The sequence below is a fragment of the Asticcacaulis biprosthecium C19 genome (assembly GCF_000204015.1).
Lineage (GTDB): Bacteria > Pseudomonadota > Alphaproteobacteria > Caulobacterales > Caulobacteraceae > Asticcacaulis > Asticcacaulis biprosthecius.
On sequence record NZ_GL883077.1, the window covers coordinates 2,067,954 to 2,124,311 of the forward strand.

Annotated in this window: 42 protein-coding genes; 15 read left to right on the forward strand and 27 right to left on the reverse strand. The window is 61.2% G+C overall.

What is annotated here, in order from left to right; genetic code table 11:
• Window positions 1-138: 138 nt before the first annotated feature.
• From ABI_RS09610 to ABI_RS09635, 6 genes are all read right to left on the reverse strand, one after another.
• Complete coding sequence (locus tag ABI_RS09610; RefSeq protein WP_006272738.1) at window positions 139-1,383, reverse strand: glycoside hydrolase family 18 protein; 1,245 nt, start codon at window positions 1,381-1,383, stop codon at window positions 139-141.
• Window positions 1,384-1,518: 135 nt separating this feature from the next.
• A complete protein-coding gene (locus tag ABI_RS09615; RefSeq protein ID WP_006272739.1) occupies window positions 1,519-2,997 on the reverse strand; it encodes a tryptophan halogenase family protein in 1,479 nt (492 codons plus the stop codon).
• 22 nt (window positions 2,998-3,019) lie between these two features.
• On the reverse strand, window positions 3,020-4,048 hold the full coding sequence (locus ABI_RS09620; protein ID WP_006272740.1) for a cupin-like domain-containing protein: 1,029 nt from the start codon (window positions 4,046-4,048) through the stop codon (window positions 3,020-3,022).
• 12 nt (window positions 4,049-4,060) lie between these two features.
• Window positions 4,061-4,792, reverse strand: coding sequence for a SapC family protein (locus ABI_RS09625; RefSeq protein WP_006272741.1), 732 nt, complete (start codon window positions 4,790-4,792; stop codon window positions 4,061-4,063).
• 124 nt (window positions 4,793-4,916) lie between these two features.
• Complete coding sequence (locus tag ABI_RS09630) at window positions 4,917-8,186, reverse strand: TonB-dependent receptor (protein WP_006272742.1); 3,270 nt, start codon at window positions 8,184-8,186, stop codon at window positions 4,917-4,919.
• A gap of 377 nt (window positions 8,187-8,563) precedes the next feature.
• Entirely contained in the window at window positions 8,564-10,009 is a 1,446-nt protein-coding gene (locus tag ABI_RS09635; protein WP_006272743.1) for a Gfo/Idh/MocA family protein, read from the reverse strand.
• A gap of 187 nt (window positions 10,010-10,196) precedes the next feature.
• Here ABI_RS09635 and ABI_RS09640 point away from each other — a divergent pair, with 187 nt between their 5' ends.
• From ABI_RS09640 to ABI_RS09665, 6 genes are read left to right on the forward strand one after another with little or no spacing between them, the layout of a single operon-like run.
• Window positions 10,197-10,949 (forward strand): hypothetical protein, encoded by a 753-nt coding sequence (locus ABI_RS09640; protein WP_006272744.1) that lies wholly within the window; start codon window positions 10,197-10,199, stop codon window positions 10,947-10,949.
• A complete protein-coding gene (locus tag ABI_RS09645) occupies window positions 10,949-12,595 on the forward strand; it encodes a hypothetical protein (protein WP_006272745.1) in 1,647 nt (548 codons plus the stop codon). The genes ABI_RS09640 and ABI_RS09645 overlap by 1 nt, the downstream gene beginning before the upstream one ends.
• Complete coding sequence (locus ABI_RS09650) at window positions 12,582-13,535, forward strand: AAA family ATPase (RefSeq protein ID WP_006272746.1); 954 nt, start codon at window positions 12,582-12,584, stop codon at window positions 13,533-13,535. The genes ABI_RS09645 and ABI_RS09650 overlap by 14 nt, the downstream gene beginning before the upstream one ends.
• Window positions 13,536-13,540: 5 nt before the next feature.
• Window positions 13,541-14,860, forward strand: a complete 1,320-nt coding sequence (locus ABI_RS09655; RefSeq protein WP_040308767.1) for a DUF58 domain-containing protein — start codon at window positions 13,541-13,543, stop codon at window positions 14,858-14,860.
• Between the two features lie 16 nt (window positions 14,861-14,876).
• Window positions 14,877-15,899, forward strand: a complete 1,023-nt coding sequence (locus ABI_RS09660) for a stage II sporulation protein M (protein WP_006272748.1) — start codon at window positions 14,877-14,879, stop codon at window positions 15,897-15,899.
• The gene (locus tag ABI_RS09665; RefSeq protein WP_006272749.1) at window positions 15,892-16,818 is read left to right on the forward strand and encodes an RDD family protein; all 927 of its coding nucleotides are present in this window, start codon (window positions 15,892-15,894) and stop codon (window positions 16,816-16,818) included. Before ABI_RS09660 ends, ABI_RS09665 begins: the two co-directional genes overlap by 8 nt.
• A gap of 9 nt (window positions 16,819-16,827) precedes the next feature.
• On the opposite strand, the gene ABI_RS09670 is transcribed toward ABI_RS09665, so the two are convergent.
• Window positions 16,828-17,625, reverse strand: a complete 798-nt coding sequence (locus ABI_RS09670; RefSeq protein ID WP_006272750.1) for a hypothetical protein — start codon at window positions 17,623-17,625, stop codon at window positions 16,828-16,830.
• Between the two features lie 187 nt (window positions 17,626-17,812).
• Between ABI_RS09670 and ABI_RS09675 the strand changes: the two genes are divergently transcribed.
• The 3 genes from ABI_RS09675 (at window position 17,813) to ABI_RS09685 (ending at window position 22,743) form a co-directional block, all read left to right on the forward strand.
• On the forward strand, window positions 17,813-19,135 hold the full coding sequence (locus ABI_RS09675; RefSeq protein WP_040308768.1) for a UDP-glucose dehydrogenase family protein: 1,323 nt from the start codon (window positions 17,813-17,815) through the stop codon (window positions 19,133-19,135).
• A gap of 173 nt (window positions 19,136-19,308) precedes the next feature.
• Entirely contained in the window at window positions 19,309-21,228 is a 1,920-nt protein-coding gene (locus ABI_RS09680; RefSeq protein WP_006272752.1) for a PAS domain S-box protein, read from the forward strand.
• 69 nt (window positions 21,229-21,297) lie between these two features.
• Window positions 21,298-22,743, forward strand: coding sequence for a methyl-accepting chemotaxis protein (locus ABI_RS09685; protein WP_006272753.1), 1,446 nt, complete (start codon window positions 21,298-21,300; stop codon window positions 22,741-22,743).
• 4 nt (window positions 22,744-22,747) lie between these two features.
• On the opposite strand, the gene ABI_RS09690 is transcribed toward ABI_RS09685, so the two are convergent.
• The 4 genes from ABI_RS09690 to ABI_RS09705 form a co-directional block, all read right to left on the reverse strand.
• Window positions 22,748-23,815: a LacI family DNA-binding transcriptional regulator gene (locus ABI_RS09690; RefSeq protein WP_006272754.1), complete on the reverse strand. Its 1,068-nt coding sequence runs from the start codon at window positions 23,813-23,815 to the stop codon at window positions 22,748-22,750.
• A gap of 10 nt (window positions 23,816-23,825) precedes the next feature.
• Window positions 23,826-25,388 (reverse strand): tryptophan halogenase family protein, encoded by a 1,563-nt coding sequence (locus ABI_RS09695; RefSeq protein WP_006272755.1) that lies wholly within the window; start codon window positions 25,386-25,388, stop codon window positions 23,826-23,828.
• A 175-nt stretch (window positions 25,389-25,563) separates the two neighbouring features.
• Window positions 25,564-26,502 carry a glycoside hydrolase family 16 protein gene (locus tag ABI_RS09700; protein WP_006272756.1) on the reverse strand — a complete coding sequence of 313 codons (939 nt, stop codon included), beginning with the start codon at window positions 26,500-26,502 and terminating at the stop codon, window positions 25,564-25,566.
• A 120-nt stretch (window positions 26,503-26,622) separates the two neighbouring features.
• Complete coding sequence (locus tag ABI_RS09705) at window positions 26,623-28,224, reverse strand: sodium:solute symporter family transporter (RefSeq protein WP_006272757.1); 1,602 nt, start codon at window positions 28,222-28,224, stop codon at window positions 26,623-26,625.
• Window positions 28,225-28,477: 253 nt separating this feature from the next.
• On the opposite strand from ABI_RS09705, the gene ABI_RS09710 reads away from it, so the two are divergent.
• Complete coding sequence (locus tag ABI_RS09710; protein WP_006272758.1) at window positions 28,478-30,220, forward strand: DUF885 domain-containing protein; 1,743 nt, start codon at window positions 28,478-28,480, stop codon at window positions 30,218-30,220.
• Window positions 30,221-30,405: 185 nt separating this feature from the next.
• Here the strand turns inward: ABI_RS09710 and ABI_RS09715 are convergent, their stop codons facing one another.
• From ABI_RS09715 to ABI_RS09740, 6 genes are all read right to left on the reverse strand, one after another.
• On the reverse strand, window positions 30,406-31,140 hold the full coding sequence (locus ABI_RS09715) for an MBL fold metallo-hydrolase (protein ID WP_006272759.1): 735 nt from the start codon (window positions 31,138-31,140) through the stop codon (window positions 30,406-30,408).
• On the reverse strand, window positions 31,137-32,081 hold the full coding sequence (locus ABI_RS09720; protein ID WP_006272760.1) for an NAD-dependent epimerase/dehydratase family protein: 945 nt from the start codon (window positions 32,079-32,081) through the stop codon (window positions 31,137-31,139). Before ABI_RS09720 ends, ABI_RS09715 begins: the two co-directional genes overlap by 4 nt.
• A 192-nt stretch (window positions 32,082-32,273) precedes the next feature.
• Window positions 32,274-33,635: an efflux transporter outer membrane subunit gene (locus tag ABI_RS09725; RefSeq protein WP_040308769.1), complete on the reverse strand. Its 1,362-nt coding sequence runs from the start codon at window positions 33,633-33,635 to the stop codon at window positions 32,274-32,276.
• A 122-nt stretch (window positions 33,636-33,757) separates the two neighbouring features.
• Window positions 33,758-36,898, reverse strand: a complete 3,141-nt coding sequence (locus tag ABI_RS09730; RefSeq protein WP_006272762.1) for an efflux RND transporter permease subunit — start codon at window positions 36,896-36,898, stop codon at window positions 33,758-33,760.
• Window positions 36,899-38,050 carry an efflux RND transporter periplasmic adaptor subunit gene (locus tag ABI_RS09735; protein ID WP_006272763.1) on the reverse strand — a complete coding sequence of 384 codons (1,152 nt, stop codon included), beginning with the start codon at window positions 38,048-38,050 and terminating at the stop codon, window positions 36,899-36,901.
• A gap of 319 nt (window positions 38,051-38,369) precedes the next feature.
• Window positions 38,370-39,509: a glycosyltransferase gene (locus ABI_RS09740; RefSeq protein ID WP_006272764.1), complete on the reverse strand. Its 1,140-nt coding sequence runs from the start codon at window positions 39,507-39,509 to the stop codon at window positions 38,370-38,372.
• A gap of 44 nt (window positions 39,510-39,553) precedes the next feature.
• Here ABI_RS09740 and ABI_RS23570 point away from each other — a divergent pair, with 44 nt between their 5' ends.
• Both ABI_RS23570 and galE read left to right on the forward strand, forming a co-directional pair.
• Window positions 39,554-40,813 (forward strand): glycosyltransferase family 2 protein, encoded by a 1,260-nt coding sequence (locus tag ABI_RS23570; protein WP_006272765.1) that lies wholly within the window; start codon window positions 39,554-39,556, stop codon window positions 40,811-40,813.
• A gap of 104 nt (window positions 40,814-40,917) precedes the next feature.
• On the forward strand, window positions 40,918-41,898 hold the full coding sequence (gene galE, locus ABI_RS09750) for a UDP-glucose 4-epimerase GalE (protein ID WP_040308770.1): 981 nt from the start codon (window positions 40,918-40,920) through the stop codon (window positions 41,896-41,898).
• Window positions 41,899-42,030: 132 nt separating this feature from the next.
• Here the strand turns inward: galE and ABI_RS09755 are convergent, their stop codons facing one another.
• The 6 genes from ABI_RS09755 to ABI_RS09780 all read right to left on the reverse strand — a co-directional run bounded on the left by ABI_RS09755 (window position 42,031) and on the right by ABI_RS09780 (window position 48,414).
• Window positions 42,031-43,209 (reverse strand): glycosyltransferase family 61 protein, encoded by a 1,179-nt coding sequence (locus tag ABI_RS09755; protein WP_006272767.1) that lies wholly within the window; start codon window positions 43,207-43,209, stop codon window positions 42,031-42,033.
• 18 nt (window positions 43,210-43,227) lie between these two features.
• On the reverse strand, window positions 43,228-43,974 hold the full coding sequence (locus tag ABI_RS09760) for an ABC transporter ATP-binding protein (protein WP_006272768.1): 747 nt from the start codon (window positions 43,972-43,974) through the stop codon (window positions 43,228-43,230).
• Between the two features lie 20 nt (window positions 43,975-43,994).
• Window positions 43,995-44,771, reverse strand: coding sequence for an ABC transporter permease (locus tag ABI_RS09765; protein ID WP_006272769.1), 777 nt, complete (start codon window positions 44,769-44,771; stop codon window positions 43,995-43,997).
• A 195-nt stretch (window positions 44,772-44,966) separates the two neighbouring features.
• Entirely contained in the window at window positions 44,967-46,319 is a 1,353-nt protein-coding gene (locus tag ABI_RS09770) for a glycosyltransferase family 4 protein (RefSeq protein ID WP_006272770.1), read from the reverse strand.
• 3 nt (window positions 46,320-46,322) lie between these two features.
• A complete protein-coding gene (locus ABI_RS09775) occupies window positions 46,323-47,282 on the reverse strand; it encodes a hypothetical protein (RefSeq protein ID WP_157138758.1) in 960 nt (319 codons plus the stop codon).
• Window positions 47,167-48,414, reverse strand: coding sequence for a hypothetical protein (locus ABI_RS09780; protein ID WP_006272772.1), 1,248 nt, complete (start codon window positions 48,412-48,414; stop codon window positions 47,167-47,169). Before ABI_RS09780 ends, ABI_RS09775 begins: the two co-directional genes overlap by 116 nt.
• A gap of 304 nt (window positions 48,415-48,718) precedes the next feature.
• Between ABI_RS09780 and ABI_RS09785 the strand changes: the two genes are divergently transcribed.
• Complete coding sequence (locus tag ABI_RS09785) at window positions 48,719-49,417, forward strand: hypothetical protein (protein WP_040308771.1); 699 nt, start codon at window positions 48,719-48,721, stop codon at window positions 49,415-49,417.
• A 46-nt stretch (window positions 49,418-49,463) separates the two neighbouring features.
• On the opposite strand, the gene ABI_RS09790 is transcribed toward ABI_RS09785, so the two are convergent.
• The 4 genes from ABI_RS09790 to ABI_RS09805 form a co-directional block, all read right to left on the reverse strand.
• On the reverse strand, window positions 49,464-50,273 hold the full coding sequence (locus ABI_RS09790; protein WP_006272774.1) for a hypothetical protein: 810 nt from the start codon (window positions 50,271-50,273) through the stop codon (window positions 49,464-49,466).
• A gap of 200 nt (window positions 50,274-50,473) precedes the next feature.
• On the reverse strand, window positions 50,474-50,827 hold the full coding sequence (locus ABI_RS09795; protein ID WP_006272775.1) for a hypothetical protein: 354 nt from the start codon (window positions 50,825-50,827) through the stop codon (window positions 50,474-50,476).
• A gap of 225 nt (window positions 50,828-51,052) precedes the next feature.
• Window positions 51,053-52,207, reverse strand: a complete 1,155-nt coding sequence (locus ABI_RS09800) for a polysaccharide pyruvyl transferase family protein (protein WP_006272776.1) — start codon at window positions 52,205-52,207, stop codon at window positions 51,053-51,055.
• A gap of 83 nt (window positions 52,208-52,290) precedes the next feature.
• Window positions 52,291-53,727, reverse strand: coding sequence for a polysaccharide pyruvyl transferase family protein (locus tag ABI_RS09805; protein ID WP_157138759.1), 1,437 nt, complete (start codon window positions 53,725-53,727; stop codon window positions 52,291-52,293).
• A gap of 179 nt (window positions 53,728-53,906) precedes the next feature.
• Here ABI_RS09805 and ABI_RS09810 point away from each other — a divergent pair, with 179 nt between their 5' ends.
• Window positions 53,907-55,061, forward strand: coding sequence for a polysaccharide pyruvyl transferase family protein (locus ABI_RS09810; protein WP_040308772.1), 1,155 nt, complete (start codon window positions 53,907-53,909; stop codon window positions 55,059-55,061).
• Window positions 55,062-55,145: 84 nt separating this feature from the next.
• Window positions 55,146-56,358 (forward strand): hypothetical protein (locus ABI_RS25625; protein WP_040308773.1); only part of this gene is annotated, 1,213 nt, incomplete at its 3' end.

Sequence of the window (56,358 nt, forward strand, 5' to 3'; positions counted from 1 at the left end):
CCTTCGGCCTGGCTCATTTGCGCGCCACCTCCCCATCGAAGAAATGGGGAGGAGTAGGAAGCAATTGTCACACGACATTTGAGTCAAGTCCAAACGCCGTTGGTATTACCCTCGGCTCGCGCCGCGTCAGGTTACAATTCAGTCTGCGTCTTTCGCCACAGCCGTGGCCATAGCCTCGACCAGGGTACCGTCGTCCTGGCTCAACTCCCAGGCAAACAAACCCGCCAGCCCCTCCTGCTGCACATAGCGCCCCTTCGCTGCCAATGTCCGTGGCGTGTCCAGCGACAGGAAGCCGCCCGTCTTCGGGTCATGGAAATAGGCGGCCTCAGCCGTCTCGTCATAACCCGCGGTCCAGCCCTTGGCCTCGAGCTCGCGCGCCTGAACTTCCGTCCACGAGGCCATGCCCGCCAACTCGCCACTCGACCCACTGGCCGGGAAGCGACCTTCTTCGAAGTGGGCATTCTTCCACTCACGGGCATAGAAGCCCGCGCCCAGCACCATCTTTGCCTTGGGCACCCCCGCCGCCGCCAGGTTGCGAATCATGGCGTCCGACCCGTAACCCTCGGTCGACGGACCGGCGACCAGATTGGTATGGTGGCCGGGCCAGCCGCCACCGCCGGAATAGTCGCCGATCCGCTCGAAAGACTTCTCCGGCGTAAAATCGTAGGTCATGACGAAGACCAGGTCGAAGTCGTCCTCGACGCCCTTCCAGTCGATACCGGCCACGGATCGTGGATAACCGGCGACGGCCGTGGTCAGCAGGCGCTCGCGGCCATCCTGGATCTCCAGGCCGTCGAAGGCACCGCGCAGAGTCTCGACCAAGGCGCGGTGGTCCGCTGCCTCCTGCATGCGGCCTGCGTCGGACAGTGGCGCGCGCGCCTCGTCGCCGCCGCCGGGATATTCCCAGTCGATGTCCAGCCCGTCAAATACCGGATACTTTGTCAGCAGGGCGACCGCCGAATCCGTAAAGGCCTTTCGCCTTTCCGGCGCCACGACCACTTCCGGGTACATCGGCATGCCCCAGCCGCCGACCGAGGCGATGATCTTAAGACCGGGATTGCGCTGCTTCAACTCGGCAATGGCCGTGAGTTCCGCGCGGATCTGCGGCGTGTCGGGCAAGGTGATGGCATAGTCGGCGACACCTGCACAGATCGGGTCGCGCACCTTCTTCTCCTCTGCGTCGAAGGCCGGGCTGTCGCCGCAGACCGGAACGAACGAATAGATAAGGTGCGTCAGCTTCTGCACCGAGGGACGTTGCAACGCCGCTTGCGTGCCGCCGGAAGGGTAGTAGTAGGTGGCGATGACGGGCTGCGCCGCGGCCGGAAGTCCCAGCCAGGTCGCGCCCAGACAGAGGGCGGAAAAGAAAGCCGTGCGCGTGCGCATCCCATATGTCCTTGTCGTCTGAGAATGTCACAACAGCTATCGCCAATGTGCATCCAAAGCAAGTCCAATTGCGGACCTGACTAAGCTGCGCAATCTCTGGATTGCCCTGAAGTAGGTGTCGGCGATCCGCCGCCGCTATCCCAGATACTGGCGTAGAAAGGACTCATGTGTCGCCATGCCAGCGACCGCACGGTCGATCCCGGAACTCATGTCGGATAGGAATTTCTCGGCTTGTGCACGCTTGATCATTCGCCCCAGGTGATGCCAGCCACGGGGCTGAAGCCCTTGACCCAACATGACCTGGAGCCAGGAGTCGATGCGGAACAGTTCACCGGAGGCCTGCCAGGCGACGGCGTTCTCCTCGAACACCTGGATGCGGTGGGCCAAACTGTCAGGAATGGACATGGCCCGGCGGTCACGCCAGAACGGACTGTCGTCGCGCTGCGTCGCCTTGTAGTGCAGGATGACAAAATCCCGCACCATGTCTAGTTCATCCGATGCCAGCTTGTTGAAATGGTTGGCCAGCGCGTCACTTATGCCATTGAAGGGGAAGAGTTGAATCAACCTGGTGACACCGATCTGGAACAGATGAATGCTGGTTGATTCCAACGGCTCAATGAACCCGCTCGATAACCCCAGGGTCAGGCAGTTCTTGTTCCAGGTCTTGAGGCGCCGGCCGGTTACAAACCGGATGAGCCTTGGTTCCGTCAATCTTGGCGCGTCCAGAGATCCCAACAACTGGTCCCGCGCGGCATCGTCCGATAGGTACTCACTGCTGTAGACCAGTCCATTGCCGACGCGGTTTTGGAGCGGAATTCTCCAGCGCCAACCGGCGTCGTGCGTGATGGCGCGCGTATAGGGTTGGATAGGGCCCTGGGCTTGTGTCTGGACGGCCACGGCGCGATTCATGGGCAACCAGTGTGTCCAGTCTTCGTACCCGGTCTTGAGCGTTTCTTCGATGAGGAGACCGCGGAAGCCGGTGCAGTCGATGAACAAATCGCCTTCCACGACCTCCCCCGACTCCAGATGCAGGGCATGAATGAACCCCGACTCGGGATGCTGCTCGACACGGGATATCTTGCCCTCTATGCGTCTGACCCCGCTCTGTTCACTGATTTTGCGGAGGAATTGTCCATAAAGGCCTGCATCGAAATGGTAGGCATAGTTAAGCCCCCCCTGATCTGATGTCTGGAACTTTCCGGCTTCAGCCGCCTGTAGTTCAAGACAGTAGTCTCCAAGCTTGCCGCCGTAGCCCTCTGACTTCGCCTGCATCCAGACATGGTGAAAGGGAGCGACCCAGGTGGAACGACCGACGGTACCAAATGAGTGCATGTAGCGATCGCCGGGCCTACCCCAGTTTTCGAAGGCAATGCCGAGCTTGAACGTGCCGTTGGTTGCGCGCAGGAAGTCGCGCTCGTTTATGTTGAGAAAGTTGTGAAAGGTTCTGACCGTGGGAATGGTCGCTTCGCCCACGCCCACGATGCCGATGTCGTCGGACTCCACCAGGGTGATATCCAGCAAAGGTCCCAGCATGCGACTGAGGGCGGCGGCGGCGCACCAACCCGCGGTGCCGCCCCCGGCAATGACGACGCGCCTGACCTGTTGTCCATCCATGATCGTGGTCTGCCTGTTTCTCTTAGCGGTTCAATTTGTTCAGAAGCATGGCGCGCAAACGCCTGGCCTTCATTTCATCCATGGGCGCCAGATTGCCACGCGCCACTTCTGGCAGGTGTTCGCCGGCGCGGTCGGCTGGGCCGAAGACATAGTAGTCGAACATGTCGCGCCAAGCCTGTTTCTCAGGATCCGGCCGGTCGCGCAGGCTCAAGAGGCCGTGCAGCAGGGTGTTCATCGGCGTGTCCATATAGACCGGCGTCGTATTCCACCAGTAGTTGACCAGGATATTGAAATCCTCCAGCGCCTCGACATGATGCCACCAAAGTGCGGGGTAGAAGAGGACGTCGCCGGGTTCCATTTCGGCGACCTGACCGGCGGCTTCGGCCAGGCGGAAACGCGGGTAGCGATCGTAATCGGGTTGGCGAAAATCGACCATGCTGACCACCTGGCCGCCGGGCGTCGGCTCCAGCGGACCGGGATAGAGGTTGTGGACCTGGGCAGGTGGAAACAGGGTAAAGCGCCGGCGGCCAGCCACACAGACGGCCATGTTATGCGACATGTCGTAATGGCAGGTTGCGGTGGTGCGATTGCCGATCCAGATGCTGCGCAACAGGTTGTGGGCGAACATCGGATGGTCCAGCGTCAGGCAATTGGCCTCGTTCAGGCCCGGCAGGTAGATGCCCAGATCGGTCGAGCCAACATAGTAGGACGGGGCATCGGGATGTCCGGCCATGGCAAGAATACGTTCGAGAAATTCGTCCAGTGCTACCCGCTCAGCGGTGAAATTCATGCCGCTGATATCGTCATTGTAGAAGAAGCGACCGCGGATATCGGGCGCAGCGGTGTAACCCACGACGCGCTTGTCCTGATAAAAGGTCTTGAGGTAGTCCGCGGCACGCCGCGCCGATACCCGGCCTTCGCGGACCAGCGGCCAGTCGCGCGCCAGCCCGGCGAGAATGACCGGAGATTGGTCGGCCATCAACTCATCGAAAGGGATGGCATCCGGTGTGATGCCCGCAATGATCCGCGTAGTTCTGGAAATGTCCGGCATGGTTGCTCGCAATTATTCCTGCGCTGCCCGGCGCTGGTTTTTCATCGCGATGATGCGGCGGACATTGCTCAGTGACGCGATCGCATAATAGGCAAGCCCAAGATAACCCTGCTTGTTCAACCGCTCCAGGGCAGCGCCTTCCAGCTTGCCCAGCGCTTCTTGGCTAATCGAGAAAATTTCGGGGATGTTGTATTCAGTCGTATCATCCAGCTTGACTTCGATCTGGACTGCGGCAACCAGCCCGGCCTGGATAAAGGCATTGAACATGCCGCGACTGGCATCGACGCCGGTATGAATGGTGCGCAAGGCCAGGGCATGGCGCTCCAACTGAGGAGCGTTTCCGCCTTGGGGCAGAAACAGAGCATGACCGTCGTCGCGACTGACGCGCGGGTCGTCGAGATTGATCGCCATGGTCGGCTCACGTTTGACTTCGCCGGCCTCTTCGCGTTCGCGGAAACCGATCATGAAAGGTCCGCGGGCCTGCATGGCGGGTATGTAGCTGGCCTTCCAGTCGGTGCCATCCAGGAACAGGTTTTCACCCTTGTCGAGCCCCAGCAGGGCATAGGCCTGGAGACCGCCGCGATCGTCGCGGCGGAAATAGATCGGGTAGTCGCGTTGTGCGTCGGCGAACTCGTTGGCGAAAATGGCCACCTCGTTGATGGCGTCGCCATATAGTGCGCCGTAACCCGGACGTACCTTCAGGTTGTGGTGCTGGACATTGTCGAGGGCGACGGCGTTGGGCATGGCTCGGGACTTTCGAAGGCAGGATATTCTGTAGACTTACCCCCGGAAATTCCGGGTTTCAAATAAAAGAAAAAGGCCGCGGCGAACCGCGGCCTTTCCCGTGACGGCGAACCGTCGTTCAGGCTTAGAACTTGTAACGCACGCCCACTTGGTAGCGCGTATCCAGTTCCTGAGCGTAGTACATGTTGACCTTATCGCGGCCGTGGGTACGGAGGTGTTCCTTACCCAGGTTCAGGCCTTCAAAGGTCAGCTGGACTTGCGGGGTGAGCTGATAGTTCACCGAGGCGTCGATCACGCCGAACTCTTCGACATAGGTCGGGTTACCAGCGGCGCCGTCACGACCGGTGCCGACCAGGTATTCGTCACGCCAGTTGTAGGACAGGCGGCCCGACAGCGGGCCCTTGTCGTAGATCAAGGTGACGTTGAAGGTGTCCGAGAGACCCAGCAGAGCGAACTGGGTGGTGCCCGGAGGCGCCGAGTTGTCGAAGTTGACGTCTCCCTTGACGGTGGTCAGGCTGCCCGAAAGGCCGAAACCGGTGTCGCCCAGGAAGTGCTGGAACGCGAGTTCCATACCGTGGACATTGCCACTGCGGGAGTTGATGTTCGTGCTCGTTTCGAACATGAACAGCGGGTCTTGAGCGTCTGCGACCACATCGTAGGCCGCCAGGATCGAGTCGACATAGGACTGCGTCAGGTTGCCGCCGTCCAGGTTCGCTTGGTATTCGGTTGTCGCCAAACCAGTGTTGCCGTTATGCTTGATCAGCAGGGCCGTCATGGTGAACAGGTTTACGTCCGTCGTGCTCTGGTTGATGCCCCCCAGAAGGGTGCGGGCGGTACCCGAACGCGAACCGTTGGCACCCGACGACGGGTCACGCAGGCCGAAGTGGTTGGACTGAACGCGCGTCGACGTGATGAAGTTGGCCACGTCCTTGTTATAGAAGCCGATCGACACGTAGTTGGACGGCCCATAGTACCACTCCGCCGAAACGTCGATGTTGGACGACTCGAAAGGCAGCAGGGCGGGGTTCCCAACCGTAGCGGTCGGATTGACGCCATTCAGGGTCGGGCGCGGTGGGTTGTTCACCGTCGTCGTCGCGTACATGGCGCCATAAGGTGCACGGGCGATCGTCTTGGAGTACGACGCACGGACCTTGATCTGGTCGGTCGCACTGACGACCACGTCTATATTCGGCAGCCAGTTGTCGTAGCTGGCTTCCAGAGAATAGGTGGCTACGCCCGTACCAAAGTTTTGAGCGAAGTCATTGTCGGCCGTCCAGCGGATGGCGGTCGGGATGCTTTGCAAGGCCGACGCCGTGACGTCGGTCTTTTCATAGCGCATACCGGCGACAACCGTTGTCGGGAACCCGACCAGGTCCCCCTTCATGGTAAACTGACCATAGACCGCCTTGATGTCTTCTTCGATCGTGTTCGCCGTGAGAGAGGCTTCCGGAATGTTCTGGTTGTAACCCTTGGCCAGTTTGGCATACAGGTCGATGGCGTTGGCGCGGAAGGCGATATTCGACTGACCCGGCGTGAAGTCCTGGAACAGGCCGCCCAAGTCGAAGGTTTCGATCAGGCCCGGCGCATATTGCGCAACGTCGCCTGGGTTGGAGATGCCCCAGTCCCCGAGCGCATGATAGGTGCTGCCGGTGGTGGTGGTCATTTCCGACTTGATCCAGTCGACGCCGAAATCGACGCGGCTTTCGCCATCGAAATCATACGTAAAGTCGACGCGAGCTTCGTCGATCTGGTGCGTTTGGCTGTTGACAGCCTTCCGCGCGACCTGCGAGCCAAGGTCACCGGCATCGAGCTTACCGTTGTTATTGCCACGGTAGCCCGTAATGACCCGGTCAGCGGCTGAGAAGCCGGTAAGGTAGTTGCCGTTGGCGTCAGTGATCGCCACGTTGCTGGCATTGACCAGGATGCCAGCCGGGTTACGCCGGTAAACCGGAAGACCGTCGTTGACAGTATACTTCTGAACCGGAACGTCACCGCGGAAATCGACCGAGTGTTGGCTGACAACCGGGGCGCCGATCGACACCATGGTCGAGGTCGTGCCGTTCGGGTTGTTCGGCAGGGCTTCACCCTTGGAGTGAGCCAGATCGAATGTCACCGTCATGCGGTCACTCAGATCCCACTGTGCGTTCAGGCCGACGGAGCTGAGCGTATCCTTGGTGGCGCGCATCTGCTGCTCGAAACCGATGTCTTTGGTACCGGACAGGGTTTCTTCCAGATAAACCGCGTTATAGACGCCCGAATCGCCCTGTTCGAAGGTGATTTTGTCGAACGGACGGTTGAACCAGTTGGTCTGGTCGCTGCGCTGTTCCGAGACTTCTGACGTCGCGTACAGGGCGTCGAAGGTCAACAGCAGGTTCTCCATCGGACGCCATTGGGCGGTCAGCTGAACGTTGGTACGCTCGCTGTGGTTTTCCGAGAAGTGGTAGCGGCTGTCGTTAGGATAGCTGACCAGGGCCGTGTTGGGTGGACGGTTGGTGATCTGGCTAGCGAGAACAGGCGGATCGTTAGGGTTTGCAGCCGGTACATAGCGAAGGCGGCCGTTGCCGCTGGGCAGGAACAGGCCACCGGCGGTGATGCCGGCCGGGCGGGCTGCGAAGTAGTCGAGGTTCCAGGAATTCTGGGTCGACGAGCGAGTCGCCACGTCCCGAACCGAATGCGCGCCGAAGATCGACACGCCCATGGTGTTCGAGTCGTTGGCCCAGCTATAGGCGCCCGACACTTCCGGGGTCCATTCGTCACCGGTGACCATGCCGTCGCCGTGCAATGCCTTGACCGTTATCGAGCCTTGCGCGCCGGCCTTACCGATCGGACGCAGGGTCTTGATGTTCATGGTCGCGCCCAGACCACCCGACGGGATGTTGGCGCGGCCGGTCTTATACACTTCGAAGCCGGAAACACCGTCGGAAGCGATGTTGCCGAAGTCAAAGTTACGAGTGCCGCCGCCGGCGAAGTCGCCCGTGTCGGCGCCGACGACCTGGATGTTGGCGGTCGGCAGGGTACGACCGTTCAGGGTCGTGAGGTTGAACGCAGGCCCGAAGCCGCGGACAGTCACTTCCGAACCTTCGCCGTTGACGCGGTTGATGGCGACGCCCGGAATGCGCTGGATCGATTCGGCCAGGTTGGTGTCCGGATACTTGCCGATGTCTTCAGCGGAGATGGCGTCGACGATGCCCACCGCGTTCTTTTTGATGTTCATCGACCGTTGCAGCGAGCCGCGGATCGTGACGACTTGTTCGTCGGCGGCGGGAGCCGCAGCGGGGGCGTCCTGCGCGAACGCCGGTGACGCCAGAGCGCACAGAGCCAGGGTGGATGCGCCGCTCAGGAAAGCGGCCCGCACCACACGGCTGGCCCTTTTACGCGATAAAGTTGTAGTCATTTAGTCCTCCCAACAAAGGTTTTTTTGCATAACTCTCTGCTCCCTGCCGCTGCGCCTTTTGGCGTCAGTCTATGCAGAGTTACAGCTACTGAACCGCGTACCCGCGCACGCGACAGCGCACAGGTCCGCAGTAATTCTATATGGCGATGGGGGTTTTACCCTTCCGCGATGTCTTCCCAAACACGAGGCGCGTAATCACCGAGGGTACGGCAACTCAGCCTCTTTTATATCTTGTCGATACCGCTAACATGACAAAGCTGTACATGCCAGCGGGTTTATGCACGAAACCCCACACGCGTAATGATACGTTGCATAACGGCTACACTTTCCCTGCTGGAGGTGAGCCTGAAAGCGCAGGCAAGTCCGTTGGGCGCGTTTTACGCAGGCAGGGGCATAGGGACCGGCTGGTCGCGGCCAGGCATGGGCGGGTAGGCGGGGCGTCCAAGGCCGGTGACCAGACTGTCGATGCGAACCGGCTGGCCGGTTTCGAAACAGCGGTTGGCCGCCACGCCGATCAGGATCGACGCCGCGCCGCCGCGTTCGTCGGCGGTCCGCAGAAGAGGATCGGCCGGCGCATGGGGATCGAAGATGTCGGCCAGCATAACGGCATCGCCGCCGCCGTGGCTGCCCGTGCCGGTGCGCAGCGGAATATCCTGGGCGGCCTGGCGCAAGGGAATGAGGCGGATGCCGCCGCGCTCGGCCTCGCTCTGCGCCGCGCCTGACCCAGCCGTGGTGGCCTGTTCGTTGAGGTGATGCTCCAGCCGGCCCTTGGTGCCGTTGAAGGCGACATGGTAGCCTTCCCAGGCATTGAACGCATTCAGGCTGTAGCTAAGGGTCGCGCCGCCTTCGTAACCGACGATGACGTTCATGGTGTCTTCGATCGATATGTCCGGACGGAAGACGCAGCGGTCGCGGAAATAGCCGTCGTGATGCTCGTTATCGAGATACAGCGCCTTCAGGCCGGGGTCGGCCGCCAGGTCCAACTGGAAGGTGCAGGCGGCTTTTTCCGGGCAAGTGTGGCAGCGATCATGCGGGCCGGACAGGCCCAGTCGCCGGGCCATCTCCGGTGTGTAAAACTGGCGCTTGCCCGTGGCGTTGACGGTCGCCGGCATATCCGACAGCCACCAGTTGACCAGGTCGAAATGGTGGGTTGCCTTGTGTACCATCAGGCCGCCGGAAATGGCCTTGTTACCGTGCCAGCGGCGGAAATAGTCGGCGCCGTGCACCGTATTGAGCAGCCAGTGAAAGTCGACCGACAGGATATCGCCAATGGCGCCCGACATAAGTATCTCTTTGATCTGGCTGCGGAAGGGCGAGTAGCGGTAGTTGAAGCTGACCCTGACCTTGCCGCCGGTGCGCTTGACGGCATCCAGAATGGCCTGTGCCTTCACCGCATCTGTGGTCATCGGCTTTTCGGTGATGACATCGAGGCCGGCATCCAGCGCGCGTAATATATAGTCGACATGATAGGCGTCGGGCGTGGTGACGATGAGGGCGTCGGGTTTGGTTTCGCGGACCATGCGGCTGAAGTCGGCGATGCCGTAGGCCTTGGGGGCAGGGGCCCCGGCCTTGGCAGCGCGCGTATCGACATAGGCCATGCGGCCGGGATTGGTGTCACAGACGGCGACCAACCGGCCATGGTACTTGTGCGGCCCCCACAGGGCGTCCTGGAACATGCGGGCGCGGCTGCCGCAGCCGACGATGGCGTAAGCTTTTCGGCTGTCGCCGGCATAGACTTTCGGAGCCACGGCGCTGGCGACGCCGGCCGCGGCGCCGGCGATGACGGCGCGGCGGCCGACGGGGGGAGTGGTCGATTCGGTCATGGCGTCTTCCCTTTAAGGTCTGCGTTTTCCCCGTTTTGGTTCGGGCCGGTGAGTGCGGCCGCATTTTTATCTTGTACGCGTAACATACCCGCGGCCCGTCCGCATCCGCTGAAAAAAGCCGTTGTCGCTTGACCTTGCCGGGTTTTCCAACCTACTCTCGCCGGACGACGTGGGGGAGCGATACAACGTGGCCGATTCCGGCGCAGCCAGCCTTGACAGCGCCAGCGTGGACCCGGTTCCAGACGCTGTATCTGGCGCTGTAACTGGCGCTGTATCTGGGCCTGTGCCGGGCAATGCCGCTGGTTTTCAGCACGCCCGCGACCTGATCGAACAGGCCAACAAGGCGCACGACATCCAGAGCAGTTTCGCGCCGGCCGTCCAGATCGACCCGAAGACCGGGGAAATGTGGCGCAAGATCTTCGAAGCCATCGGCAAGTTCTTCGGGGCCATCGGAGACCTGCTGTCGCCGCTGGCGCCGATCATGCCCTTTCTGCTGTACGCCCTGGGCATTGGGATTATCCTGCTGCTGTTGTCGCCGGTGGCGCGGATGTTCATCAGCTCGCGCTTCGAACGGTTCTTCTCGCGCGACAATCTGAAGGCCGACAAGCCGTGGCGCCCGACCAAGGACGCTGTCGTCGCCCTGTTGCAGGATATCGATGCCCTCGCCGCCCAGGGCCGGTACGACGAAGCCGTCCACCTGCTGCTGGTCCGTTCGGTGGCTGATATCAACAATTTCCGCCCAGATCTGGTGCGCAAACACTTTTCCTCGCGGGATATCCTGTCTCACCCGCTGTTGCCGGAAGGGGCGCGTCCGGCCTTCCGTCAGATTGTCAGTTGGGTTGAGCGAAGCTACTTCGCCGGAATTCCCGTCGGCAAGGAAGGCTTCGACGCCTGCCGCAAGGCCTATGTCGAATTCGTAGCCGCGGAGGGCCTTGCCTGATGCCGCCGAAGACAAAAAGAACCCTGCGCGAACGCCTGACGCCCGGCAAGATGTCGGGATGGCTGCCGGCGGTTGCCCTGTTCCTGTGCCTGTCGATGTTTGCCATTGCCGCCCTGATTCTGTTCCAGGTTGGTGCCGACCCCAAGAGCCCGCCATCGGCGGTGCCGACCTCGGTGGCGGCTCAGGGCTTTGCCGGTACACGCCGCCTGCTGGATGCGGAAGGCTACTACACGGTGATCAACCGTTATGAGGACACCGGCCAGACCGAGCGCGGTGACCTCGAAATCATCACCCTTGATGAAACGGCCGGCCTGTTCCTGAGCAAATATGACGCTCTGGACGCTCAGGAGAGCAGCGCGTCGGCCAGTGCCGAAGGCGCTGAAGCGTCTGTCACCGTTGAGGGAGATGTCCGGCAGCTGGCGCGATTCCTTGAGGGCCAGGTCGGCGAGGTGCCCGACCCTGTGCGTGCCAATCACATACTTTACCAACCCTTGGGCAAGGCGGTTCTGATCGTGGCACCGAAGTGGGATGCCGGTACCTATCGCCGCAATCCACGCTGGGCTCAGGGGCCGGTTTTGCGCCATCCCAAGGGCGTGGCGCAGGTTCTTCAGGTCCTGGCCCCCGTAACCGAAACCGAGACCGAATACGGTGCGGACGACATGATCGTCCGTCCGGTCGAGGTGCCGGGCCGCGAAGTCCATGTCGAAGAGTATGTCACCTATAGCTATAATGTTGTGACTTACGATATCCGCCGCGTCAGCCGTCCTGCGCCGGCCAAGGCCCAGATGGCCAATCCAAAGAACGATCCGGTCGTCACTGCGCGCAATGCGCCCGACCCGGATCTTCCGGTCGAGGCCGATGTGGTCCTGACTCCGGCGGTTGGGCAGCCACTTTTTGCCGCGCCAGTGCGTGCGGGCAAGATTTCGGGCCTGCAGACCATCAGCGGCCCCAATTTGCAACCGGTTCTGACCACGGCGGACGGACGCCCGGTCCTGTCGCGGGTCATCGTCCCCGGCGGCGCGGCGACGAAAGTGCCTGTCTATCTGCTTAGCGATCCCGATCTGCTCAACAACCAGATCCTGGCCCAACCGGAGAAGGTGGTGACCGCCCTGGACCTGATCAACCGGGTCGCCCCGGGGGAAAAGACGACGGCGAAGATCGTATTCAATATGACCTTCAACGGTTTGAGCTTCGACCGCGACCTGCTGCACGCCTTGAGCCGGCCACCTTTCCTGGGCGTTCCCCTGGCCCTGCTGACCCTGGGCCTGGCGCTGATGTGGGCGGCCTTTGCCCGTTTCGGGCCGGCGCAGGAAGCTCCGGCCGGACCGCCGCTGGGCCGCGGGGTCCGGACGCTGGCCGACAATGCCGCGCGGTTGATGGCCATCACGTTCAAGGAGACGCGCCTGGGACCAGCCTATGCGACCCTGGTGCGTGACCAGGTCATCCGCGGCCGCGGTTTTATGCAGGTCGATCCGGCGCAAAGCCTGGACGACCTGGCCGAACGGATCGGCACGACCCACGGTGCGACCGACAGTTATCTGAACCTCAAGGACAAGGCGGCGCGGGTCGCTACCGTCCATCAACTCATCGACGTGACGCTCAAATTGCACGCCTGGAAGACGGAGATCGAACGTGCTCATAAGTGACATTCAAAACCTGGCCCAGCGCCTGAGGGGCGAGATCGCCAAGGTGATCGTCGGCCAGCACGACACCGTCGACCTGATGTTGACGGCCCTGTTTTCCGGCGGTCATATCCTGCTGGAAGGACCTCCCGGCACAGCCAAGACGCTGCTGGCGCGGACCTTCTGCCAGGCTCTGTCGCTGCGGTTCGGCCGCATCCAGTTCACACCGGACATGCTGCCGGGCGATATACTGGGCTCGAACCTCTTCAACTTCCAGACCTCGACCTTCACCCTGTCGAAGGGGCCGATCTTCTGCGACTTGCTGCTGGCCGACGAAATCAACCGGACCCCGCCCAAGACCCAGGCCGCGCTGCTGGAAGCCATGCAGGAACGCCACGTGACGCTGGATGGCGTGCGCCATGACCTGGGCGGCCACTTTACCGTCATCGCCACCCAGAACCCGATCGAGCAGCAAGGGACCTACCCGCTGCCGGAAGCCCAACTTGATCGCTTCCTGTTCAAGCACATCCTTGGTTACCCCTCGGTCGAAGAGGAAAAGCGCATCGTCGATACCTCGGGCAATGCCTCGGCGACCGATCCGCTGACCGCCGGCGTATCGGCCGTCCTGTCCGGCCAGGACCTGACGGCGGCCATCAACACGGTGGCGACGGTTAAACTCAACCCGGCCAATCTCGACTATATCGTTGCCCTGGTCCGCGCCACTCGCGACGCGCCGCTGCTCAGCGTCGGCGCATCACCGCGTGCCGGCGCCCTGCTGGCCCGGGCCGCCCGCGCGAGGGCGACGCTGGACGGCCGCGACTATGTCCTTCCCGACGACATCAAGGCGCTGTACCGGCCGTGCATGCGCCACCGCGTCCTGCTGTCCCCCTCGGCCGAGATCGAAGGCCAGACGGTCGACAACGTGCTGCAGGCCCTGCTCGAAAAGATCGAGATCCCTCGGTAAGCCAGATGTCCATATATCCCACACCACGACTGCTGGCATTGCTGGCCCTGGGCGTCCCTGGCGCCATAGGGATTGGCCTCTTTGCGCCGCAGGTCTGGGCGTGGGTCCCGCTGGTTACCACTCTGTTGTTCGTTCTGGCGGTGCTGGATGGGGTGTTCGCACCCGTCGCCCAGGGACTGAGCTTCCATCTGGTCCTGCCCAAAACGCTGGGTGTCGGCAGCGAACGCGACGTCGCATTCGTCGCGCGATTTTCCGCCTGGCGCCTGCCGCGGCGGCTGGAACTGCGGCTGGGCCTGAACCGTCTTTTGGCGGGGTCGGTTTACGACCGCAAACTCGAAAAAGCGGACGACAAGGGCTTCCACGGCAAGCTCAAGCTGAAGGCCGTAGCGCGCGGGCCGGGGGAGGTCGACGCCGCCTATCTGCGCTGGACGGGATTTTTGGGCCTGGTCTATGTCCAGAAGAAGGTGGCTCTGGATGCCCGGGTCACCATCACCCCGGATCTGAAGGGGGTGGAGCGCGACGCCTCGGACCTGTTCTCGCTGGATAACATCTATGGGGTGCGCGTTCAGAACCAGCTTCACAACGGCTCGGAATATCATGCCCTGCGCGAATACGATGCCTCGCAGGACCATCGCCGCATCGACTGGCGGTCGTCAGCGCGGCACCTGAAACTGCTGTCTCGCGAATTCCAGGCGGAGCGCAACCATCATATCGTGCTGGCCTATGACACAGGCCGGCTGATGGGCGAGCCGCTGGCCGGTCTGAAGCGGCTGGACCGCGCCATCTATGCCGGGCTGCTGCTGGGCTATTGCGCGCTGAAGATCGGCGACAATATCCGCACCTTCGCCTTTGCCTCCAAGCCCTATCACGCGGCGCCGATGATGTCGGGGACCCAGGCCTTCGAGGTGCTGAAGCACCAGTTGTCAGGCCTGGACGACTCCGAAGAAGAGTCCAATCACACCCTGGCCCTGGCGGACCTCAATGCCAAGGTTGGCCGGCGGTCGTTGATCATCCTGTTCACTGACTTCATCGACGAGGTGTCGGCCGAGCTTATGCTGGAAAGCCTGAACCGGCTTAGCAAGAAGCATCTTGTCCTGTTTGTCGCCTTCAGGGATGAGGTGGTCGACAACCTGATGGATACTGTCCCAGCCCAACCCGAAGATGTGACCCGCGCCGTCTTTGCCCGCCGTCTGGCGGTCCAGCGCGAACGCGTCTTCACCATTCTGCGCCGCCAGGGCATCGAGGTGCTGGAAGCACCGACGGAAGATATGGCGACTGCGATCGTTACCAAGTACCTGGCGCTGAAACGCGCCGACCGGTTGTAGGGGAGGGAGTTCCACCATGGCCGAAAACCCTGATCATTCTAACGCGCCAAAGCCTGTCCTGCAGCTGAAGAGCCAGAAGTTCCGCGACGCGCGCCAGGGTGACTGGCGCCTGCTCAACGCCCAACTCGACAAGGCCGAACGCGACGGACTGAAGAGCTTCTCGATCGATGAACTGCTAAACCTGCCGGTCCTGTACCGGTCGGCCATGTCGTCCCTGTCGATGGCCCAGTCGATCTCTCTGGACCGCAATCTGATCACTTACCTTCAGACCCTGTGCGCCCGCGCCTATGTCTATATCTATGGTCCGCAGACCCGCCTGAAAGAGGTGTTGTCGAGCTTCTTTGTCCGGGCCTGGCCGCGGGGTTTCCGCGCACTTGGGCTGGAACTCATCCTGGCCTTCGTGCTGTTCTTTGGCGGCGCCATCCTGGGCTGGGTGCTGTGCGCCCAGGACGACACCTGGTACCATTTCTTCCTGCCCGGGGAACTCCGTTCGGTCGACAGCTCGGTCAATGACCTGAAGGAGACGATCGGCGGCAACACGGAGGACTCGGCGCTGTCGCCCTTTGCCGTCTTCCTGATGGGCCATAACACCCAGGTGGCAATCATGGCCTTTGCCTTCGGCATCATGTTCGGCCTTCCGACCTTTGCCCTGCTGATCTACAACGGTATTCCGATGGGCGCCATGCTGTGGTTGTTCGCCTCCAAGGGGTTGGGCGTGGAGTTTGCCGCCTGGCTCAGCATCCATGGCACGACGGAACTGTTCGCCATCATCATTGCCGGGGCCTGCGGGCTGCACGTCGGCCGCCGGCTGATCTTTCCGGGTGATCAGCCGCGCCGGGAATCGCTGATAGGCGCCGGCCGGCTGACGGGGACGGTGATGATCGGCGTCGCCGCCATGCTGACCGTGGCCGGCTGCCTGGAAGGGTTTGGCCGCCAACTGATCACCGAATCCTGGGCGCGTTTTTCCATTGGCGGCGCCATGCTGGTTCTCTGGCTGGTCTATTTCTTCTTCGTGGGACGGGAGCGCCGGCATGGCTAAACCGGCCAAACGCGATTTGATGAGTGATGCCCCCTACGGCGAATACGGCCGGACCGCGACCCTGATTTCGACACCGGAAGGTGTGATCCTGCCTTTTATCAATGCGTCGTTCGGCGAGCGCCTGGGGGCCTTGCTGATCGATTTCCTGATCATGGCCGCGATTCCGATCGTGCTGCTTATCGTCTGGGTGATCCTGCCGATGGAGCATTTCAAAGAGGACCACAAGGCAGCGTCCTCGATCATGCAGGTGCTCGGCCTGGCAGCTTGGTTCTTCGTGCGATCGGGCTATTTCATCTTCTTCGAGATGGGGCCCAAGGCGGCAACACCGGGCAAGCGCGCGCTGAAACTGCGTGTCGTCGCCCATGACGGTGGCCGCCTGACGCCGGCGGCGGTGTTTACCCGCAACGCCCTGCGCGAGGTGGAACTGTATATCCCGCTGGGACTGATCTTAGGCGGCGCATCGGGCACGGGCAACCCGATGCTAAGTCTCATGGCCTTCCTTTGGGCCCTGGCCCTGGTCCTTCTGCCCTTGTTCAACAAGCAGCATGCCCGCCTGGGCGATTTCCTGGCCGGGACCCGCGTCATCCATATGCCCAAGGCATCTCTGAGCTACGACCTGGCCGACCTGGAAGGCGACGCCCGTATCGGCCTGACCTTTACGCCGGAACAACTGGCCTATGGCGAGATGGAACTGCAGGTGCTGGAGCAGGTCCTGCGCGAACGCAAGCCGGCGGTGATGCGCGCGGTCGCCGACAAGATCAAGGCGCGGATCAGTTGGCAGGCGCCCAAAAACTCGGCCGACATGCCATCCGACGAGACCTTTCTGCGCGCCTATTACGGCGCGCTGCGGGCGTGGCTGGAAGGCAAGATGCTGATGGGCAAGCGCCGCAAGGACAAGCACGAGGCGGCGCTGACCTGACACGCCTGCCTATTCGAAGACGGAGGCTGCCTGAGACGGATTCTGCTTGCCGGGGACTTCACGCAGGCAGACATAAAGCGCGGCAACGAAGACATTGCTCAGGATTTCGAGACTGGCTTCAAAGACGATGTTGACGATCTGGACGATCGACAGGACGCTGGCGCTGGCCGGATCCGTTCCGACTGCGCCACCTCCCAACATGGCGACCGCACCGATCATGCCGAAGACACCGGCAACCAGAAAGAACAGGACCAAAACGACCAGGAAAACCGCGAACAGGGTCCAGCGGTTGTTACGCGTCAATTCGAACGACCGGTTTATGGCACCCATGATGCCGATGCCGCGTTCGCCGACATAGGCCGGTACGGCAACGCAGGTGGCAATCGCCCAGATGATGCCGGGCACGATCAGTAGGATCAGGCCGCCCATGACCAGCAGGCCACACACGATCGAAATCAGGATAATGGGGATGATGTTGCGCAGGGCGCCGCTGATGGCGGCTCCGAGATCGGCTTTTTTGCCGACGGCGCGCAGGATAGCGACCTCTGTCACCATCGACAGGTTGATCATTTTCAGGAACCAGATGAAAACAGAACCGCCGGCCAGCCAAAACCAGGCGTCAGGGGCGAGATTGCTGGCGTTTTCCGTCCAGTCATAGACGCCGAAGCCGGTCTGGAAGAACAGACCGTAGCTGACGGCCAGAGCCGGCAGGATGACGCCCACCAGACCCAGGCCGGCGAAAAGGGCGAAGTTTTTGCCCAGCAGATCGAAAAAGCGTGAAAACGGTGCACTGAAATCCAGGCGCATGGTGTCCCCCTAAATGTGGTCTTGTGGATGGCGCGTCAGCCATCGAAGCTAAATCCGCTCGCCGGTTTTGCCAAGTGACAATCCAAGGGGGGGAAAACACCGCTCTCTGGGATTTTTCGCTTGCCTTCGCAACGGTTTTTGCCTTGGGTGTCGCAATTGCGAAAGACGGGTATCAAGGTTCGGTGCGATGAAGATTACGATGATTGGTTCGGGCTATGTCGGCCTGGTTTCGGGCGTCTGCCTGGCCGAATATGGTCACGATATCGTCTGCATGGACAAGGATGTCGCCAAGATCGAAGGGCTGCGCGCCGGCAAGATGCCGATCTTCGAGCCGGGCCTGGAAGAAATGGTCCGCGACAACGTCAAGGCCGGCCGTCTGCGCTTTTCGACCGACATGGCCGACTGCGTACCGGATTGCGAGGTCGTTTTCATCGGTGTCGGCACCCCGACGAACAAGGAAACCGGTCACGCCGACCTGAAATATGTCTACGCGGTCGCCGAGGAAATTGCCCGCCACGTCAAGGACTTTACCGTCGTGGTCACCAAATCGACCGTTCCGGTCGGCACGGGTGATGAAGTCGAACGGATCATTGCCCGCACCAATCCGAAGGCTGACGTTGCGGTTGTCTCCAACCCGGAATTCCTGCGTGAAGGCGCGGCCATCAAGGACTTCATGATCCCCAACCGTATCGTGGTCGGTATCGAGGACCAGCGTGCCCGCCCGGTGATGACCGAGGTTTATCGCCCGCTGTTCATCAACCAGGCGCCGCTGATGATCACCACGCGCCGTACCTCGGAACTGATCAAGTACGCTGCCAATGCCTTCCTGGCGATGAAGATCACCTATATCAACGAAATGGCCGACCTGTGCGAAGCCGTTGGCGCCAATGTCCAGGAAGTCGCCCGCGGCATCGGTCTGGATAACCGTATCGGCACCAAGTTCCTGCACGCCGGACCGGGCTATGGCGGGTCGTGCTTCCCCAAGGACACGCTGGCCCTTGTGAAGACTGCGCAGGAATATCATGCTCCGATCCAGTTGGTCGAAGCGACGGTCGCCGTCAACGAAAGCCGCAAGGCGAAGATGGCCCACAAGGTCATCAAGGCCGCCGGTGGAACGGTCGCCGGCAAGACGATTGCCGTCCTCGGACTGACCTTCAAGCCTGAGACCGATGACATGCGCGACTCGCCGGCCATCGTTATCATCGAGGAACTGGTCAAGGCCGGGGCCACGATCCGTGGCTACGACCCTGAGGGGATGGAAAACGCCCGCCACGTCCTGCCGCTCATCACCTATTGCGATGGTCCCTACCAGGCCGCCGAGGGCGCTGATGCCGTCGTCATCGTCACCGAATGGAACGAGTTCAGGGCGCTGGACCTGAAACGCATCAAAGTCGCGGTCAAGACCCCTCTACTGGTCGACTTGCGCAATATTTACCGCAAGGACGAAGTGGCACGGCATGGTTTCCGCTATATCTGCGTTGGCCGACCGGGCGAGGAAATTACCGCCTGAGGCATGGCCCTATCCCCAAAAGGTTGAATTATTACAGCGTCGTACAGCGGTATCCGTGATCACATTCCATATGGCGTCCTTATTATTTTGACGGCACTTTGAGATGTGTCCCTGCGGGGATTTGCGCATATCCGAAAAAACTCCGCGCGGTTACGGCGCGGGAAATGATAGTCATGACCACCAAGGATGATGACGACGGTGCATTGGACGGCTACCTGGCTGCCATTGTCGAGTCGTCGGACGACGCCATCATCGGCAAGACCCTGGACGGGATTGTCACCGCTTGGAACGCGTCCGCCACCCGCCTGTTCGGCTACACGCCAGAAGAGGCCATCGGCCAGCACATTAGCCTCATCATCCCAAAGGACCGCCTGGACGAGGAATTCGTCATCATCGGCAAGGTCAAGGAAGGGCAAAGGCTTGAACATTTCGAGACCGTCCGCCAGGGACAAAACGGCCGCACGATCGACATCTCGCTGACCGTATCGCCAATCAAGGACGCGAAGGGCCGCATCGTTGGGGTCTCCAAGATCGCGCGCGACATTTCCATCGCCAAGCGGGCCGAACGCCTGGCCGCGTCCCTGAACGCGATCGTCGATGCGTCGGACGACGCCATCGTTTCCAAGACGCTGGACGGGGTGATCACATCATGGAACCCTTCGGCTGTGCGTATCTTTGGCTACACGCCGGATGAGGCGATCGGCCAGCATATCGGCCTGATCATCCCGCCCGACCGGATCGACGAAGAATATACCATCTTGGGCAAGATCGGGGCCGGCCAGAAGGTCGACCATTTCGAAACCCTGCGCCGCCATAAGGACGGAAGTTTTGTCGAACTGGCTGTGACAGTATCGCCTTTGCTGGACGGCCGGGGCCGGGTGATGGGCGCCACCAAGGTGGCCCGTCCCATCGCCGAAGCCAAGCAGACCGAGCGCGCCCTGCGCGAAAGCAACCGCCGCAAGGATGAGTTTCTGGCCAATATGTCGCATGAACTGCGCACGCCGATGAACGCCGTCATCGGCCTGGCCCATATCCTGGGCATGTCGGAAAACCTGAACCCCAAGGAACAGCAGTGTGTCGCCATGCTCAAGCAAAGCGGCGACAACCTGCTGGGGCTGATCAACAACCTGCTCGATTTTTCCCGCCTGGAATCCGATGCCCTTGAGCTTGAAGTGCTCGAATTCAATCCGGCCGACGTCGTCGAAAACTCCATGATCATGATACAGCTCAAGGCCCAGGAAAAGGATTTGCCAATTCGGGTGACCTATGACCGCAACATCAAGGACCGTTATCTGGGCGATCCGGCGCGGCTGCAGCAGATACTGACCAACCTGCTGGCCAATGCCGTCAAGTTTACCGACGAGGGCCAGATCGATGTGGCCGTTCGTATTAAGGCCGAACGCTTGAACGATACCGTGCTCGCCTTCGACGTGACCGATACCGGCATCGGAATTGCGGCCGACAAGGCGGAGATGATCTTCGACACGTTCACCCAGGCCGACGCCTCGATGACGCGGAAATATGGCGGGTCGGGGCTGGGACTGTCGATCTGCCGGGCGCTGGCGCGGGCCATGAACGGATCTATTTCTGTGGTCAGCCGGCCGGGGATCGGCTCGACCTTTACGGTGGAACTGACCTTTAAGAATGCCTCGCGGCAAAACCTGCTGACTCCGCGCAGCGAGGCCCCGGAGCGCCAGCACCGCAATGTGCTGGTGGTCGAGGATTACGAGCCCAACACCCTGGTGGCGACAACCATGATCGAGCACCTCGGCTACAGTTTCGATGTCGCCCAGAACGGCATGGAGGCGCTGCGCAAGGCCGAGCGCGGGACGTTCGACGTCATCCTGATGGACATCCAGATGCCGGGCATGGATGGTTTCGAAAGTACGCGGCTGATCCGCGACTACGAGGCCGAGCAACAGATGCAGCCGACCCCGATCGTGGCTATGACGGCCCATGTGCTGGATAAAGACAAGAACCTGTGCATTGAGGCCGGGATGAACGACTTCATTCCAAAGCCCTTCGATCCTGGTTTGTTGCGCGATATCCTGGCGCGCTACACCGGCCGTGAAGGGCAACTGGCACGGGCGTGAATCCGCAATCCTTTACGCGATATTAAGGCCGTCCCAGCAGTCTGGCCAAAACAGACCATGGGGAGACAGATGAGCGAGCCTGCGCTGCGGATCGACACGCCCGAAACATGCCGGCCCGACCCTGCCGAAATTGTTGCCCGCATTTCCGCGATTGCCGGAACGCTGGGCCTGGAACTGGTCTCGGTCTCGGGCGCTGTCGACGACGTCATCGCCCGTCATAGTGTCCAGACCGAAGCCTTGACTCGCCTGGCCGGGGCGGCGGCGATCGTCTCAGACCAGAACGCCCAGATCATGGCGGCGGCACGCGCGGCCGAGGACGTCATCGATCAGTCGGCCGAGGAGAGCCGCCGCCGCGTCCACGACACCACTCACGCCATGGAAGCCTGGGTGACCAGCGCCGATAGCGCCGCCACACGCATTAGCGCCCTGTCGCAGTCGATCGATTCCGTCGGCGCCATCGCCAAGTCGATCGAAACTATCGCCGCCAACACCAACCTTCTGGCGCTGAACGCCACCATCGAAGCGGCGCGGGCAGGGGACGCCGGTCGCGGCTTTGCTGTGGTGGCACAAGAAGTCAAGGCGCTGTCCAACCAGACTCGCGAAGCCTCTCAGCGCATCCAGAAGACCCTGTCGCACCTGACGGCGGAGATACGCAGCCTGACCGAAAGCAGTGCCGAAACCCTGGCCATTGCGCGGCGCATGTCTGGCCAGGGCGGCAGCCAAAGAAGCAACGAGTCCGGCAGCGGTGACCGGTCGGCCTCGCTGGCCTCCCTGGGTGAGGCCTTCGAAAGAGTCCGCGGCACGGTCCATACCGTCACGGAGGGCGCCCAGGCGATACATGCCCGCTCAGAAGACCTGCGCAGCGGCCTGACCCACCTGGCCGGTGATGTGAAGGCGCTGGACGGCCTGCTGCTGGACGGCGGCAAGCGGCTGGTTGGTGTCGCCATGAGCGGCGAACAGATCATGCAGGCGACCAATGCCGCGGGTGTCCGCAACGGCGACAGTCCTTTTCTGGCCTCCGCGGAAGATGCCGCCGGGCGTATCGGCGGCCTGTTCGAAAAAGCGGTGGCCGAAGGCGCGATCTCCCTGGCTGACCTGTTCGACGAGACCTATACGCCGATTGCGGGCAGCGATCCCCAACAGTTCATGACGCGGTTTGTCGGCCTGACCGACCGGCTGTTGCCGGACATCCAGGAAGCCATACTGGCGTCGGACAACCGCATTGCCTTCTGCGCCGCGGTCGACCGCAAGGGCTTCTTAGCCACCCATAACCGCAAGTTCTCGCACGTTCAGCGACCGGGCGAGAGCGAATGGAACACGGCCAACTGTCGCAACCGCCGCCTGTTCAACGACCGGGTGGGCTTGCGCGCCGGCAGCAACGGCGGCGAACCTCTGGTCCAGGCCTATCGCCGCGCCATGGGCGGCGGGACGTTCGTGATGATGAAAGACATTTCGGCGCCGATCCGCGTCCACGGCCGACATTGGGGTGGTTTCCGGATTGGCGTTTTGGCCTGAGCGCCTACCGTCCGCCCGTCCCATACGCGTTTTTAAGATCCTTTAGCGGCGCCGTCGATGAGCGCAGGACGATGTCATGCTGAAGGATCTGATGCGGCGCCGGATGCGGCCATTCGCCGTTGCCCGACAGGCGCGTAAACAGCAGATCCCCCGCCGCAGCGCCCAAACGCGCCACGGGCTGGCGCACAGTGGTCAATGACGGCCACAGCATCTCGGCCGTCGGGATATCGTCGAAACCGACGACACTGAGGTCTTCCGGCAGGGTGAGGTTCAACTCATGTGCCACCTTGATCACCGCCGCCGCCATCTCGTCATTGGAGGCAAACACAGCCGTCGGCCGGTCCGGCCGGTTCAGCAGACGGTGGGCGCAGGGAATGGCGGCAAAATAGCGGAAGTCGCCATTTTCGACCAGGGTCGGATCGACCTCAACCCCGGCCTCTTCCAGCGCCTGCTCGAAGCCGGCATAGCGCAATTGGCTGGCGGCATGGTTCGGCAGGCCGCGGATAAAGCCGATGCGGCGATGACCGAAGCTGATCAGGTGTTGGGTCAGTTGATAAGCAGCGCGCTTCTCGTCGATGCGCACGGACGGGACGGTGCGCGATTCGTGATAGGGCGTGACGCGGACATAGGGGATACCGGCTTCTTCCAGCACGCCCAGGACGATATCGTTATCCGTCAGAGGCGCGGTCAGGACGGCGCCATCCAGCTTGAGCCGGCGGACCAGGTCGCGGGCACGGCGTTCGACGTCGGGGCTTTGGTAGTCCAGCTCCTCGATGACCAGGTGATAACCGAAATAACGGCAACGCGACAACAGGCCCAACTGGATGTCGGACGTGTAGGCGCCGCCGGGGTCGCCGTACAACTGCCCGACGACGTACGACCGTTCCGGATTGAGGGCGCGCATCCCCCGTGCCGAAGTATTGGCTTCGAAACTCAGATCAGCGATGGCGCGGCGGACACGGCCACGCATGTCGGCCGAGACGTGCTTTTCGTTATTGATGACGCGCGATACGGTCTTGATGGAGACCCCGGCTTTTTCGGCGACGTCGATGATGGTGGGTCTGCGGTCCAAAAGTCTTCTCTTAGCGTTTGACGGACATGAAACGTTGGGCGGGTGGTTCGGCATAGCCGTAGCTGTAAACCTGGTCGATCAGGGCACGGTGCGTCGGCAGGTCGCGCGCCGCCTGATCACCGATCAAAGCGATCTTGTCGAAGATGGCCTTCGCCTCTGCGACCTTGGGGTGGCTGTCGCGCTGGGCCGACAGATCCGTCGAGAACCCCATGCCGTACAGGATGTACTGGTAGTTGAAGAAGGCGAAGGTATCGATGTCGTCCAGCACGTCGAAACGCGACGGCATACGATATTTCCACATATCCAGAAGTTCGTTCAACTCTTCGGGAATCGTTGCCGGGTCGCAGTTCTCACGCCAGAACGGCTCGTGCCGCTTGCTGACGCAGTAGTGAAGCTTCAGAAAATTGACGAGCTTTTCGTTGCGCAGCGTCATCAGCCGGTTGAAGACGGCGGCATTGGCATCGATCGGACCGGCGTGCGGGAAGTACTCCGTCAACATGCCGATGGCGACTTCGATCAGCATGATGCCGGTGGCTTCCAGCGGCTCAAAAAAACCGCCCGACAGGCCGATGGCGACGCAGTTCTTGATCCACTGCTGTTCGCGGTAGCCCGTGTCGAATTTGATCACCCGAGTCGAGAAGTCTGTCGCGGTCGGACCAACATAGGTGCGCAGAACCTCTTCGGCGCGTTCGTCGCTGGAATGGTCGGAGCTGTAGACATAGCCGACGCCGCGGCGGACATCGAGCCCGATGTCCCACGTCCAGCCGGCTTCGTGGCCGGTCGAGACGGTGTAGCTTTCGATTGGCGCATCCGGCCTGGGGTAGGGCACCTGGCAGGCGATGGCGCGGTCGGTCAGCAGGTGTTTGCGCACCGACTTGTACGGAGACCCCAGGGCCTTGCCGATCAGAACGGCGGCAAACCCGGTGCAGTCGATATAGAGATCGGCGTTGAGTTCGCCATGGTCAGCCGTGACAACGCCCGCGATGCTGCCGTCTTGCGCCAGTTTCACATCATTGATGCGGCCCTGCAAGTGGGTTACGCCCATCGACACGGCGTGGCGTGACAGCAGCTTGGCGAACTTGCCGGCGTCGAAATGATAGGCGTAGTTCAGTGCGCCGCCAAAGCGGTTCTCAAACAGGCGTTTGGGGGCGCGCTGGGTCTCCGCGACCTTTTTCTGTAGCGCCACGGCCTGAGCGAAAGGCAGGCGCGCAGCCTCGTCCTGGAGCAGCCAGTAGGGCAGGAGGCCCGCGCCTTCGACCGGATAGGGCGGATCGAAAGGGTGGAAGTACCAGCTGTCTTTCTTTTCCCAGTCGGCGAAACGAATGCCCTGCTTGAAGGTCGCCGTGGCTTCGCGCAGGAAGGTTTCTTCATCCAGCCCCAAGGTCTGCAAGGTGGTGCGGATGGTGGCGAAACTGCCTTCGCCGACGCCGATGGTGCCGATGTCCGGCGACTCAATCAGGGTGATCTGCGGGCAGGTCAGTTTGCCATGACCCAGGACACGCGCCAAATAGGCGGCCGTCAGCCAGCCGGCGGTGCCGCCGCCTGCAATCAGGACTTTGCGCGCTGAGGTCATAGGGTGTGGCATCGGTCTTTTATGTTACCGTTATCACACACCCTAACACGCTCAAGACAGCAGGGCAAGTCGTGGCAAGACAAGAATTGGCGCGAGACAATCTTAATACAATACTGAATATATACAGTTTTTTAACAGCGGTCTCGCGCTTCATGTCCTGTTGTCAGATCACTTGTCAGGGCTTTTGATAGACCCGGACATAGTCTATCTGCATGGCATAGGGGAAGGCGGCATCATCGACGCCGCTGACGCCGCCGAAATCGCCGCCCACGGCGACGTTCAGGAGCAGGAACTGCGGCCGGAAGAAGGGCCATTCGTTGTAGTTGCTGGTGCCGTCGTTGCGGTAGCTGAAATAGTTGCGGCCGTCGAAGCCCAACAGGACACGGTCGGCGGTCCAGGTCAGCTGATAGGTATGCCAGGCAGAGCAGGCGTCAGCGACATTGGAGATGACGCTCTTCTGGTTGTTGAGGACGTGGTAATAGGCCTTGGTGTGGACACTCTGATAGACCTTGCCCGGGTTCCAGCCGACATATTCCATGATGTCGATTTCACCGTCATCGGGCCAGTTGGTGTAGGGCGCCGCCGGCAGTTGCCAGATGGCCGGCCAGCCGCCGCGGGCGCACGGTACCAAGGCGCGGACCTCGACATAACCATAGGTGTAGGTCTTTTTCGAAACAACGCGGGCGGAACTGTACTGCTGACCGCCGTAGTCCGGCATGGTGGTCAGGGCTTCTTTGCGCGCCTCAATCAGCAGCTTGCCGCCTTCGACGCGGGCGTTTTCCAACCGGCTGGCAGAATAGTACTGTTTTTCGTTATTGTACCAGCCGGCCGAGTTGCGGAAGGTGTCGTAGCCCCACAGTGTCGGATCGGGCAGGCCGTCGGTGCTGAATTCGTCGGCCCAGGCCAGGTTGTAGCCCACGGGCAGGCCGCCCGCTTCGTCGATCGCGGTGATGCCCGGACCGGACGCGGTGCTGCTGGAGGAGGATGAGGACGACGATCCGCCGCCACCTCCGCCACCGGAGCTGCCACCGCCTCCACCGCCGCAGGCGGCCAGGCTTGCTAGAGTTACGACGGCGACGGCAGACAGAATTTTCGGGAAGGCGGTAGTGTTCACGGGTCTCGCTCCGGCAAAAAAGGGTCGGTTTTTTGTTTCGCAAGACGCCGGTTTCCGGTCGTTGCGGCGACACTATGTGGTTTGTGACGGTTTGGCTACGGAAAAATCGTGGCGGGAGAGTCAGTGGAACCAGATGACGATCGCCGCCGTCACACTGAGCAGGGCGATCGAGAGATAGCGGTAGTTCTTGTACCAGACGACCGTCTTGAGGTGCTCGGTTTCGGCCTGCCAGACAGCTTTGGAGAACATCAGCGGACCGACCTTTACAGGGTCGGGCGCCGGCGCAAGCCGGCTGCCAATCAGTATCGCGGCAAAGGCTACCAGGAAAATGACCATGGCGGCGTCGAGATAGTGGATCGGGATCAGGTGGAAGGCCACGGAGTCGATGAACATCACCAGACTGGCCGTGGTACCTGCAATCAGGCCGGCGCCGGCGCCGCGATTGTTGACGCGCTTCAGGAACAGACCGGCGATGAAGACGGCCGCGATCGGCGGCACGAAATAGCACAGCAGGGACTGCAGGTACTGCCATAGGGTGTCCTTGAACAATACGATCTGCGGCGCCCAGGCGATGGACAGCGCCATGATCACGGCCGTGACGATCTGGCCGGTACGGACCAGGTCCTGTTCGGTCAGGCTCGGCTTGAAGCGGCGCACGAAGTCCATGGTGATCAGGGTTGAGGTCGAGTTGTAGATGCCGGCCAGGCCCGAGACGATCGAGATCAGGCAGGCCGCAATAATCAAACCGCGCAGGCCTTCGGGCAGGACGTCGAAAACGATGTGTGAGAAAACCTGGTCCGATTGCGGCAGGCCTGGCGCCAGAAGCAGCATGGCGGCGCCCGGCAGACAGACCAGAAACAGGCTGGTCAGCTTCAGCGCTGCCCCCAGCAGCGAGCCCAGCCGGCCGTCGTCCAGCGACCGGGCCGCCAGGACGCGCTGGACCATCATCTGTGAGGTGCACCAGAAGTAGAAACCGATCAGCGGGATGCCAGTGAGAAGACCGGACCAGGGCACGGTTGGATCATCTAGCGGCCGGACCAGTGAGAGTTTTTCAGGCGGCACCTGCGTCATCATGGCGTTCCAGCCGGCGAGCGGCGAGCCGCCGACCGCCGAGAAGGTGAACCAGGCGAGCGCCGCCACCGTGAACACCATGACCAAGCCCTGCACCGACTCGAAACTCATGACCGTGCGCAGCCCGCCGGCGATCAGGAAGCCGCCGGCCAGGAGGGCCAGCAGTCCGCACACCTGCCACAGGGGCCAGTCGGGCACCATGATCTGGAACAGGATGGCGCCGGCGAACAACCCTCCAGCAGCGTCGAGGAAAATACCCAGCAGACAGGCCAGCGCCGAGACATAGGTGCGCACGAACTTGCCGTAGCGCATCTCGAGGAATTCGGGGACGGTGAAGACCTGCGACTTGATGTAGGTCGGCAGAACGAAGGCGCAAAAGATGGTCAGGACCACTGCCGCCATCCATTCGTAGTTGAAGACGCTGATGCCATGGGCATAGGCCGTGCCGGTCAGGCCGACCAGGGTGGTGGCCGAGATGGTCGAGGCGTAGAGGGACAGGCCGACCTTGGGCCAGGTGGCGGACTGGCCGCCCAGAAAATGGTCGCGGGCCTTCAGCGAACGGTGGCGATCGATCACGCCGTAGATGATCAGGCCGCCAATATAGAGGCCGAAGATGGCGAGGTCGAGCAGGCTCAAGGTCCGCGCCGGCATATGGTCATCCCTGGTCGTGTTAAGACCGTTTGGAAACTCCGTCGGGCTGGCCTGCAAAGTGCCGTTTTCTGTGCTTCCGGTGCTCACATACTTAAGTACGCTCCGCTCCGGTTCTCGAAACCAGCCCTTTTCGGCTCAGCCGGACGGCTTTCCGAACAGTCTTTTATGATTTTGGCGAACTACAGCATAGATTCGGAAATTTGAAAGCGCTTTCCGCACCTGCTAGTCTCAGGTGAAGCTGTGGAGATGGGCAATGAAACCGATTCTGTGCGCCACGGCGATGTGGCTGGTTCTGGCGGTACCGGTGTGGGCCGCCGAGGCCGATGATCGCTTTACCAAACTGTTCAGCGAGGAGTGGTCGTGGCGCCAGAGCCTGCTGGCCAGCAGCGAAGATTCCGTCACCACTGAGGTGCCGGCGCACCTGCCCGATATCAGCGCCAGGGCGCAAAACGAGCGGTTGATCTACTGGCAGGCCATTCAGGCTCAGGTCGCGGCGATCGCCCCGGCGACGCTGACGGCGGAAAACCAAGTCAACTATGCCGTCTACAAGGCTCAGATAGATGCTCTGGTCGACGGTCAGGCCTTCCGCGACTACGAGATGCCGGTCAATTCCGACAGCGCCTTCTGGAGCGATCTGGTCTATTCGGCCGATCTGGATTTCCGAACCGAGCAGGATTACCGAAATTATATCAGCCTGTTGTCGGAGGTGCCGCGCTATTTCGACCAGGCGACCGCCAATATGAAGGCGGGGTTGAGGCGCGGGTTTACGCCGCCGAAGGTGACCTTGACCGGCCGTGATCAGTCCGTCGCGTCGGTGATCGATGCGCGGCCGGAGGACAGCGCCTTCTACAAGCCGTTCGTCACCATGCCGGCTCATATGGCGCCGGCCTTGCAGGCACACTTGCGGGCGGAGGGGGTAAAGGTCATCAACGACGCGGTTATCCCCGCCCACCGCAAGTTGCTGGCCTTTCTGCAGAACGACTATGTCCCCAAGGCGCGGACCAGTCTGGGCGCCAGCGAACTGCCAGACGGCAAGGCCTATTATCAGGCGAAGATCCGCGAATACACGACCCTGAACCTGACGCCGGACCAGATCCATGAGACGGGTTTGCAAGAGGTCGCGAAGATACGCGCCGAAATGCTGGACATTATGAAAGAGGTCGGTTTTCAGGGCGATTTGCCGGCCTTTCTGACCTGGCTGCGCACCGATCTGAAATTCTATGCCCAGACGCCGCAGGCCTTGCTGGATCGGGCAGCGTGGATTTCCAAGACGGTCGACGGCAAGATCGGCGACTGGATCGGCCGTTTGCCGCGTCAGAGGTTTGGGATCATCCCGGTGCCGCCGGATATCGCGCCGTATTATACGACCGGTCGGGGCGGGCCGGGCGTGTATCTCGTCAATACCTATGATCTCAAATCACGACCGCTGTTTCAACTGACCGCCCTGACCCTGCACGAAAGCGCGCCCGGTCATGCCTTCCAGATGCCGCTCGCGCTGGAGAACAAGGCGCTGCCCGCGTTTCGCCAGAAGACCTATATCTCGGCCTACGGCGAGGGTTGGGCGCTGTACACCGAGCGCTTGGGCGTCGAAATGGGGGTGTATGAGACGCCCTATGACCGTTTCGGCATGCTGAGCTACCAGATGTGGCGGGCGTCACGGTTGGTGGTTGACACGGGCATTCACGCCAAGGGTTGGACGCGGGAACAGGCCCAGGCCTTCCTGCGCGACAATACGGCGTTATCGGAACATGAGGTGACAACCGAGATTGACCGCTACATTTCCTGGCCCGGCCAGGCTCTGAGCTACTATCTGGGGCAGATGGCAATCTGGGAGGCGCGGCATAAGGCGGAGGCCGCTCTGGGCGACCGGTTCAATATCCGCGCCTTTCACGACTCGGTGCTGGAACTGGGTAGTGTGCCCCTGCCAGTGATGAGCGCCCATATCGACCGGTTTATCGCCAACGGTGGTGTCGGGCCTTATCCGGATGAGGAATAGCTGAGTCAAACCGAGCGCTTGGCCGGATGTGTTGCGGTTGACCGACAAGTAAATTTTATGATGGTGTTCCGCAATCGATCGGGAATGTATTGTGCTGTTAATTCAAACTGTTGTCACGATCGATTCATAAGTTGATTCGGGTGGGCCGCGGCGCGCAACCTCATCCTTCGCCTCAGCTTTGATTGTCAGTCTATTGGGTCATGGCAAAAGACGATCTCGTGGTCGCCCAATTCGCGCAGCTTGACCATGGATTCCCGCATGGCCGCCTCGTTATGGTAGATCAGTCGGGCGGGGCCGGAGGGGGCACGGTCCTCCGTAACTGCCTTTGTCAACCATTGAGCGTCAGCTGCATAGACCAGTTTGTGCTCGGGCCAGATCAGGCCGGTATGGCCAATGGCGTGACCCGGCAGGTCAAGCGCAATAAGGGATCCGTCACCAAAAATGTCTTTGTCCATGACTTCCAGAGGCGTCAGCCGCTGGGTGAAGTCGGCCGGCAGCAGTTCGGTAAAGATGCCGTGGCGGACCTGCTGCCAGGTCGATTGCGCCTTTAGTTCCGGCCAACCGGCGGCCAGGAACCGCGCTTTCGGGAATCGCTTCAGGCCGCCGATATGGTCGGCATGGAAGTGGGTGATAAAGATGGCGTAGACATCGTCGGGGCCGTAACCCATCCGCGCCAGGATGGTTTCCGGCAGGTCGGTCAGTTTCGGCCGTATGGCGGCAGCATAGAGGGTGAGGGGAAGGCTGCGGCGACCGGAGATAACTTCCGGGCCATATCCGGTATCGATCAACACGGGGCCATGTTTCGGGTGAACCCAGACGCCGAAGCGGACGCCAAGGGTGACCTTGTCGCGGCGGCCGTCTTTCAGGACCAGCCATTCCGGAACCGTGACCGTGGCGCTGTTGGCAAAGACAGGCCTCATGCAAAGGTCCTCCGCAGGCCATCGGCGAACGTAATCTGTGGCACGTAGCCCAGGTCACGCCAGGCGGCCGTCAGGTCCAGGGTCTGGCTGTAGGCCATGACTCCGACGCTGTAAGCCGTGAAAATGGGCTCCGGCTGGCCGGGGGTCAATCGCGCCAGCAGTTCCGCCGTGCGGGCGGCGAACAGGGCCAGACCGACCGGAATATCGGTAAAGCGCGGCGCAATTCCGGCATGAGCACATGCCTGTTCAATGATGGATTTTATGGTCTGGGGCGCGCCGCCCGAGATGTTGTAGGTGCCTGTGGCGCGGCTTATCAGGGCGCAGGTAACACCGCCGACGACATCGTCGACATGGGTCAGGTCGGTGACGGCATCGCCATGGCGCAGCAGGGGCAGGGCTCCCTCCTTCGCCGCGCGTATCAGGCGTGGCAGCAGGGTGGTGTCGCCCGGACCATACAGGCCACGCGGTCGAACGATGATGGCATTGGTGTGGGCCCGAACCAGCGCCTCTGCCTGTTGTTTGGACTCGGCATAGGCATTGACCGGCGGGGGCAGGGTATCGCTTTCCGCCTGGTCCAACTGGTCCCGGAAGCGGAAATAAACTGATGGCGAACTGATAAAGACGAACCTGCCAGCGCTCAGCCGGTCAGACAGGGACAGGGCGTTCCGAGTGCCGACGACATTGGCGGCGTGAAACGCTTTGCGCGGTCCCCAGTTGGACGACAGGGCGGCGGCATGGATAAAGGCATCCACCGGTGGCAAGGCCAGGTCGGCATCGGGCAGTGCCAGATCCAGCGCGTGAAAGCCGATACCGTCAATCTTGAGCGCGGCACCCTTGGTGGCGTCGCGGCCGAGCCCGATGACCTCGTGACCCAGGCGATGGAGATGGCGACAGAGATGCCCGCCCAGGAAACCGGTTGCGCCGGTGACGACGATTCTCACGACAGCACGGACATATGCGTGACGAGGACAGGTGCGGCAGGCATGGTCCAACCCTTGAAAGCGGCGCAAGGCCGGCACGCTCACCACGCGCGCCGGCAGATATCTGCGCGGCGAAAGTCCTGACCAGCCCCGGTTGGACTCTGCATACCACAGCCGATCAGACTTTTTGAAGGCAGATAACGGGAACCAGGGTTATTTCAGCGACGCGTCATTACCGATGGCGCGATAGAGCGCCACCAGGTTGGCAGCGCGCAGATAGCGCAGGTTGATCAGGCTCTGCTGCGAGCCATAAAGGGTGCGTTGGGCGTCGAGCAGGGTCAGATAGCCGTCGCTGCCGGCCGTATAGCGGGCTTGCGACAGGTCGAAGCTGCGCTGAGCTGCGCTTGTCGCCGCCCCTTGCGCGTCCAGACGTTCGTCGATGCGCGCGCGTACCGCCAGAGCCTGATTGACGTCGTTGAAGGCTGATTGGATGGCGCGTTCGTACTGTGCGACGGCGATCTCCTGCCGTGCCTTGGCGCCGCGCAGGGCATTGATCGGACCACCACCGGCGAAGATCGGCAGGTTGACACCGGCGCCATAGGACCATTTGCCGTTGCCGGAGTCGAAAAGCGATCCCAGTGCGTTGCTGGCGAAACCGGTTGAACCGGTCAGGGAGATGGACGGGAACATGGCGGCGCGGGCGGCGCCGATGTCGGCATTGGCGGCTTTCAGGTTGTGTTCGGCCACGAGGACATCGGGCCGTATCAGCAGGACCTCGGACGGCAGGCCGACCGGGATATCGGCCACGGCCTTGTCGGGCATGCCCTGGGGCACCAGGTTTTTGGGAAGCGTTGTCCCCACCAGCAGGGTCAGCGCCGACCTGTCCTGGTCGACGGCGGTTTCCAGCGCAGCGACGTCAGCGCGGGACTGTTCCAGCAGGGTTGTCTGCTGACTGAGTTCCAGATCGCCAATGACCCCGATGCGGGCGCGGCCCTCGGCAATCCGGTAGGCTTCCTGGCGCGAGGCAAAGGTTTCCCTGGACAGGCGCAGGGCATCCTGATCGGCCGCCAGGTTCAGCCAGGCCTCCGCCACCGAGGCGATCAAGCTGATCTCGACGCCGTCGCGGTTGGCTTCGCTGGCGAAGAAGTCTTCAAGCGCGGCATTTTTCAGGCTGCGGATGCGGCCGAACAGGTCAAGTTCCCACGACAGACCCAGGTTGGCGCTGTAGGATTCGCTGTCGCCATCGGCATCGGTGTGAGATTTCGAGCCGGACCCGGAAGCGTCGATGCCCGGCAGCAGGGTGGCGCGCTGGATACCGTAAGCGGCGCGGGCTTGCTGGACGTTTAGTGCCGCAATGCGCAGGTCGCGATTGTTGCTGAGCGCCAGGTCGATGGTCTGTTGCAGTTGCGGGTCGAGGAAGAGCTGGCGCCAGGTGATTTGGGTATTTGATGCTTGCGGCGCCGGGGCGGACCATTGCGTGGCCACGGGAAGGGCTGGCTGTTCGTACTTGGGCGCTAGGGTGCAGGCGGACAGCAAAATCGGCGCTAATAGCGCAAGCGGAACCAGACCCCTCATCTGGCTTCGCTGCGCTACGCCACCTTCTCCCCTCAGGTGGGGAGAAGGAAAGTTGTTAACTCCCTCTGCCCTTTGAAGGGGAGAGGGTTGGGGTGAGGGGTATATCGACGAACGTATATTGCTCACGCTTGGCCCCCCTTGGCGGCGACATCCTGCGGCAGGTTGTCGTGCTTGAACAGCTTTTGCACCAGCATGAAGAACAACGGCACGAAGAAGATGGCCAGGAAGGTCGCTGTCAGGACGCCGCCGATCAGACCCGTGCCGATGGCGCGTTGGGCGCCCGAGCCCGCCCCCGTCGCCAGGGCGAGGGGCAGTACGCCGAAAGTAAAAGCAAACGAGGTCATCAGTATGGGTCTCAAACGGATACGGGCGGCTTCCAATGTGGCGTCCAGCAGGGGCATGCCGCGTTCCTGGTGCAGCAGCCGGGCATACTCGACGATCAGGATGGCGTTTTTGGACGACAGACCGATCGTGGTCAGCAAGCCGACCTGGAAGAAGATGTCGTTGTCCAGTCCGCGCAGCCAGGTGGCCAGCAAGGCACCCAGAATACTCAAAGGAATGACCAGGACGACGGCGAACGGAATGGTCCAGCTTTCGTACAGCGCCGCCAGCAGCAGAAACACCACCAGGATCGACAAGGCGTAGAGCGCGGGCGCCTGGGCGCCCGATTCGCGTTCCTGCAGAGACAGGCCGGTCCATTCGATGGCCGTGCCCTGCGGCAGGTCGCGCGCCAGTTCCTCAACCGCCTGCATGGCGGCGCCGGAGGATTCGCCTTCGGCCGGCATGCCCTGGACGCCGGTCGAGGGCGCCCCCTGATAGCGTTCCAGTTGCGGCGTGCCGGTGGTCCAGCGCGACGATCCGAAGGCGGAGAAGGCTACCATGGCGCCGTCGCGGTTGCGGACATACCAGCGATTGAGGTCGTCTGGACGCATTCGGAAGGGACTGTCAGCCTGGACATAGACGCGTTTAACCCGGCCGCGATCGATGAAGTCATTGACATAGGAACCGCCCCAGGCTGAGCTCAGCATGGCATTGATGTCGGAAACATTGACCCCCATCGCGCCGGCGGACGTCTTGTCGATGTCGATCTTGAGCTGGGGGGTAAAGTCCTGGCCGCCCGATCGCACCGAGCCGAAGCGCGGGTCCTCGCCGGCGCGGCGGATGAAGTCGTTGCGCGCCTCCAGCAAGGCCTGAGGGCCGACGCCACCGACATCCTTGATCACGAAGGAGAAGCCGGATGCATCGCCTAAACTGCGCACAACGGGTGGCTGGGTCGGAATGATGCGCGCGCTGCGGTATTCCGGTTTGGAAAATTCCTTGCGGGCGCGCTCGATAACCGCAGGCACGCGCATGTCTTCGTCATGCCGTTCTTCGAACGACTTCATGCGGATATTGACCTGGCCCTGGTTCTGACCATTGGTGCGGGCGAAGACGTAACGCGCCGTCGGATCCTTGATCAGATAGGCAGCCACCTTGTCGACCACACCCTGGGTCACCTTGGTGGTGGTCCCGGGCGGCATCTGGACGATGGTCTGCATGAAGCCCTGATCCTCTTCCGGCAGGAAGGAGGTCGGCAGAATTTTGAACATCACCCCGCAAGCGACGATCACGGCGCCATAGACCAGCAGATAGCGGATCGGTTTGTGGATCATGGCGCCGACGCCTGCGCGATAGCCGCGGCTGGCGCGGTCGAAATTGCGATTGAAGCCATTGAAGAAGCGGTCGAACAGGTTCAGCCGCTTATGCCGCTTTTCATGATTGACCGGCCGCAGCAGCGTGGCACACAAGGGTGGCGTCAACACCAGTGCCACCACGACCGACAGCGTCATGGCCGACACGATGGTGATCGAGAACTGCCGGTAGATGATGCCCTGCGTGCCGCCGAAAAAGGCCATGGGCACAAACATGGCGGCCAGAACCAGGCCAATGCCGACCAAGGCGCCGGTGATTTCGTCCATGGACTTGCGCGTCGCCTCTTTGGGCGACAGCCCTTCCTCGTGCATGACCCGTTCAACGTTTTCCACCACGACGATGGCATCGTCGACCAGAAGGCCGATGGCCAGAACCAGGCCGAACATGGTCAGCAGGTTGACGGAAAATCCGAAGGCCGCCAGAATCCCCATAGTGCCCAGCAGGACGATTGGCACGGCGATGGTAGGGATCAGGGTGGCGCGCCAGCTTTGCAGGAACAGGTACATTACGACGAAGACCAGGACGATGGCCTCGATCAGGGTCTTGATGACCTCCTTGATCGATAGCTTGATGAAGTCGGTCGAGTCGTTGGGGATGGCGTATTCGATATTGGACGGGAAGCTTTCGGACAACTCCTCCATCTTGGCCTTGACCAGTTCCGCGGTCTTTAGCGCGTTGGCGCCGGTGGCCAGGCTGATGGCGATGCCGGTGGCCGGCTTACCGTTGAGGCTGCTGAAGGATTCGTAATTCTGCTGGCCCAGTTCGACGCGGGCGACATCGCGCAGATAGACGGTGGCGCCGGTGGTGTCGCTCTTGACGATGATGCTGGCGAACTCGCCGGCCGTGGTCAGGCGCGACTGCGAGGTGATGGTAGCATTGAGCGCGACGTCGTCGGTGGCGGGTTGGGCTGCCAACTGGCCGGCCGAAACCTGGGCGTTCTGGGCGCGAATGGCTGTGATAACATCGGCCGGGGTCAGGTTGAAACTCGCCAGTTTGTCGGGGTCGAGCCAGATGCGCATGGCGTAGCCTGAGCCGAAGACATTGGTTTCGCCGACGCCATCGACGCGGGCCAGGGTGTCCTGGACGTTCGACACCAGGTAATCGCCGAGGTCGGCATTGGTCAGGGAGCCGTCGGACGAATAAAGCGAAAACACCATCAACATGTTGTTCGACGCCTTGTTCACCCTAACGCCCTGGGCCTGGACATCCTGGGGGAGGCGGTTGATCACCGACTGGATCTGGTTTTGCACCTGGACCTGGGCGACGTCGATATCGGTGCCGGCTTCGAAGACCAGAGTGACATTGGCGCCGCCGTTGTCTGACGACTGGGCTGTCATGTATTTCAGCCGGTCGAGACCGGTCATGCCCTGTTCGATGATCTGGGTGACCGAGTCCTCGACGGTTTTTGCTGACGCGCCGGGATAGTTGGCCTGGACCCGCACCTGGGGCAGGGCGATGTCGGGATATTGTTCGACCGGCAGGCGGGTAATGCTGAGGGCACCGGCCAGCATGATCACAAGGGCGACGACCCAAGCGAAGATCGGCCGGTCGATGAAGAAACGCGACAACATCTACTTTTCCGTCCCGTTGGCGGCTTTCACAGGTGCCGGCTTGATCGGAGCGCCGTCCCTCAGGTTCAGGGCGCCGTCGATGATCACCTTGTCGCCCGGTTTGAGACCCGAGGTGACGCGCCATTCCTTGCCGATCATTTCGGCGACGGTGATGTTCTGTTTCTTCGCCTTGTTGTCGGGGCCGGCCAGAAGGACACTTGCGCCGCCGCGTGGATCCAGCGCCACGGCGTTCTGAGGGATCAGGACGGCGTCGGGGACGGTGCCGGTGACCAGGCGGGCGCGCACGAACATGCCGGGCAGCAGCAGGCCGTCGGGATTGGCGAAGACGGCACGCAGGGTAACGGCGCCGGTCGACGGGTTGACCGAAACATCTGAGAACTGCAACTTGCCGGTGATAGAGTAGGTCGAACCGTCTTCCAGCAGAAGCTGGACATCGGCCTGATCAACGGCGCCGACCTTGCCGCCGGCGATGGCCTTTTTCAGCTTCAGCACTTCGGCAGAAGACTGGGTGATGTCGACATAGACCTTCGACGTATCCTGGATAGTGGCCAGCGGCGTCGCCTGACTGGCTGTGACCAAGGCGCCCGGCGTGACCGAGGACTTGCCGATGCGGCCGGAGATGGGGGCGGCGACCTTGGTGTAGTTCAGATTGATGCCAGCGGATTGCAACGAAGCGCGTTGCTGGGCGACGCTGGCCTCGGCCTGTTTCAGCGCGGTGACCGCGTCGTCATGTTCCTGCTGGCTGATGGCCTTGATGGTCACCAGCTGGCCGGCGCGACCGGCCCTGGTCCGGGCCGATTCGAGCGCGGCTTCGGCCTGTTGCAGGTTGGCCTGGGCCGAGTTGTAGGACGCCTGATAACTGGCCGGATCGATCAGGTACAGCGACTGGCCGGCGGACACGAGGGCGCCTTCAGTGAACTGACGCGCCTTGACGATGCCGCTGACCTGCGGGCGGACCTCGGAGACCAGCCAGGCGGAGGTCCTGCCGGCAAGGTCCTGGGTCAGGCTGATCGGACGTTGTTGTACCGCCATGACGCCGACATTGGCCGGTCCACGCGCGCCCTTGGTATCATCTGCTTTCTTGCCGCACGCACTTAGGCATACGGCGGACAGGGCGATCAGGGGCAGAAGGCGGGAAACGGCTGGGAACATGAGGGGCCTCGGGTGGGTCTCGGGGCTAAACGCTGCGGTGCGGAAAATCCGGCGGCATTTGCGGCAAAAACAAGCGAATAAACCCTTAGAGGGCAAAGACCGAGTCCGAAACCGGCGAGCCGGCTAATTTTTGGACAATGTTGTCTCTGGCACCCGCGGCAAAGCCGCTCTTTGGGCTAGAGGTTTTGAACCGCGAATGAACGCGAATAAACGCGAATTTCAGGGCGTGTTTCGATCGTCGCTTTGGTGGAACCGTCTTGCAGCGTTTTTGCGCCCCTCTTATTCGCGTTCATTCGTGTTCATTCGCGGTTCCAGACCCTTACAGGCTGAGCCAACCGTCACGTAATTTCGTAGCGTCGTTACGAGCTTGATTGCCAAGCCGATACCGCAGGTCGGTATCATCGATCAGGTTGCGTAGAGCGGCCGCCGCAGCGTCGATGTCGGGATCGGCCCACTGCGCCTGCGGGCCGTTATAGCCGGAATCCGCCGGAACCAGGCGATACGGCACCGGCACCGAATTGTCCGGCGTCATGAATTCGAGATTGCCCGACCAGCCGGTGGCCAGAACCGCCTTGCCGGCGGCCATGGCTTCGGCCAGCGGCAGGCCATAACCTTCGCCGCGATGGAGCGAAATCAGGATATCGCAGTCAGCGATCAGTTGAGCCGTCGCGTCGTTGTCCAGGGTCTGCGCCATGAAGACGATATCGCCGCGGCCACCGGCCAGCGCCTGAAGGGCCTGGAACTGAGGATGGATTTCCGCGCGGCTCAAGGTCTTGACCATCAGCCGGGCATCACCGGGTGTGGGGACGGCCCTCATCCAGGCCTGGATGGCACCGGCCGGGTTCTTGCGGACGAAGCTGCTGCGCGGGTCGAACAGGGTCAGGGCGGTGATCGGGCCAGCCTTACGTTCGGCAACTGCCGGCACGCGAACGGGTGTCGGTACGACTTTCAGTTTGGCGGCTTCGTTAGGAGGCAAAATGGCAGCAACCGCTTCGCGCACAAAGCCGCTGGGCACCCAGATTTCGTGGAACCAGGTTGCCGTTTGGGCCCAAGCCTCAGGGGCGCGGCTTGATTCCCAGGCCCAGTAGCCGATGCGGTAACAGTCCTGCCAGCCGTCATGTGTGAACAGGGCGATGCGCGCTTCCGGCGGATTGGCGTGGATCAGCCAGACTGGGGCATCGGATGGCATTTGTGAAGGGCGGCGCGTCAGCAGGCCACGGTCGAACGGGCGCAGGTCTTCTCGGTCGACCGCGACGCCCCTGGATTCCAGCCCGTTGGCGACCAGGGCGCCGGCGCGACCGATGCCGAGCGCTTCGTTGAAAAAACCCGAGATCAGAACCTTGTCAAGCGGTGGGCGGGGCCGCGACTGGGCCGGCAGCCAGGCGCTTGATCGGGCGGCATAACGCAGGCCAAACGCCGTGTGGTGCAGGCCGGCCAGTACGCGTTTCAGAATCGCCATAGAAAGAGTCTCGCCAAGCCGTGCACCTTCGGTACTATAGGACAATGACGTCAGACGCAATTTTCGACCTGCTGAACCTGAACGGTACGCTTGCGCTGGGCGGCGTCTACCGGCTGCGGGCAAAAGGCGGTGTGGCCGAGGTCGAAATCACTGACACGGCAACCGGCGAACGCAACGTGGTCTACGTTCAGGACGGGCGGGACATTTATATTACGATGCCGGTCGGGCACTACCGGGTTTGGCTGCGCACCAGGGCGACGTCGGTGTCGTTGATGCGTCTGGGCTTTGCCGAGCGGATCGGCGCTTATGCCACCAAAGCGGTCGGACTGATGCGGAGCGGCCGCCTGATCGCCGCGGTTGCGGCGCGGATGCGCCGGCCGGCGTCCGGCATTTCCGGCATGGCGATTGGGGAGGCGACCCACGTCGCAGACTTGCCGTCGCGGCCCGCCCTGGCCTTGGCAAAGCCCGATCCGGCGCTGTCGTCCGCCGGCGTATCGATCGTCATTCCCACCAAAATCCGCGCGGAAATGCTGCGCGCCTGTGTCGACTCGCTGGCATTGAACCGCACTGTCGAGGTTGAGATCATCATTGTCGACAATGGCGCTGAGGGTAACGCCATGGTGGCGCTGTTGGCGGAGCTGTCGCGTCGGCCGGATGTCAAGCTGATCCGCGACGACGGTGGGTTCAATTTCTCGCGCCTGTGCAATGAAGGCGCGGCGCAGGCTCGGTATCCGCTGCTGTTGTTCCTGAACGACGACATTGAGGCCCTGGACGGTGACTGGCTGGCCGCCATGCGCGACTATGTCGCCCGGCCCGATGTCGGGGCCGTGGGCGCCCGGCTGCTCTATACCGACCGCACCTTGCAGCACGCCGGTGTCGCGTCGAACCTCGTGCCGGGGCCTGGGCATCCTTGGCGCGGTGTGGCGCCGGACGTATGGCAAAGCCATCCTTTTCTGGCGCAACCCGGAGACGTCGATGCCGTGACCGGTGCCTGCCTGATGATGCGCAGGGACGTCTTCGACGCGGTCGGTGGTTTCGATGCCGAGGCGTTTTCGGTGACCTTGAATGACGTCGACCTGTGCCTGCGTGTCCGCGAGCAGGGGCTGAAAATCGTCTATGCCCCTGACGCCACACTGTTGCACAAGGAAGGGCAAAGTCGCCGCCGCGACGACGATCCCGCCGAACGCGCTCGCCGCCAGGCCGAACTGCGGGCCTATGTCGCGCGTCATCCGGAAGCTGCGCGCCGTTCGGTGTTTTATCCGCTTACTCTGCGTCGCGACACCGACCAGGCCCTTTCCATCTGAAAATTACGGCCTTTGTCATGCTTTAGGTTTTGACAGCGCCCGGGGGGCTGGGGCAGAACTCTGTCCGCATGGGCGAAGGCCAAATATTTTCAGGGGTTGGATTTATGACGAAAGCCATTCTGGTCGCCGGTGGCGCCGGCTATATCGGTTCTCAGACCTGCAAGGTTCTGCATCAGGCCGGCTATCTCCCTGTGACCCTGGACAACCTGGCCACCGGCTATGCCGAAGCCGTCAAGTGGGGCCCCTTGGTAAAGGCGGATTTGCGCGACCGCGACGTCATTCTCGACACCATCAAACAGTACGATATCCAGGCGGCCATCCACTTCGCCGCCTACAGTCTGGTCGGTGAAAGCACGCGCAACCCTGCCAAATACTACGACAACAACGTCGCGGCGGCGACCGACTTCGCCTCGACCCTGGTCGAAGGCAGAGTCACGTCACTGGTCTTCTCGTCGACCGCGGCGACCTATGGCATGCCGCAGACCCGGTTGATCGCCGAGGACCACCCCAAGAACCCGATCAATCCTTACGGCGCCAGCAAGCTGGCCTTCGAACAGGCCCTGCACTGGATGGGCCAGGCGCACGGCTTGAACACCATCGTCCTGCGCTATTTCAACGCTGCCGGGGCGGATCTGGAGGGGGAGGTTGGCGAAAGCCACGAGCCGGAAACCCACCTGATTCCGCTGATCTGCAAGGCGGCCCTGGGCAAGTCCCCGCCGCTGACCGTGTTCGGGACCGACTATGACACCAAGGACGGTACCTGTATCCGCGACTACATTCACGTTATCGACCTGGCCACGGCTCACGTTGCGGCGATCGAGCGGCTGATGGCCGGCGGTGGCAGTGACGCTTTCAATGTCGGCACCGGCGAAGGTTTGACCGTAATGGAGGTTATCAAGGCGGCGGAAGAGGCGCTGGGTCGGCCCGTACCTTATAGCCTCGGGCCGCGCCGCGACGGCGATCCCGAAATCCTGGTGGCCGATGTCAGCAAGATCAAGGCGACCCTGGACTGGACGCCGAAATACAGCGACCTGAAGACGCTGATTGAGTCGGCGGCCAACTGGCAGACGATCCGGCCCTATTGAACCGAGAGATCCGGCCCTTGTGTTTCCGGTTGGCGCGCGGCCGACGAATATGCGGACCTAGCGCTGCAAGGCGGTCTTTTTGGGGTGGGGACTAATCGGCGGAAGAAGCTTGGGGGAAGGAGCGGCGCTCGCTTATAGCGGGTTTTCAAGCGCGTCGAGCAACTGGTTGAACCGACCCAGGTCCAGCGGCCATTCCGGATCGGCTGGCAGGTCGAGGTAAGCCGCCTTGTGTCCCAACATCTGGCATAGGCCAAGATGCCACAGATTGTCCCGGCCAGGCAGGTTCAGCACACCCAGGCCCGCGCCCTTCGGGGCGAAGACAATGTTGTGCAAGGCGCTGCCGTCCTCGCCGACCACGATACGAGCTGTTTTCATCAATTCGATCTGTTGCGCGACGCTCAGGCTTTCCGGGGCAACGATGTGGTAGCCGCGGCGCGCCGCCTCGGCTTCGACGGCATAGATGTTGACAACGCTGCGCCGTGAACTATGAGCCAGCTTGCGGCGGCTGAAGAAGATTTTCTCACCGACCAGCTTTGGCGGAACTTCGACGGGCTTATGGGCGTCCAGCACCTGGGCCAGGGCGGCGCTAAGCGAGGCTGTCCCGAGACGGAAACCGGATTTCGACGCCGACGGCACCAAGGCCCGCTCAACGCGGAACAGGCTGGCCGGATGACGCCGTAACCGCGCCGGGTCGATATCGAAAATGTCCAGAAAATAGCTCGCCCATTCGGGCAGGCCCTGGAAAAGAATTGGCTCGGTGGTGTGGCCCGCCTGGTTCAGCGTCCACAGGCGTGGCACAACATCGAGCAGCCAATGACCGTAGATTTCCTGTCCCGGCGCCGACAGGACGATAGCCGAACCGGAAACCGTCTGGTTGCGCAGTTTCTGCATCAGTTGATCCAGATAGCCGGTCGATTTGTCGAGAATATCTGCCAGGTTGTGGGTGCGGGCATGCCAGTCGGCAAAATCGATACCCCAACAGATCGGCTCTCCCATCAGCGCCTCGCGCCGCCCGATATGGATGGGCTGCGCACAGGCGTCGAAGAACCCGTAATCCTCAAAGGTGAAGATGCCGTTTGCCAGATAACCCGGCGTGCGCATGGCGTTGCGATAGCCGGTCTCCAGCCTCGCGTAGCCATCCAGCGGAAGAAGGGCGGCGACATCATCGACCGGTGGTGGGTTGTCGGCAACACACCGGAAGGACACACGATAGTCACGGTTCGCAAAATTGCGGCCGCCCAGCGAAGCCGGATCGTGCTCGCCTGAGGCGATAATCGATTCCAGTGTGGTGAAGCTGTAACCGGCTGCCATGACGCGCCTTTGCTGCGCCTATTGCATCAATGCCGACGCATCATAACCATCGACGGAGCCGTAATAGGCTTCACGTCCCTGATCCAGAACCAGCAGCTTGTTGCACACCTTTTTGACCATGCCGTGGCTGTGGGTGGCGAGCACCATGGCCCGCGAATTTTCCAACAGGCTGTTCATGCGGTTGGTCGCCTTGTCGTGGAAGGCGGCGTCACCGGCGCCGATCCATTCATCCAGCAGAAGCACATCGGGTTTCAGAGTCGTTGCCACGCTGAAAACCAGGCGTGTGCGCATGCCTGCGGAATAGGTTTGCACCGGCAGATCGATGAAAGCACCCAGTTCGGAGAACTCGATGATCTCCTCCATGTTGCTCTCGATCTCCTTGCGGGCGATGCCGCGCATCCGTCCCATGTTAAAGATGTTCTCACGGCCCGTATGGGCTGCATCCAGCCCCAGGCCGATATCGATCATGCAGGAGATGTCACCCTTGACCTTCACAGACCCCCGATCGGGTTCATAGATTCCGGCAATGACCTTCAGAAGGGTCGACTTGCCGGCGCCATTATGCCCCATGACACCCAGGCGGTCGCCTTCACCCAGGGTAAAGCTGATATTGTGCAACGCCTGAACATGGATGATGTCCTGACCATCCTTCAGCAGCTTGCCGCCGATGACCAGGTTTGCCAGGGTATTGCGCAGCGAATTGGCACGGATGGAGTAGATGGGGTAGCTGAGCTCGACGCCGTTGACTTCGACGATATCGGACATAATCGATCCTTAGACTAACTCTAGACCCAGAAGGGAATACGGCGGCGAAACAGGCTGAACACGACCAGCCAGGCGATAATACCCGTGACCATAGCGCCCAGCGCCAGGTACCACATGTGCGCTGAGGCGGCTTCACCCAGAAGTGGTGCCCGCATGATTTCCAGCAGGCCATAGTAGGGGTTGTACTTGACCAGGATGTTGTGGCCGCGAACCGATTCAGGACGCCAGAATATGGGCGTCAGGAAGAACATCAACTGATTGAGATAGGGGAGCATGAATCGCAGGTCGCGGAAGCGCGCAGCGATGATGCCGAACACCGATCCCCAGGTCAGGCCGGTCATGATGACCACCGCGAAGCCCAGCACGATGCTCCAGTGCGGGACGACCGCCGCCCGAATTAGCACCATGACGACGTAAAAGACGACGACATTGTTCAGGAAAAGGAGGATTTCCTTCGCCATCGTCTCCAGGGTGTAATAGGTGAACGGATAGGCATGGTTCTTGATATTGCCGCCATGTCGCAGGAACATTTCCGTGCCGTCAATCAGGATGAAACTGACCATCCCGAAGCACAGGATGCCGCCCATGATGTACGGCAGGACGAGACGCAGGTCGCCCCCCATCATCGGACCGAAAACCACTGACAGACAGATCGACGTCACGATCATGCCGCCCGAGATCCAGAAGGGACCGAGGAAGGTCCGGCGATACTTGCCGGTCAGTTCGTGATAGGCTTGATAGAACCAGACCCGGTAGAGGCCAAGTCCCTTACCCAGGTCGGCAAAAGTTTTGTTCATTCGTATGTCTAACCACTGTCTGCGTGACGGGTCGCGACATTGGCGCGATCCGTGCCCACCGCAAAAGCGGCAGGAATGAAACTGCTTCTACAGCAAAATGGCACCGGCGCAAGCCGCGGCCCAAGCTGAGGTTTTATTAATTTCAGGTTTTCTTCGCACTTGCAACATGGAAAACCCAAGACGAGCTTAGACCCGCTATTCGGCAGGAACTTCAGCCGGTTCGGACACGGCGCGACTTTTCACGCTGTTGAACACACTGAGATATTGCTGAGCCATGTCCTCGGCTGTCAGCACACCGGGTATGCCATTCACCAGGGCGTTGTGAACCGTCGCCGAGGCGCCTTTTTCAATCACAGCCATTAGGTCGGCCGGATCGTTGAAGGCAAAATGCAGGCCGCTGACGTTGTTGATGACTTTCTCGGCCATCCCGCCGATGCCTGTGCAGATCAGCGGACGCTTCACGGCATAGGCTTCCTGGATGACCACCGGTGAGTTTTCCCACCATCGCGACGGCATCAGAATGTAGTCGCAGTTTTCCATCAGGCTGTTGACGGAGCTGTTGTTGTAGGGACCGAGGTAGGACAGGAAGTCGTATTCCTCCAGTGCCGCCTCAAACTTTTTCACGAAAGCGTCGGATTGCCCGATCAGGTTACCGTGGATCAGGATGCGAATGCCGGCAGCCAGGGCGGGCTTCTTGGAGATCAGCTCACAAGCCTGCAAAATGATGTCGACACCCTTGAACGGGTTGATCTGGCCGAAGAAACCGAACTTCCAGATGTGGTTCTCGCTGTGTTGCGCCAGGTGAGGCGGATGCAGGTACATCAGGCCGTTCTCGATGACGTTCATCCGTTCCTTTTCCAGACCCCAGGCGACGAAGCGGTCGGCGAGGAAGTGGCTGGGCGAGACGAAGGCATCGACCAGAGACAGGCTTTCGAGGAAATTCTGCTTGCGCAGTGCGAACTGCTGCGAGCTGTATTCCGGGAAGCAGGCGCCGCAGGCGTTGGGCGAACTGGCGCTGCACAGGATCTGGGCCGGGCGCGTGATCATCTGGCCGTGGTTGTGGCAGATCGACAGGAATTCGTGGATGGTGAACACGACGCTGGCTTCCTGGGCGGCTTGTTTGAACGCAGCCAGTCCCAGGTTGAAGAAGTGGTGGAAGTTCAGCAGGTCAATCTTCAGATCGCGAATCAGCGTCAACAGTTGCGCGCTGACGTCGCTGGACGCCAGATGGTAGAAGTGATCATAGATGTGGGGGTCGTAATAGAAGGCGTATTCATTGGGCCCCAGTTCGATCTTGCCGCGTTGGCTTTGCTGGCAGGCGCCGATGAAAACAGCGTCATACCCCAGGCGGCGCAAGCCGTGGAACAGGGTGTAGGCCGCGATCTCGGCGCCGCCCTTGCTGATCGAAGGGTGGCTGTGGCTGACGACCGCGATCCGCTTGCCGCGGACGGCGGTGGTCGTGACAGACGTGGCAGCAACAGATTCGGCCGCAACAGATTGGGTCACACCAGATTGGGCCGTGACTTTGGAGGATTTCGGTGTTTTCACGGCTTAGCTCTCGAAACGGCTGTTGATGGCGTGCAGAAGCGGCGAGGGGGACGGGAAGAACAGAGCGTTTGCCGCATCGGGGACACGCTTGGCCAGCGTCATCAGCTTGGCCGCAGGGGGCAGACTGTCCAACCCTCCCGCCGGTGTGTCGGTGCGGTCGAGATAGGCCTTGAGGCCGGCCACGCTCCAGGCAAAGCAGCTGAAGGTCGCTTCGCCAGGCGCCGTCGTTTGAACCGGATTGCCGACGTCAAGGAAGGTCAGGCCGTCGCGCGCCTGAGATACCGCTGCCCAGCCGGCAGCCGAAAGATAAGTGCCGCTTGAGACGAAGACGAAGGTTTTGGCCTGGATGTGCTTTTCAAGGGAGGAGGGAACGGCATAGGCGGCCAGGCGTACATCCTCGACGAAGATCAGGCTGACCGGGCGATCGCTGAAGCTTTTAAGTTCGTTGAAATGGAAGACGACGGCGGCGCGGAATTCGTCCGGGCTGGCCAGGATGACGATGCCGGTATCCTTACCCAGCGCGTTCATGTGCTCGCGGATGCCGGCGAACATCAGGTAAATGTCGGACTGGCTGCGCGGCGCGGCAAAAACGACGGCGTGTTGACACGGCGCGGCATGCAGCACGGTGATGTTGCGCGCACGCTGCTTGTCCAGGCGCCGCAACGCTTTGGCCATGCGGGGGAAGAAGGGCTCGGCCATGATGGTCGGGTAGATGTTCTGCAACCGTGCGGCGGCGCCGGAATGGCTGATCTTGCGCACCTGCTTGGGGCTGATCTGGAAGTTCAGGGCGGTGCGGTCGGTGTAGGCAATTTTCAAGCGCAGATCGCCGATCTCGGCATCTTCGATATCACCTTCGAAAAATGCCGAAAAACCCGCACGCTGCAAGACATCGTCGGCATTGGGCAGGACGGACGACAGGTCGGGGCGGGGCTTGAAGGTAATGACCGACGGGTCGCACGACATGACGGCCTGGCCGGCGCGCAGATGCAGGGTGTCGAGCTTTTTTGGTCGGACTGAGGGCCCAGCCGGTCACGAAACAGCCGAACTTCGGAATGACCTGGACGTCTTCAACCGCCATGCGTTCGGCAGAGTAGTCTTCGGGCAGGATGTCCCAGGACTGCGACTGAGCCACCAGTTGTTTCAGGCCCAGGGTGTGTTTCGACTCCGCCGACTGCCAATGGGGCTTGGCGTAGGAGACCAGTGTGGTTTTCGGAACGATATTGACCGGGCTGACGGCGCGCAGGTGGCGGCCGGTGCCGATCTGGACAAAAAACAGCGGCGCTGTATCGGTCGACGGCTGCCAGTCCGTCTGCAGGAGGCCCACAAAACCGGCGGCTTCGGCGGGCAGGTCGGGACGGTTGAACAGGGTATAGGCGAAACCGCCGGCGTATTTGGCATCATCCTGGATGATGACCGGTCGATCGACCATGCCGTCGCGCTGCATCCAGCCAATGACCCAGATCAGGTTATTTTCATCGCGCGCCATGGCTTCGATAAAGCCAATGCAGGAGTCGGGTCGGACGGGGATGCCGTACAGGCCATGCGCCTCGCCTTCGAGCGCGGACAGGCGTCCCAGCAAGGTCAGGTCGGCGCCGGATTCCGGCTCTTCCTCATCAAGGGCTTCGGCGCTCCCCGAGGTGGGTGTTGAATTTGTAAATTTCAGCGTGAAACCGCTGCCGGCTGTGCGGATTGCAAATACGACGCCCGGATTGATTTCCTGGTAGCTGCGCGCCCGAGCCAGAATCTCGCCTTCAAAGGCATAGCCCGGCAGGCCTTCACATTTGAACGCATTGAGAACGTCGGGGCGCGGTAGACCCGTTTCACACGCGCCCAGGACTTGGTCGTCGGCCCACAGTTCCAGCGTAACCGGCGTTTCGGACTCGTTGATATTGAGCGCCCAGCCATTGATGGTGCTGTTCAGGTCGAAATAATCGACGCGACCTTCAAAAACCGGCCCAGCGGGCTTTTGCGACAAGGCCGCTTCCAGTTTGGGCGATTCTGCCTTCCCCGTCCCGATGACCACCCCGGTCGCGGAGTTGTTTTCGTAAAAGATTTCGGGCTCGTACTCGTTTTCCGGCGTCGCGGGAGAATTCATGTCCGACTCATATCAAATGTCATTTGGATCAAATGCATCAACGGCGCCGCCCCCCCGGCTGGCAGATCGCCTAGCAAACTTCGGTTTATAATAGACAATTTATGGGGCCACAAGGCAAGGGGCAAGGTTATCGTGCTATGCGGCACGGCGCGCGCGACATGATGCACAAAAACCAGATTGCCTTCGCTCCCGCCCTCTGTCACTGAACAGTAGCCGCGGCCGGAAAGGCGCATGGGGCGTTGTGCGGCGGGATTCAGGTACCATGTTATCACGCATTACGGGTTTCTTGCTTGGGCCCCACACCATGCAATTCACCTTCCTCTTTCTGGTCATCCTCTACGGTCTGTTTTTCGAGACAGGGATTCTGCAGGACCACTACCTGTTTTACAGCTTGCGGGATCCACGGCCACTGTTCTGGTGGCCGGTACGAACCCTGGTCGTCATGGTTGGCCTGATCGGCGTGTCCATCGTGCTTTTTATACTGAGCCGCACCCAATGGCGTGAAACGGTTCGTGGATGGGCAGCCGGGCTGCTCGCGATCGGTGTCGTGGTCATGTTGTCGGCCATCGCGCTGGACACCACCTCAGGCGTCGCCGTTTATTCAGACCGGGCGGAAAGCCGCATCCTGACATTCAAGGGTTACCAGACCGAAAGCCTGCCCTACAGTCAGGTCCGCTACGTCACCCTTGGCTGCAAGGTGGCCCAGACGCGTGGCACCGAGGAAGCGCAGGTCTTCTACGCCCTTCATGGCGACCACGGTGTCACGGTCGATCTCCAACAGGGCCTGGTCAAGCGCGCACCCGACTCGACATGGCTCAAGGCCGTTCATACTGCCGATTCCGTTCTTCCCGCCCTGTCCGTCCGCCGGGAGGTTGAGCCGCGGCCGGACAGCGCTTCGCAGTACAAGGGCTGTGTGGAACGTTTTCGCCGTCAGCAGAGCGATGCCGACAAGGCATTGGTCACCGAAATCTTCGAGCGCCCGGAGATCACCACCCTGCTGTAGCCGACAGGGTGGTTGACCGTTCAGGCCTCGACGTCAGGGCTCGACTTCAGGCCTCGACGACAAACAGGCGGGCGGCGCGACCGCCTTCGCAGACGAATTCCGAACGCAGGTCGAGGAATATCAGCATGTCCAGGCTGCACTTGTTGGCCGGCAGGGCCGACAGGTTCTCTGAGCCTCGCGCATAGTCGGCCTGGTTGGATCCTTCGGCGATGCGGACAATGCCCGAGGCCGACGAGATGGCAATGAACGGCACGGCCAGATCGGCCAGCAGTTCGCCGCGCTTGGCAGCCAGATCGCTGAGGTTGATGGATCGCGTAGTGACCTTGGTGGCGCGGGTATTGTAGATCGAGAACAGGCGTTCGGCCTCGGCCTCCGCCGGGATGACCTCCGTCTTGCCTTTACGCAGCGAGCGGGTGAAGAAGCCAACGCTGGCCAGATATTTCAGGAAGTCGGCATCGGCCTTGGACAGCCAGCCGGTCGACTGCATCCACTCGATGGAAGCCGGGCTGTGGCCGGCAGCCGGCAAGTCCCCGGGCGATGGTGCGGCATAGGAGGCGACCGCATCCACAACGATGGAATTTGACTGTTTCAGGAACAGGTCGCTGTTTTCCAGGCTGACGATGACGCTGGGCAGAGCGTCGCGGCTGGGCAGGCTGATGTCGAAATTGAACCCGACAAAACCCTCATCCATGCCGGCGTCGGCGAGGTCCTGACGGTACAGGCCAACGTCACCGGCGCCGACGCACTGGCCGTCGACGAAGGCGAGAACGCGCTTACCCTTCAGGCTGCCCTGTTCGCTGAAAATCCATCCCCCGATCTTGTCCGGGTGAACATTGTCGATAGCGCCTCTTATCATTGCCGTCTTCGTCTCGTATTTGCGTGGGTGAAAAAGCAAAATTCTACTGAGTGGGCGCCATTCAATCCATTTCAGCCGCGAGATCAACAAAAATGATGTCGCGCCGCACCACAACGGTCATAGAACGGACCGTTCGTACGCACCGCCGCCTAACTATAGGCCAAGTCAGCAGATTTTGACAACCGGGCGGCGCGACCGTGTCAGAACGGCCGTCTTTGGCCAGGATACACGGCATTGCCGGCCGTGGCCACCGCAGCCGGTGCGCCAACTTCGGCGGCGCCCTGTTTCAGGAACAGATCGCTGTTTTCGAGGCTGACCACGACACTCAGTAACTTGTCACGATGGGGGAGGCTGATGTCGAAGTTGAACCCGACATAGCCTTCATCCAGCCCCGCATCCGCCAGGTCCTGGCGGAACAGGCCAACTTCGCCGGAGCCGACGCACTGGCTGCCGACAAAGGCAAGGACGCGCTTGCCCCTCAAACTTCCGATTTCGCTATAGATCCAGCCCCCGATCTTATCCGGGTGAACACTGTCAATCGCGCCTCTGATCATGGTGGGTCTCAAATAATGGGAGTTGAAATATGGACGTTGCACTGCGAGCAGTTCAGACCAAAATCGTAGTGAAATCAATGGTTATTCTGCTGCAATGCGACATTGATTTTGCGCAGTGTGGCGGTAGGGACGCAGATTCTGATTATCCTTGGTTGCCGTTCGCACATGGCAACGGCCGCGTTGCAGGAACGCGGCCGCCGACAGTTTATAAAAAATCAATTTGGATCAGAGACCGGCTATCTTCTTCAGGAAGGGCTTGGGCGTCAGACCGTTGTTTTCCAGGAAGGTGACGTAGTTCTGAGCGCGCTCGGCCCGGAAGGTGTCATAGGTCTCGCCGTCGAACTGAATCAGCTTCTTCAGGCTGGTACGGGTGATCGGCTCCTTCTCCAGATCGGCCAGGGTCAGGACCGGCACGCCGGTCTGGCGGCACATCTCTTCGGTGCGCGAATCGATGGCGACGACGCAGCCCATCTTTTCCGCCTGGATGGCCAGTTGGGTGCCGTGATAGCGCGGCCCGATGGTCAGGTCATAGCGCGTCAGCGAGTCCATCCATGCCGGGACGTCATAGAAGGAGCGGGCATAGGTCCGGCACCACGCCTTGAACTCATCCATCGTATAGTGCGGCACGGTATGGACGCGAATACGGTCCAGGACGACCGGATCGACCTCATCGAACAGGGCGCGTGAAATCTTTATCATGTCGCTCATCGACTGGACCACGTACTGGCCGATGGCCGCCGAATCCATCATCAGCGAAATCAGTTGCTGTTCGACCAGGCGCACCTTGCCCCACGACTGGTGGCCGGCGCAGACCGAGAGCGAACGTGGTATCTTGATCTTCTTCCAGCCGCTTTCGATCGCCTTGCCCAGCTTGGCATTGGCCGAGATAAAGTGGGTCGGGCAGCCGCCGACGACCGTGTCTTCGAAGCCGAAGCGTGCCAGCTGCCGCGAAGTAAAGGGGCCGCGTGTATAGATGTTGGAGGTCGAACCGAAACGGCGGCTATCGATCGCCTTGACCCAGTTGACCGTGCCTTCGGTCGGGGTGACGTCGTGTTCCATGCTGTCGGCCTGGGCGCCCAGGCCGATCGAGACGATCGGCACTTCGATCTTGGCGAAGCTTTCCGCCAGTCCGCCCAGGTCGGTATGTTTACCGAACTGGTTGGCACTGGGGATGACAACGGCGTCGTAGGTGTTCAGCTTTTCAGCCTTGGCGTGCCAGGGCTCATAAACGATCCGGGCGTCGAGCTGATTGGCAATGGCATAGACAAACGCCAGGTTACCGTTGTTGTGGCCGATCCCCGCATAGAGTTTATCGAACTTCTTATTAGAATAAAGACCGAGGTCCTTGGATTCCCAAAGCAGAGCAATCTTCTTTTTCATAAAACATCCTAAAAGTTTTCGCCGGGGAGGATTTATTCTGGCGCAAGTGTGGGGAATAAACCGCCACATAGGGCGGGTACGGGTTAAAGCCTATGGGGGACACCATTTTTTGTCAAATAGTTGCGCATGGTGTCGTATTTTTCGGTGAAGCCGCGGGTAAATCGGCTCCAGGCTTCGCGCGTATAGAAGTCACGCCATGAAGCGTTCTTCAGTTCGCTTTCTGGGATCAGCGGAATGTTCAGCGTCTGAGCCAGTTCGGCACTCCGCTCGTCGTAGTCGACCAGCATCCCCGGTATCCCGTTGGCCAGGGCCGGCAGTATGCCGTGGACGCGATAGCCGATGGCGAAGTCCTGGGTGGCGATAAAGTCGTCGTAGGCGGCCACCGTCGTATTGAAGAACATGCGGTTGCGGTAGATGTCTTCCATTTGGAAAATATTGGATTCCTGGAACCAGTCTTCCTCGAAAAGGGTCTCGCGCGCCGGCAGTTCGCGGTCGTGGTCGCGGAAAAAATAGGCCTTTTCCTCGCGTTCGCCGTGCAGGGTTACGGTCATATGGCTTTCCTGGTCCAGGCGCAGCATGAAGGCGCGCTGCAGCGTCAGGTAGGTTTCCAGGTCACGGCAGTAGTTGCCGCCGGTTTCGCGGCGCAGGCTGAAAGCGATGCGGCGGACATCGGCCTGGTGCTTCAGGTCGAGGGTCAGGTTGCGGTCACGCTTGCGGAACAGCGACGGGCACCCGACGACCTCGACATTCTTGATGCCGTTGTGGGCCAGAACCTCGGCGGAATAGATACCACGCACACCGATCGAGCCGCACTTGTCGCCGATAGCGGCCCAGACGCGCTGGCCTTCGGGCGGCAGGTCGATCGGACGCCGCGTTTCGGCCTGAGCGCCGACTCCAATGGCGAAAACCGGAATTTTCAGGCGTTCAATCAGTTCGCCGGCCCGGGCCCAGTCCATATATTCATGAATGAAGTTCGAGCCGCGCAGGAAGGCGAAATCGAACTCGGCATTGTAGCGGTCGACATCAATGTCCTTGAAATCGACGATGTTGGCGACTTCGATGTCCTCGAAATCGAGCAGCTTCAGCGTCGAATCGTAGACCATCAGGTCGCCGATATTGGAATAGGTGTCGATGATCTGGGACACCGGCCAGTCGTGCATACGCACCTTGTCATGGTCGTAGCGGTGCCCGGCCGGTATCAGCACCAGCGCGCGGGCCTTGCGTTTGCGGGGCAGGGGGCGTGACGCCGAGTGACCGATCGGCTCGCCGCTTTCCGCCATGGCTAAGCGCAGGTCGGGGCGGTCGAAACCTTCGCTCAGGCGGCAGGGCAATTGCACGTCGATCGACAGGACGCCGCCGGCTTCCTGAATGGCCTGAGCGTGGGCCAGCGGGTAAAGGCGGGCCCACAGGACATCATTGACAAACAGGTCGACGCCACCTTCGAGTACAGCCGAGTCGGCACGCAAGCCGGTCAGGACCACCTTTTCAACGGTCAGTTGGTCAATCCAGAATTCAGACATGACGGCGGCAACCCCAAGGATCGAACGTGCGGGCAAACAGGTGCGATATAGCACGGCTGTTGATATGACAAGTCCGTTCGCGCATGCACAAAGCCGCGGCGATTTCCCCTAGACTCAGGGGAAGCGCTTTTATATGGTGCCGGCCATCGATTAGGCTGGGTATCTCTAAGGAGCTGATTTTGAGGAAGAAAATTGCATTTTTGTGGAAGATTGAAGATCTCGGGCTCTATTCTAACCAGCCATTTGACTTCCTGAATACCGCCATCGGTCACAACAATGGCAATCTGGCCTTCGTTTATGCGATTTCGCACCAGATCGATGCCGATTTTCATTGGGTGTCGTGGGCGACCAAGGCTGAAATTCTCAATACCTACGACGCCATCGTCATTCCGTGCGCCAACCAGTTTGGCAAGCACACCGATCTAACCGGTGCAGCAGCTATTATCGAAGCCGTCGACAAGCCGGTCATCGCCATCGGCCTGGGTGCCCAGGCGGACAACATGGAGGCCGACGTCAGCCCCAAGGAAGGTACGATCGCCTGGGTCCGTGCCCTGACGAAGAAGCGTTTCGGCTCGACCTCCAACATCTACACCCGCGGCCCCTTTACCTCGCAGCAACTGGCGCGTTTCGGGGTCGACGACACGATTGTCGGCGGCTGCCCGACCCACTTTATCTCTCAGGACGTCAATCTGGGTAAGGCGATCCAGGCTGACTGGGATTCGATCCCCGTGCCGCGTTCGCTGTCGGTGTGCGGTGGCCACCAGTCGTGGACGGATATTCGCCCCATCGAGCAGCAACTGATCGCCTTGATGATGGACCCGACGGCATTCGGCCAGTATGTCGTTCAGTCGATGACGGAGATGATCAAGATCTCGCGCGGCCTGTTCGATGATATGGATCCCAACACGCTTGACAAGATCCGCCAGCACACTGTGCCGCACTATACGATGGATGAGTTCAAGTCGTGGTGCCGCACCTACGCACGATCCTTCTACGATATCCCGGCGTGGATGGATTCGCTGACCCGTTACGACCTGACTATCGGGCCGCGCTATCACGGCACCCAACTGGCCATCCAGGCCGGCAAGATGGGCTGCGTGGTTGCGATCGACTCGCGGACCGAGGAAATGTGCCGCCAGACCGGCGTGCCTGTCCTGACCAAGGGCGAGCTGGCCGACAAGCACCTGACGCGGAGCAACCTGAAGAAGCTGATCAAGTTCGATGGTGACGCCTATGACGCCGATCGCCGCGAACGCGCCCAAAACTACGTCACCTTCCTGCGCAACAACGGCCTGGAGCCGGTGACGCACGTCAAGAAGATTGCCGGTGAATAAGGCTTAAAACACCCCGGGCAGACTGTCCGGGGTGTTCTCATCGCCGCAGGGCAGCCGTGTGGGTGGGCGATCGCGAGCAGGGACATGATTTCAGACTACAATCTTGAAAAAATCTACACGGTCTTTGACGAAGACGCCTATGTCTTCGTTACCGGCTGGACGACGCAGGATGCGCCAGCGTTTTCCGCCCTGCGCCTGGAAGAGACCGGTGCGACCCTGAAGCTTGAGGGTATCGCCTATCACGACCGCCAGGACGTGGCTGATTATCTCCTGGGATTTGGTTTGTCGCTCGACGCGCGCGGCTTCGTCGCGCGTTACAGCCTGACCTTCGGTGACGATCTGCGTCTGATCTCCGAGTTCAATCGTAGCCGCATCGCGGTGGTCGGTTCCGATCGCGCCTTCGAAGTTGAAACTGTCCGCCTCGACCGTAAGAAGATATCCGAATTGCCGTTCCACCGCCAGGTGGCGGTCGAGATCGGCGGCCTGATGACGTCTGAGCCTCGGGAACAATTTCTGCTCAAGGCCATGGCCGGCGAGGAAATGCCGATTGGTAGCAAGTCGATCCATCTCGATGCCGTCGGTGTCTTCGACGGTGTCATGACCATCCTGGACGGCTGGTTTCCGGATGTCGGTCTGTATAGCTTGTCCCTGTGCGACCTTGAAGACTTCAGCCTGCACGAACTGACGGTGTACACCAAGGCGCGCCAGGACGTGTCGCAGCACCTCAAGGGCATGGGCGTGCCGACGCGTACCAACTCGCACGGCTTCATCGCCTGGTCGCGTCTGAACGAACTGAAAGGCAACTATGTCATACTGGCCGAAGGCCAGGGTGAGGTTTTTGCGACGCCGTTAAACCTGGATGGTCGCGGCAATACCAGTTCGGTCGGACTTGATCTGGCCGGACACGTTGTCCGTCAAATCTGCGAGGAACGCCCGGACGATCTGAGCTGGTTCTTCGAGGCGACCGATTCGCCGCTGCGTCAACGCAAAGACATTGTCGACGCCATCGACAAGGCCGTGGTTTACGATCTCGTACCGGCGACGGACCAGACCGAGGTCTCGATCGTGGTGCCCTTCTACGGCACCGACTTCTTCCTGCTCGACATCGTCGAGATGCAGCAGCGTTCGCCGGATCATTTCCAGTGGGTGGTCGTCTGTGATGACCGGGCCCTGTTCTCTTCGATGAAGAAGTATCTGACCAACCACGCCCGCAAGCTGACCAAGCCGTTCAAACTGGTTCAGACCATGGGTGATTCCGGTTTTGCCACGGCCAGCAATGTCGGCGCGCATTTCGGAG

Bases quoted from the DNA above. Each gene is read 5' to 3' on its own strand.
- ABI_RS09615 (WP_006272739.1), bottom strand. From the start codon at position 2,997: ATGGATGGACAACAGGTCAGGCGCGTCGTCATTGCCGGGGGCGGCACC.
- ABI_RS09645 (WP_006272745.1), top strand. From the start codon at position 10,949: ATGCCGCCGAAGACAAAAAGAACCCTGCGCGAACGCCTGACGCCCGGC.
- ABI_RS09740 (WP_006272764.1), bottom strand. From the start codon at position 39,509: ATGGCGATTCTGAAACGCGTACTGGCCGGCCTGCACCACACGGCGTTT.
- ABI_RS09795 (WP_006272775.1), bottom strand. From the start codon at position 50,827: ATGATCAGAGGCGCGATTGACAGTGTTCACCCGGATAAGATCGGGGGC.
- ABI_RS09625 (WP_006272741.1), bottom strand. From the start codon at position 4,792: ATGCCCAACGCCGTCGCCCTCGACAATGTCCAGCACCACAACCTGAAG.
- ABI_RS23570 (WP_006272765.1), top strand. From the start codon at position 39,554: ATGACGTCAGACGCAATTTTCGACCTGCTGAACCTGAACGGTACGCTT.
- ABI_RS09800 (WP_006272776.1), bottom strand. From the start codon at position 52,207: ATGAAAAAGAAGATTGCTCTGCTTTGGGAATCCAAGGACCTCGGTCTT.
- ABI_RS09695 (WP_006272755.1), bottom strand. From the start codon at position 25,388: ATGACCTCAGCGCGCAAAGTCCTGATTGCAGGCGGCGGCACCGCCGGC.
- ABI_RS09735 (WP_006272763.1), bottom strand. From the start codon at position 38,050: ATGTTCCCAGCCGTTTCCCGCCTTCTGCCCCTGATCGCCCTGTCCGCC.
- ABI_RS09610 (WP_006272738.1), bottom strand. From the start codon at position 1,383: ATGCGCACGCGCACGGCTTTCTTTTCCGCCCTCTGTCTGGGCGCGACC.
- ABI_RS09620 (WP_006272740.1), bottom strand. From the start codon at position 4,048: ATGCCGGACATTTCCAGAACTACGCGGATCATTGCGGGCATCACACCG.
- ABI_RS09635 (WP_006272743.1), bottom strand. From the start codon at position 10,009: ATGACCGAATCGACCACTCCCCCCGTCGGCCGCCGCGCCGTCATCGCC.
- ABI_RS09665 (WP_006272749.1), top strand. From the start codon at position 15,892: ATGGCTAAACCGGCCAAACGCGATTTGATGAGTGATGCCCCCTACGGC.
- ABI_RS09725 (WP_040308769.1), bottom strand. From the start codon at position 33,635: ATGAGGGGTCTGGTTCCGCTTGCGCTATTAGCGCCGATTTTGCTGTCC.
- ABI_RS09655 (WP_040308767.1), top strand. From the start codon at position 13,541: ATGTCCATATATCCCACACCACGACTGCTGGCATTGCTGGCCCTGGGC.
- ABI_RS09805 (WP_157138759.1), bottom strand. From the start codon at position 53,727: ATGTCTGAATTCTGGATTGACCAACTGACCGTTGAAAAGGTGGTCCTG.
- ABI_RS09715 (WP_006272759.1), bottom strand. From the start codon at position 31,140: ATGAGGCCTGTCTTTGCCAACAGCGCCACGGTCACGGTTCCGGAATGG.
- ABI_RS09790 (WP_006272774.1), bottom strand. From the start codon at position 50,273: ATGATAAGAGGCGCTATCGACAATGTTCACCCGGACAAGATCGGGGGA.
- ABI_RS09670 (WP_006272750.1), bottom strand. From the start codon at position 17,625: ATGCGCCTGGATTTCAGTGCACCGTTTTCACGCTTTTTCGATCTGCTG.
- ABI_RS09730 (WP_006272762.1), bottom strand. From the start codon at position 36,898: ATGTTGTCGCGTTTCTTCATCGACCGGCCGATCTTCGCTTGGGTCGTC.
- ABI_RS09705 (WP_006272757.1), bottom strand. From the start codon at position 28,224: ATGCCGGCGCGGACCTTGAGCCTGCTCGACCTCGCCATCTTCGGCCTC.
- ABI_RS09780 (WP_006272772.1), bottom strand. From the start codon at position 48,414: ATGAATTCTCCCGCGACGCCGGAAAACGAGTACGAGCCCGAAATCTTT.
- ABI_RS09660 (WP_006272748.1), top strand. From the start codon at position 14,877: ATGGCCGAAAACCCTGATCATTCTAACGCGCCAAAGCCTGTCCTGCAG.
- ABI_RS09785 (WP_040308771.1), top strand. From the start codon at position 48,719: ATGCAATTCACCTTCCTCTTTCTGGTCATCCTCTACGGTCTGTTTTTC.
- ABI_RS09755 (WP_006272767.1), bottom strand. From the start codon at position 43,209: ATGGCAGCCGGTTACAGCTTCACCACACTGGAATCGATTATCGCCTCA.
- ABI_RS09760 (WP_006272768.1), bottom strand. From the start codon at position 43,974: ATGTCCGATATCGTCGAAGTCAACGGCGTCGAGCTCAGCTACCCCATC.
- ABI_RS09680 (WP_006272752.1), top strand. From the start codon at position 19,309: ATGACCACCAAGGATGATGACGACGGTGCATTGGACGGCTACCTGGCT.
- ABI_RS09765 (WP_006272769.1), bottom strand. From the start codon at position 44,771: ATGAACAAAACTTTTGCCGACCTGGGTAAGGGACTTGGCCTCTACCGG.
- ABI_RS09685 (WP_006272753.1), top strand. From the start codon at position 21,298: ATGAGCGAGCCTGCGCTGCGGATCGACACGCCCGAAACATGCCGGCCC.
- ABI_RS09710 (WP_006272758.1), top strand. From the start codon at position 28,478: ATGAAACCGATTCTGTGCGCCACGGCGATGTGGCTGGTTCTGGCGGTA.
- ABI_RS09775 (WP_157138758.1), bottom strand. From the start codon at position 47,282: ATGTCGTGCGACCCGTCGGTCATTACCTTCAAGCCCCGCCCCGACCTG.
- galE (WP_040308770.1), top strand. From the start codon at position 40,918: ATGACGAAAGCCATTCTGGTCGCCGGTGGCGCCGGCTATATCGGTTCT.
- ABI_RS09675 (WP_040308768.1), top strand. From the start codon at position 17,813: ATGAAGATTACGATGATTGGTTCGGGCTATGTCGGCCTGGTTTCGGGC.
- ABI_RS09630 (WP_006272742.1), bottom strand. From the start codon at position 8,186: ATGACTACAACTTTATCGCGTAAAAGGGCCAGCCGTGTGGTGCGGGCC.